Here is a 54670-nt window from a genome sequence, read left to right on the forward strand (position 1 = left end):
ATGATCCTGCCCTCTGAAAAATCCGCCACAGATGTGGCTGCGCAGTGCTTCCTGAATGCCTTGATTCGTGAAACCAAAGACTGGCAACTGGCGGAATACCCGCCAGACGAATTGATTATCCCGCTGGACGAACAGAAGTCGCTCCATTTCAGAGTGGCTTATTTCTCCCCAACCCAGCATCACCGCTTTGCATTTCCTGCTCATCTGGTCACGGCATCAGGCAGTTATCCTGTCGACTTTACCACTCTCTCCCGGCTTATTATTGATAAGCTCCGGCATCAACTTTTTCTGCCAGTTCCCCTCTGCGAAACTTTCCACCAACGCGTGCTGGAAAGCTACGCCCATACGCAACAGACAATTGATGCCCGCCATGACTGGGCCATCCTGCGTGAAAAAGCGTTGAATTTTGGCGAGGCTGAGCAGGCACTGCTGACAGGACACGCTTTCCACCCTGCACCTAAGTCTCATGAACCGTTTAACCGCCAGGAAGCTGAACGATACCTGCCTGACATGGCACCTCACTTCCCGCTGCGGTGGTTTTCGGTGGATAAAACGCAAATCGCTGGTGAAAGTCTGCATCTTAACCTTCAACAGCGGTTGACGCGATTTGCCGCAGAAAATGCGCCCCAGTTACTCAACGAATTAAGTGACAATCAATGGCTGTTCCCGCTGCACCCGTGGCAGGGAGAATATCTTTTGCAGCAAGTGTGGTGCCAGGCACTTTTTGCTAAAGGACTTATCAGAGACTTAGGCGAGGCCGGCACGTCGTGGCTGCCGACCACCTCTTCCCGCTCCCTCTACTGTGCTACCAGCCGCGATATGATCAAGTTCTCCCTGAGCGTTCGGCTGACCAACTCCGTCCGTACTCTGTCTGTGAAAGAGGTGGAGCGAGGAATGCGCCTGGCACGTCTGGCGCAAACCGACGGCTGGCAGATGCTACAGGCCCGCTTCCCTACTTTCCGGGTAATGCAGGAGGACGGCTGGGCCGGGCTGCGCGATCTTAACGGCAACATCATGCAGGAAAGTTTGTTTTCCCTGCGTGAAAACCTGCTGCTGGAGCAGCCGCAAAGCCAGACCAACGTTCTGGTTTCCCTGACTCAGGCCGCACCGGATGGCGGTGATTCGCTGCTGGTTTCGGCGGTAAAACGCCTGAGCGATCGCCTCGGTATCACTGTGCAACAGGCCGCCCACGCATGGGTCGATGCTTACTGTCAGCAGGTGCTGAAGCCTCTGTTTACGGCTGAAGCGGATTACGGCCTGGTGCTGCTGGCGCATCAGCAAAATATTCTTGTGCAGATGCTTGGGGATCTGCCGGTCGGATTTATTTACCGTGACTGCCAGGGCAGCGCGTTTATGCCTCACGCGACAGAGTGGCTCGATACCATTGACGAGGCGCAGGCGGAAAATATTTTCACCCGTGAGCAGTTGCTGCGCTATTTCCCTTATTACCTGCTGGTTAACTCCACTTTTGCCGTAACTGCTGCGCTGGGTGCTGCCGGGCTGGACAGCGAAGCGAATCTGATGGCTCGTGTACGAACATTGCTGGCTGAAGTGCGTGACCAGGTGACTCATAAAACCTGTCTCAACTATGTTCTGGAAAGTCCGTACTGGAACGTAAAAGGTAACTTTTTCTGTTATCTGAACGATCATAACGAGAACACCATCGTTGACCCTTCGGTGATCTATTTTGATTTCGCTAACCCGCTGCAGGCTCAGGAGGTCTGAATGTCTGGGGCAAACATTGTTCACAGCGGATATGGACTGCGCTGTGAAAAACTCGACAAGCCTCTGAATCTTGGCTGGGGGCTGGACAATAGCGCGGTGTTGCACTGGCCCGGGGAGCTGCCAACAGGGTGGCTGTGCGACGCGCTGGATCAGATATTTATCGCCGCACCACAACTTTCAGCAGTGGTTCTTCCCTGGTCCGAATGGTGTGAGGAGCCACAGGCGCTGACGCTTTTCGGACAGGTACAAAGCGACATTATCCATCGTTCCGCTTTCTGGCAGTTACCGTTATGGCTGAGTTCTCCGGCAAACCGGGCCTCCGGTAAAATGGTTTTTGATGCAGAGCGTGAGATTTATTTCCCGCAGCGCCCCCCCCGTCCGCAGGGTGAAGTTTATCGTCGTTACGATCCACGCATTCGCAGGATGCTGAGTTTCCGCATTGCCGATCCCGTTTCTGATGCAGAACGTTTCACTCGCTGGATGAACGATCCGCGCGTTGAGTATTTCTGGGAGCAAAGTGGCTCACTGGAGGTACAGATCGCCTATCTGGAACGCCAGCTCACCAGTAAACATGCATTCCCGCTGATTGGTTGTTTCGACGATCGGCCGTTCAGTTATTTCGAAATCTACTGGGCGGCGGAAGACCGCATTGGTCGCCACTATTCGTGGCAGCCCTTTGACCGTGGCCTGCATCTGCTGGTTGGTGAACAGCAATGGCGCGGAGCCCACTATGTGCAAAGCTGGCTGCGCGGGGTGACACATTACCTGCTGCTGAATGAGCCACGTACGCAGCGCACAGTACTGGAGCCACGCACCGATAACCAGCGCCTGTTCCGCCATCTTGAGCCTGCGGGATACCGGACAATTAAAGAGTTCGACTTCCCACATAAACGCTCGCGCATGGTGATGGCGGATCGTCATCACTTCTTCACGGAGGTCGGTCTGTAATGAATCACAAAGACTGGGATTTGGTCAACCGCCGCCTGGTGGCAAAAATGTTGTCTGAGCTGGAGTATGAGCAGGTTTTCCACGCGGAATCTCAGGGCGATGACCGCTACTGCATTAACCTGCCGGGAGCACAATGGCGCTTCATCGCTGAACGTGGTATCTGGGGCTGGCTCTGGATTGATGCTCAAACTCTGCGCTGCGCGGACGAGCCAGTACTGGCTCAGACGCTGCTGATGCAGCTAAAGCAGGTACTGTCAATGAGCGATGCAACCGTTGCTGAGCATATGCAGGATTTGTATGCCACGCTGCTGGGCGACCTGCAACTACTGAAAGCCCGTCGCGGGCTGAGCGCCAGTGACCTGATTAATCTTAATGCCGACCGCCTGCAATGCCTGCTGAGCGGTCATCCTAAATTCGTTTTTAATAAAGGTCGCCGTGGCTGGGGTAAAGAGGCGCTGGAACGATATGCGCCAGAGTATGCCAACACCTTCAGACTGCACTGGCTGGCGGTAAAACGTGAACATATGATCTGGCGCTGTGATAACGAGATGGATATTCATCAGTTGTTGACGGCCGCAATGGATCCGCAGGAGTTTGCCCGCTTCAGTCAGGTCTGGCAGGAAAACGGACTGGATCATAACTGGCTGCCGCTGCCGGTACATCCGTGGCAGTGGCAGCAAAAAATCGCTACCGACTTCATCGCTGATTTTGCCGAAGGCAGGATGGTGTCTCTCGGCGAGTTTGGCGACCAGTGGCTCGCCCAGCAGTCGCTGCGTACCCTGACCAACGCCAGTCGCCGGGGCGGGCTGGATATCAAGCTGCCGCTGACCATCTACAACACCTCATGCTACCGGGGGATCCCTGGCAGATACATCGCTGCCGGACCACTGGCTTCACGCTGGCTACAACAGGTTTTTGCGACCGACGCCACCCTAGTGCAAAGCGGCGCAGTGATACTTGGTGAACCGGCTGCAGGCTATGTCTCCCATGAAGGCTATGCCGCGCTTGCCCGGGCTCCCTATCGCTACCAGGAAATGCTTGGTGTTATCTGGCGGGAGAATCCGTGCCGCTGGCTGAAACCGGATGAAAGTCCGGTTCTGATGGCAACACTGATGGAGTGCGACGAAAACAATCAGCCGCTGGCAGGCGCATATATAGACCGCTCCGGGCTGGACGCTGAAACCTGGCTTACGCAACTGTTCCGGGTGGTCGTGGTTCCTCTGTATCACCTGCTTTGCCGCTACGGTGTCGCGCTTATTGCACATGGACAAAATATAACTCTCGCCATGAAAGAGGGGGTTCCACAGCGTGTTCTGCTGAAAGACTTCCAGGGCGATATGCGACTGGTGAAAGAAGAGTTCCCCGAAATGGACTCTTTGCCTCAGGAGGTTCGTGATGTTACATCCCGCCTGAGTGCGGACTACTTAATCCATGATTTGCAGACGGGTCACTTCGTGACAGTACTGCGTTTTATTTCGCCACTGATGGTTCGTCTTGGCGTACCTGAAAGGCGATTTTATCAACTGCTGGCAGCAGTGTTGAGTGATTACATGAAAAAACATCCACAAATGTCAGAGCGTTTTGCGCTTTTCTCACTTTTCAGGCCACAAATCATTCGCGTGGTGCTGAACCCGGTAAAACTGACCTGGCCTGATCTGGATGGCGGCAGCCGCATGCTGCCGAATTACCTTGAGGATCTGCAAAATCCGCTGTGGCTGGTAACTCAGGAATATGAATCATGAAAAAAAGTGTCGATTTTATTGGTGTAGGGACAGGGCCATTTAATCTCAGCATTGCTGCGTTGTCACATCAGATCGAAGAACTGGACTGTCTCTTCTTTGATGAACATCCTCATTTTTCCTGGCATCCGGGTATGCTGGTACCGGATTGTCATATGCAGACCGTCTTTCTGAAAGATCTGGTCAGTGCTGTTGCACCTACAAATCCCTACAGTTTTGTTAACTATCTGGTGAAGCACAAAAAGTTCTATCGCTTCCTTACAAGCAGACTACGTACAGTATCCCGTGAAGAGTTTTCTGACTACCTCCGCTGGGCTGCTGAAGATATGAATAACCTGTATTTCAGTCATACCGTTGAAAACATTGATTTCGATAAAAAACGTCGATTGTTTCTGGTGCAAACCAGCCAGGGAGAATATTTTGCCCGCAATATCTGCCTTGGTACAGGAAAACAACCTTATTTACCACCCTGTGTGAAGCATATGACACAATCCTGTTTCCATGCCAGTGAAATGAATCTTCGTCGGCCGGACCTTAGTGGAAAACGGATAACCGTGGTTGGTGGAGGACAGAGTGGTGCAGACCTGTTCCTTAATGCATTACGCGGGGAATGGGGAGAAGCGGCGGAAATAAACTGGGTCTCCCGGCGTAATAATTTTAACGCACTGGATGAGGCTGCTTTTGCTGATGAGTATTTTACACCTGAATATATTTCAGGCTTCTCCGGACTGGAGGAAGATATTCGCCATCAGTTACTGGATGAGCAGAAAATGACATCGGATGGCATCACTGCCGATTCTTTACTGACCATTTATCGTGAGTTGTACCACCGTTTTGAAGTTCTGAGAAAACCAAGAAATATCCGTCTGCTACCCAGCCGCTCGGTAACAACTCTGGAAAGTAGTGGTCCTGGCTGGAAGTTGCTGATGGAGCATCATCTGGATCAGGGCAGGGAGAGCCTGGAAAGTGATGTGGTGATTTTCGCCACAGGTTACCGTTCTGCGTTGCCACAAATACTTCCCTCACTGATGCCCCTGATCACCATGCACGATAAGAACACCTTTAAAGTGCGTGATGACTTCACTCTGGAATGGAGTGGCCCGAAAGAGAACAACATCTTCGTGGTCAACGCCAGTATGCAAACCCATGGCATCGCCGAACCCCAGCTCAGCCTGATGGCATGGAGATCTGCACGTATTCTTAATCGCGTAATGGGACGTGATTTATTCGATCTCAGTATGCCGCCCGCCCTGATTCAGTGGCGCAGCGGCACCTAGGGAAAACGCAGCCGGAGGCTGCTTCTTTAACTCGCTACACAGCATCTTTGGGCTGATTTTTTCCGCCCGTATGGAGGAATAATGATGATAAGCAAAAAGTATACGCTTTGGGCTCTCAACCCACTGCTTCTTACCATGATGGCGCCAGCAGTCGCTCAACAAACCGATGATGAAACGTTCGTGGTGTCTGCCAACCGCAGCAATCGCACCGTAGCGGAGATGGCGCAAACCACCTGGGTTATCGAAAACGCCGAACTGGAACAGCAGATTCAGGGCGGCAAAGAGCTTAAAGACGCACTGGCTCAGCTGATCCCTGGCCTTGACGTCAGCAGCCGGAGCCGCACCAACTACGGTATGAATGTGCGTGGCCGCCCGCTGGTCGTGCTGGTTGACGGCGTGCGTCTCAACTCTTCACGTACCGACAGCCGACAACTGGACTCTATAGATCCTTTTAATATCGACCATATTGAAGTGATCTCCGGTGCGACGTCCCTGTACGGCGGCGGCAGTACCGGTGGCCTGATCAACATCGTGACCAAAAAAGGCCAGCCGGAAACCATGATGGAGTTTGAGGCTGGCACCAAAAGTGGCTTTAGCAGTAGTAAAGATCACGATGAACGCATTGCCGGAGCTGTCTCCGGCGGAAATGAGCATATCTCCGGACGTCTTTCCGTGGCATATCAGAAATTTGGCGGCTGGTTTGACGGTAACGGCGATGCCACCTTGCTTGATAACACCCAGACCGGCCTGCAGTACTCCGATCGGCTGGACATCATGGGAACTGGTACGCTGAACATCGATGAATCCCGGCAGCTTCAGTTGATCACACAGTACTATAAAAGCCAGGGCGACGACGATTACGGGCTTAATCTCGGGAAAGGCTTCTCTGCCATCAGAGGGACCAGCACGCCATTCGTCAGTAACGGGCTGAATTCCGACCGTATTCCCGGCACTGAGCGGCATTTGATCAGCCTGCAGTACTCTGACAGCGCTTTTCTGGGACAGGAGCTGGTCGGTCAGGTTTACTACCGCGATGAGTCGTTGCGATTCTACCCGTTCCCGACGGTAAATGCGAACAAACAGGTGACGGCTTTCTCTTCGTCACAGCAGGACACCGACCAGTACGGCATGAAACTGACTCTGAACAGCAAACCGATGGACGGCTGGCAAATCACCTGGGGGCTGGATGCTGATCATGAGCGCTTTACCTCCAACCAGATGTTCTTCGACCTGGCTCAGGCAAGCGCTTCCGGAGGGCTGAACAACAAGAAGATTTACACCACCGGGCGCTATCCGTCGTATGACATCACCAACCTGGCGGTCTTCCTGCAATCAGGCTATGACATCAATAATCTCTTTACCCTCAACGGTGGCGTACGCTATCAGTACACTGAAAACAAGATTGATGATTTCATCGGCTACGCGCAGCAACGGCAGATTGCCGCCGGGAAGGCTACATCCGCCGACGCCATTCCTGGCGGCTCAGTCGATTACGACAACTTCCTGTTCAACGCCGGTCTGCTGATGCACATCACCGAACGCCAGCAGGCATGGCTCAACTTCTCCCAGGGCGTGGAGCTGCCGGACCCGGGTAAATACTATGGTCGCGGCATCTATGGTGCTGCAGTGAACGGCCATCTTCCTCTAACAAAGAGTGTGAACGTCAGCGACAGCAAGCTGGAAGGCGTGAAAGTCGATTCTTATGAGCTGGGCTGGCGCTTTACTGGCAATAATCTGCGTACCCAAATCGCGGCCTACTATTCGATTTCTGATAAGAGCGTGGTGGCGAATAAAGATCTGACCATCAGCGTGGTGGACGACAAACGCCGTATTTACGGCGTGGAAGGTGCGGTGGACTACCTGATTCCTGATACTGACTGGAGTACCGGAGTGAACTTCAACGTGCTGAAAACTGAGTCGAAAGTGAACGGTACCTGGCAGAAATACGATGTGAAGACAGCAAGCCCATCAAAAGCGACAGCCTACATTGGCTGGGCACCGGACCCGTGGAGTCTGCGCGTGCAGAGCACCACCTCCTTTGACGTGAGCGACGCGCAGGGCTACAAGGTCGATGGCTATACCACCGTGGATCTGCTCGGCAGTTATCAGCTTCCGGTGGGTACACTCAGCTTCAGCATTGAAAACCTCTTCGACCGTGACTACACCACTGTCTGGGGGCAGCGTGCACCACTGTACTACAGCCCGGGTTACGGCCCAGCGTCACTGTACGACTACAAAGGCAGGGGCCGAACCTTTGGTCTGAACTACTCTGTGCTGTTCTGACCGGTATTCCTTTACAACAAAGGTACGCTGATATCAACATGGCCGCTGACAGCCAAGTTGATATCATATAATACACGACATAATCTGTAGTCAGGGAGGATAGACTCTTTACTGACTACAGATTATGTCGTGTTCCGTGCTCATTTCCTCAAAAAAATACAAGAAAAGAATTAGTATTCTAACAAAAAGTGAAATAAATTGTATCAAACTCCCTCTTTTAATCCTGTTGAGTAAATCAGCTTTTGCAATAGGATTGAAAGAGTGTAAGTGGAATCTCTTCCGGATACTCGTTACCACCGTGGCTAGAATATCTACGGCTGCGGGCCAGTAATAGATTAAGTGATAACAGCTGTCTGGAAATGTAGGGGCGTATCCACTAATCATAATCATTGTGAGATAAATATTACGGGGCATTTTATAATGAATAAAGGTGATGCTGCCAACTTACTGATTTAGTGTATGATGGTGTTTTTGAGGTGCTCCAGTGGCTTCTGTTTCTATCAGCTGTCCCTCCTGTTCAGCTACTGACGGGGTGGTGCGTAACGGCAAAAGCACCGCCGGACATCAGCGCTATCTCTGCTCTCACTGCCGTAAAACATGGCAACTGCAGTTCACTTACACCGCTTCTCAACCCGGTACGCACCAGAAAATCATTGATATGGCCATGAATGGCGTTGGATGCCGGGCAACTGCCCGCATTATGGGCGTTGGCCTCAACACGATTTTACGTCACTTAAAAAACTCAGGCCGCAGTCGGTAACCTCGCGCATACAGCCGGGCAGTGACGTCATCGTCTGCGCGGAAATGGACGAACAGTGGGGCTATGTCGGGGCTAAATCGCGCCAGCGCTGGCTGTTTTACGCGTATGACAGTCTCCGGAAGACGGTTGTTGCGCACGTATTCGGTGAACGCACTATGGCGACGCTGGGGCGTCTTATGAGCCTGCTGTCACCCTTTGACGTGGTGATATGGATGACGGATGGCTGGCCGCTGTATGAATCCCGCCTGAAGGGAAAGCTGCACGTAATCAGCAAGCGATATACGCAGCGAATTGAGCGGCATAACCTGAATCTGAGGCAGCACCTGGCACGGCTGGGACGGAAGTCGCTGTCGTTCTCAAAATCGGTGGAGCTGCATGACAAAGTCATCGGGCATTATCTGAACATAAAACACTATCAATAAGTTGGAGTCATTACCGCCTTGACCATCAGATAGTTATTTTGGTGCTAGGGATACTGAGTGTGAACAGTTAGCGCGCGTCCTCGCCAGTTAGCTCGCTACGCTCGGTTACACGACGGCTACGAGTACTAGTGATAATTATTGACTGAGGTATGTGCTCTTCCTGTTTCCTTTTTTGATGTGTTGCTCTCATTTTAAACAACTTTGCGGTTTTTTGACTACTTTGCAATTTTGTTGTTGCTTTGCAATAAAATGCAAGATTAAATGAAAATATGCAAAGCAATGATTAAAGGATGTTCAGAATGAGACTCATGGAAACACTTAACCAGTGCATAAACGCTGGTCATGAAATGACGAAGGCTATCGCCATTGCACAGTTTAATGATGACAGCCCGGAAGCGAGGAAAATCACCCGACGCTGGAGAATAGGTGAAGCAGCGGATTTAGTTGGAGTATCTTCTCAGGCTATCAGGGATGCCGAGAAAGCAGGCCGGCTACCGCACCCGGATATGGAAATACGAGGACGGGTTGAGCAACGTGTTGGTTATACAATTGAACAAATTAATCATATGCGTGACGTGTTTGGTACGAGACTACGACGTGCTGAAGACGTATTTCCGCCGGTGATTGGAGTTGCTGCTCATAAAGGGGGCGTTTACAAAACCTCTGTTTCTGTTCATCTTGCTCAGGATCTGGCTCTGAAGGGATTACGTGTTCTGCTCGTGGAAGGTAACGACCCCCAGGGAACAGCATCGATGTATCACGGCTGGGTGCCAGATCTTCATATTCATGCAGAGGATACTCTCCTTCCCTTCTATCTTGGGGAAAAGGACGATGTCACTTATGCAATAAAGCCTACTTGCTGGCCTGGGCTTGACATTATTCCTTCCTGTTTGGCTCTGCACCGCATTGAAACTGAGCTAATGGGCAAATTTGATGAAGGTAAATTGCCCACCGATCCACACCTGATGCTCCGACTGGCCATTGAAACCGTCGCTCATGACTATGATGTCATTGTCATTGACAGCGCGCCTAACCTAGGTATCGGCACGATTAATGTTGTATGTGCTGCTGATGTGTTGATTGTCCCCACGCCTGCTGAGTTGTTCGACTACACTTCCGCTCTGCAGTTTTTCGATATGCTTCGTGATCTGCTCAAAAACGTAGATCTTAAAGGATTCGAGCCTGATGTACGTATTTTGCTTACCAAATACAGTAATAGTAATGGTTCTCAGTCCCCGTGGATGGAGGAGCAAATTCGGGACGCCTGGGGAAGCATGGTCCTAAAAAATGTTGTGCGTGAAACGGATGAAGTTGGTAAAGGTCAGATCCGGATGAGAACTGTTTTTGAACAGGCTATTGATCAACGCTCTTCAACAGGTGCCTGGAGAAATGCCCTTTCGATTTGGGAACCTGTCTGCAATGAAATTTTCGATCGTTTGATTAAACCACGCTGGGAGATTAGATAATGAAGCGTGCGCCTGTCATTCCAAAACATACGATTAAGACTCAACCGCTTGAAGATACTCCGTCATCGGCACCAGCTGCACCGATGGTGGATTCGTTAATTGCGCGCGTAGGAGCTATGGCTCGTGGCAATGCTATTACTTTGCCTGTATGTGGTAGGGACGTGAAATTTACCCTTGAGGTGCTCCGGGGAGATAGTGTTGAGAAGACCTCTCGGGTATGGTCAGGTAATGAACGTGACCAGGAACTGCTTACCGAAGACGCCCTGGATGATCTTATCCCTTCTTTTCTACTGACAGGTCAGCAGACACCAGCATTCGGTCGAAGAGTGTCTGGGGTCATAGAAATTGCCGATGGGAGCCGCCGTCGTAAAGCTGCTGCACTTACAGAAAGTGATTATCGAGTTCTGGTTGGTGAGCTGGATGATGAGCAGATGGCTGCATTGTCCAGATTGGGTAACGATTATAGGCCAACAAGTGCTTATGAACGTGGTCAGCGTTATGCAAGCCGATTGCAGAATGAATTTGCTGGAAATATTTCTGCGCTGGCTGATGCAGAAAATATTTCACGTAAGATTATTACCCGCTGTATCAACACAGCTAAACTGCCTAAATCAGTTGTTGCTCTTTTTTCTCATCCCGGTGAACTATCTGCCCGGTCAGGTGATGCACTTCAAAGAGCTTTTACAGATAAAGAAGAATTACTTAAGCAGCAGGCATCTAACCTTCACGAGCAGAAAAAAGCAGGAGTGATATTTGAAGCTGAAGAAGTCATCACTCTTTTAACGTCTGTGCTTAAAACGTCATCTGCCTCAAGAACTAGCTTAAGCTCACGACATCAGTTTGCTCCTGGAGCGACAGTGTTGTACAAGGGCGATAAAATGGTGTTAAACCTAGATAGATCTCGTATTCCAACTGAGTGTATAGAGAGAATTGAAGCCATTCTTAAGGAACTTGAAAAAGCGGCACTTTGATGCGGCACGTTTTAGTCTACATTTATCTGTCTTTACTTAATTTCCTTTAGCACAGGCTAGAAAACATAACTAACTGGCCTGAATATTATATCTGGGACCACGGTCCCAGTTGTATTGTCGGTCTGATAATCAGTCTGGGACCACGGTCCCACTCATATTGTCGGTCTGATAATCAGTCTGGGACCACGGTCCCACTCATATTGTCGGTCTGATTATCGGTCTGGGACCACGGGCCCACTCATATTGTTAGTCTGCTAATCAGTCTGGGACCGCGGTCCCACTCGTATTGTTGGTCTGCTAATCAGTCTGGGACCACGGTCCCACTCATATTGTCGGTCTGCTAATCAGTCTGGGACCACGGTCCCACTCATATTGTCGGTCTGCTAATCAGTCTGGGACCACGGTCCCACTCATATTGTCGGTCTGCTAATCAGTCTGGGACCACGGTCCCACTCATATTGTCGGTCTGCTAATCAGTCTGGGACCACGGTCCCACTCATATTGTCGGTCTGCTAATCAGTCTGGGACCACGGTCCCACTCATATTGTCGGTCTGCTAATCAGTCTGGGACCACGGTCCCACTCATATTGTCGGTCTGCTAATCAGTCTGGGACCACGGTCCCACTCATATTGTTGGTCTGATTATCGGTCTGCGACCACGGTCCCACTCATATTGTTAGTCTGATAATCAGTCTGGGACCGCGGTCCCACTCGTATTGTTGGTCTGCTAATCAGTCTGGGACCACGGTCTCACTTGTATTGTCGATCTGATTATCAGCGTGAGACTACGATTCCATTAATGCCTGCCAGTGAGTGTGTGGAACATATCTTGGCCAGTGGCTTGGTCTGTGATGTGCTGCGTATACCGGGTGAACCGCCCCGCCGCTTGTTTGACCGCTATATTCTGCGGGAGTTTTCTTGGAGGCACGGGATGAAATCCGCAGCATGGCGGATGCCCTGGCAAAAATCCGGAAATGATGACGATGGCGGGGAAAATCCCCGCCTTTTTCCTGCCGGTCCCCGGACAGAGCACAAAGGAAGTCGCCGCCGGCTCCGCTTTACCCGGCCATGCGGAGCATGGCCTTGTGGGGGTTCAGTTATGTGGACGTCGAGTCGTGTGCGGGCTGTGCCGTGCCTCCATCTTAGCCGGGCTGGCGTTGATGCAAGGGGCAACGCCGTTTCGCAAACCGCGCTTCACGTCGTTGCGGCGGGTCCCTGCCCGTTGTTCTGTCCGGTGCCATTCACCTGTTTAAGCCCCTGTCGCCGGGGGCTGATACAGCCACAACCGTCTCCGCCAGTCCAGGGGTGAAATGTACATCCCGCAAAACTTTTTGCCCAGAAGCAGGCAAAAACTTTTGCGGTCTGCCCCCGGACAGTCGTTTCCGGCCGTGGCAGTGATGCCCCTTGCGGCGAAGGTTCTCAAAAAGGTGATGGTGAATACCGGAGGGAACAAAAGGCAGGTCCCCGCAAAACGTCAAAACCGCGGCTCCCGAAACTCAAAAGATGATGGGGGCTGAAAACATCAACAGAAGGAGGCACATCATGGCAGTTCGTGGCATTAACAAGGTCATTCTCGTGGGACGCCTGGGAAAAGATCCGGAAGTCCGTTACATCCCCAACGGGGGCGCAGTGGCAAACCTGCAGGTCGCCACGTCGGAAACCTGGCGTGACAAACAGACAGGGGAGATGCGGGAGCAGACAGAATGGCATCGCGTGGTGCTGTTCGGCAAGCTCGCGGAAGTGGCTGGCGAATATCTGCGCAAGGGCGCGCAGGTCTACATCGAAGGTCAGCTTCGCACCCGTAGCTGGGAGGATAACGGTATCACCCGTTACGTCACCGAAATTCTTGTTAAGACCACGGGCACCATGCAGATGCTGGGACGTGCCGCAGGTGCTCAGACTCAGCCGGAAGAGGGGCAACAGTTCAGCGGTCAGCCTCAGCCGGAACCACAGGCGGAGGCCGGTACGAAAAAAGGTGGCGCAAAAACGAAAGGCCGTGGACGTAAGGCCGCGCAGCCGGAGCCTCAGCCGCAACCGCCGGAGGGTGACGATTACGGGTTTTCAGACGATATCCCGTTCTGATCGGGCTGACTGTGATAACCGCCCCGCCCCGCCCCGTTCTGTGCGGGGCATCACCGGAGAGATGAGGATGAGCGAATATTTCAGAATACTTCAGGGGCTGCCTGACGGTCCTTTTACCCGCAAACATGCCGAAGCTGTTGCCGCACAGTACCGGAACGTCTTTATCGAGGATGACCACGGCGAACAGTTTCGCCTGGTTGTCCGTAATAACGGTGCAATAGTCTGGCGTACCTGGAATTTTGAGGACGGTGCCGGGTACTGGATGAACCATGTCATCAGGGATTTCGGGATTCTTAAGTAAGAGAGGTGCCCGACGCGCGAACGTCCGCCGCAGATTATCGCAGCCCTGAATAAGGCAGGGCTGTCCGGTGCCGCACGGGACGCGGAGAAGATGAAGAAAGGTGATGCGGCTGAACATGCAGAGCACCATATGAAAGACAACCGCTGGGTTCCAGGCTGGATGTGTGCACCACGCCCACAGACGGATGCCACTGAACGCACCGATAACCTGGCTGATGCCGCCTGATGAACAACCACACCGCCCCGCCGGAGACGGGGCGGCAGCAAGGGAGATACCGTGATGAAAACTGAACTGACCCTGAATGTATTACAGACCATGAACACACAGGAATATGAAGATATCCGGGCTGCCGGAAGTGATGAACGCCGTGAGCTGACTCACGCCGTGATGCGGGAGCTGGATGCGCCGGATAACTGGACGATGAACGGCGAGTACGGCAGCGAGTTTGGCGGCTTTTTCCCCGTCCAGGTCCGTTTCACGCCTGCCCACGAACGTTTTCACCTGGCGTTATGTTCACCGGGCGATGTCTCTCAGGTCTGGGTGCTGGTTCTGGTGAATGCCGGTGGTGAGCCGTTTGCGGTGGTTCAGGTACAGCGGCGGTTTGCACCGGAAGCTGTCAGCCATTCACTGGCACTGGCGGCGTCACTGGACGCGCAGGGGTACAGCGTCAGTGACATCATCCATATCCTGATGGCGGAAGGAAGTCAGGCATGAGCGCACGTTCACAGGCACTGGTTCCTCTCAGCACAGAGCAACAGGCCGCATGGCGGGCGGTGGCGGAGACCGAAAAACGCCGCCATCAGGGTAACACGCTGGCTGAATATCCGTATGCGGGGGCGTTTTTCCGCTGTCTGAACGGAAGCCGCAGGATATCGCTGTCTGACCTGCGATTTTTCATGCCGTCCCTGACCGCAGAAGAACTGCACGGCAACCGTCTTCAGTGGCTGTATGCCATCGATGTGCTGATTGAAACACAGGGCGAGGTTTGCCTCCTTCCCCTTCCAGGCGATGCAGCAGAACGCTTGTTCCCGTCGGTGCGGTTTCGTGTCAGGGAACGCAGTCGCCATAAATCCGCGCTGGTCATGCAGAAGTACAGCCGCCAGCAGGCGAGGGAGGCAGAGCAGAAAGCCCGTGCGTACCAGGCGCTGGTCGCTCAGGCTGAAATCGAACTGGCATTCCATTCGCCGGAAACAGTCGGAAGCTGGTATGCACGCTGGAGTGACCGGGTGGCAGAGCATGACCTGGAAACCCTGTTCTGGCAGTGGGGCGAGCGTTTTCCGTCACTGGCCGGAATGGAACGCTGGCAGTGGCAGGATATGCCATTCTGGCAGGTCATCGCAGAGGCTGGTATGGCGGCAAGGGTGGTCGGTCATGCTGTTCGTGAGATGGAGCGGTGGATGGTGCCGAACAAACTCCGGGAGGCAGCGTGATGCGGCAACAATCACACGGATTTCCCGTGAACGGTCTGAATGAGCGGATTATTTTCAGGGAAAGTGAGTGTGGTCAGCGTGCAGGTATATGGGCTATGATGTGCCCGGCGCTTGAGGCTTTCTGCCTCATGACGTGAAGGTGGTTTGTTGCCGTGTTGTGTGGCAGAAAGAAGATAGCCCCGTAGTAAGTTAATTTTCATTAACCACCACGAGGCATCCCTATGTCTAGTCCACATCAGGATAGCCTCTTACCGCGCTTTGCGCAAGGAGAAGAAGGCCATGAAACTACCACGAAGTTCCCTTGTCTGGTGTGTGTTGATCGTGTGTCTCACACTGTTGATATTCACTTATCTGACACGAAAATCGCTGTGCGAGATTCGTTACAGAGACGGACACAGGGAGGTGGCGGCTTTCATGGCTTACGAATCCGGTAAGTAGCAACCTGGAGGCGGGCGCAGGCCCGCCTTTTCAGGACTGATGCTGGTCTGACTACTGAAGCGCCTTTATAAAGGGGCTGCTGGTTCGCCGGTAGCCCCTTTCTCCTTGCTGATGTTGTACGGGCATGAACAACCTGACTTCAGGAAGGTCGTTTCCCTTCAGGAACGGGGATGAACGCGCGCCTGCGGCGCCCGTTCTTTTCCCCCGCCTTCTCTGGTTATGGCCTGTCAGAAATCACATCACCTTCCCTGTGATTATTCTCTTTTTCTTCCTGCTCTGATTCTGACTACTGCAGTGTTGTCCTGTCTGCCGGGCGTACCTTCGGCTCCCGGCTGCCTGGCGGCATCCGGTCGTCAGGCCCGACTCCGACAGGCAGCTGCTGGCGCACCTGCCAGTCTCCGCCGAACCCGCTGGCGCGGTTTCGGGCTGTCGCTACGGTCCGATGCGTGAAAACCCCTGGCTTGCAGCGACCGTTCCGGTCGCGCCGCCTCTGTCGCGCCGTGACCTGCGCTCCCGGCATCCCGGCAAAAGGCGCCGGGATGTAAGGCGCAACGCCGTTTCGCAAACCGCGCTTCACGTCGTTGCGGCGGGTCCCTGCCCGTTGTTGTGTCCGGTGCCATTCACCAGTTTAAGCCCCTGTCGCCGGGGGCATAGACAGCCACAACCGTCTCCGCCAGTCCAGGGGTGAAATGCACATCCCGCAAAACTTTTTGCCCAGAAGCAGGCAAAAACTTTTGCGGTCTGCCCCCGGACAGTCGTTTCCGGCCGTGGCAGTGATGCCCCATGCGGCGAAGGTTCTCAAACAGGTGATGGTGAATACCGGAGGGAACAAAAGGCAGGTCCCCGCAAAACGTCAAAACCGCGGCTCCCGAAACTCAACAGATGATGGGGGCTGAAAACCAGAGAGAGGAGAAAGCAGGATGAGTACCCGAAATATCCACGTTAACACCGCGTCGTACACGCTTCTTGTTGCCGGGAAGAAAAAAACACCGGGGAAGAGTGGGACGTCCTGGAATTCAGCAGCCTGACTGAGCTGAAAAAATATCGCAAAAGCCACCCGGAAAAGATGGCCTTCAGTTATAGCTACGCGCTCAGTCAGGGTGTGGATAAGCAGTTCCGCCATATCAACATTGCGGAAGCCGATCACTTCAAACAGTTCCTGCGTCAGATTAAGCGTGCCGGCCTCGATATCCGGGCGATCTGCTGACCGGATGTGATGAATATCCCTCCTGATTGTTGCAATCTTGTTAATGGAGATCGGGGGGATGATATTAAGCGGAAAAATTTTTTATTAAATTTATTCTTTCATAAAGGAGTAGCTGTTATGCGATTAGCTTCCCGTTTTGGTCGGTATAATTCCATCCGCCGTGAACGTCCTTTAACGGATGATGAATTAATGCAGTTCGTGCCTTCGGTATTTTCCGGTGATAAACATGAGTCCCGGAGTGAACGTTATACGTATATTCCAACAATCAATATCATCAATAAGTTACGTGATGAAGGTTTCCAGCCATTCTTTGCCTGTCAGAGTCGGATTCGTGATTTGGGACGTCGCGAATACAGTAAACATATGTTACGTCTTCGCAGGGAAGGGCATATTAACGGACAGGAAGTTCCTGAAATTATCCTGCTTAATTCACATGATGGTTCATCCAGTTATCAGATGATCCCCGGAATTTTTCGTTTTGTCTGCACAAATGGCCTGGTGTGCGGAAATAATTTTGGCGAAATCCGCGTTCCACATAAAGGTGATATTGTCGGGCAGGTTATCGAGGGAGCGTATGAAGTGCTCGGTGTCTTTGATAAGGTCACTGATAATATGGAGGCGATGAAAGAAATTCATCTTAACAGTGACGAGCAACATTTATTTGGCAGAGCTGCACTGATGGTCAGGTATGAAGATGAAAATAAAACGCCAGTGACACCTGAACAGATAATTACTCCCCGTCGTCGGGAAGACAAACAGAACGATCTCTGGACAACCTGGCAGCGGGTTCAGGAGAATATGATAAAAGGTGGATTATCGGGGCGAAGTGCCTCCGGGAAAAATACCAGGACAAGAGCCATTACAGGTATTGATGGTGATATAAGAATCAACAAGGCGTTATGGGTGATTGCCGAACAGTTCAGAAAGTGGAAGTCATGATAATATAAGTAAAGCCCCGAAAAAATTTTCGGGGCTTTACTTATATTATCATTTTTCGGCATTGCTGTGTCGTCTGATATACCTCAATTTCATCAACCGGATTTCCGGTTGTCTGTAAATATTGTGCCCGCGAAAAATGGTCTGGCAGGAGGCTGCACAGTTACCGGGTATATATAAGATGGGTTCCCGCTTCGCGGGGCTTCGGCCAGTCAGTATTGTCACTCATATGATATTTTTGTGTGTGGCCTTCCATGCCGCTTTTGCGGCATAACCGGTATCTGACAATGTCTGTAAGATTAATTGTTCTGCACGCTGTTAATTTCCGGAAGTGATTTCTTCGTGGCCGGAAGCCGGATACCTTTACTGCTTTTTATCCCAGTATAAATCCGGTAAACATCTGATGCGTAGGCAAGACGTCTCTGGTTCTGGCGTTCGGTTTTCCTGAATCCGGCATTGTATGCACCAACGGCCTCCCAGGTGACGCCCCATTTTTTAAATGCTATTGCCAGATAATAAGCACCGGTATAAATGTTCATGCAGGGATCTGTTGTCAGATGTTCTGGCTTAATTCCGTAGCGGGCCAGTTCGTTAAAATGCTGGGAATCTACCTGCATCAGTCCGCTGCCATATCCCGTTACCGGATTAATACCGATGGCATTAACCCGGTAACGGGATTCTTGCCATGATATTGCTCTCAGTAAATCAGGATCTATTTTGTAATCCCGGCCTGCAAGATCAAAGCAATCAGTGGCCTGGCAGATCTCATTTATAAACATCAGGCAGATGGCTAACATCCATTTTTTCATTTTTCCACCTCTGGTGACTTTATCCGTAAATAATTTAACCCACTCCACAAAAAGGCTCAACAGGTTGGTGGTTCTCACCACCAAAAGCACCACACCCCACGCAAAAACAAGTTTTTGCTGATTTTTCTTTATAAATAGAGAGTTATGAAAAATTAGTTTCTCTTACTCTCTTTATGATATTTAAAAAAGCGGTGTCGGCGCGGCTACAACAACGCGCCGACACCGCTTTGTAGGGGTGGTACTGACTATTTTTATAAAAAACATTATTTTATATTAGGGGTGCTGCTAGCGGCGCGGTGTGTTTTTTTATAGGATACCGCTAGGGGCGCTGCTAGCGGTGCGTCCCTGTTTGCATTATGAATTTTAGTGTTTCGAAATTAACTTTATTTTATGTTCAAAAAAGGTAATCTCTAATGGCTAAGGTGAACCTGTATATCAGCAATGATGCCTATGAAAAAATAAATGCGATTATTGAGAAGCGTCGACAGGAAGGGGCAAGGGAAAAAGATGTCAGTTTTTCAGCAACAGCTTCAATGCTTCTTGAACTGGGGCTTCGTGTACATGAGGCTCAGATGGAGCGTAAAGAGTCTGCATTTAATCAGACTGAGTTTAATAAATTGCTTCTTGAATGCGTTGTAAAAACACAATCATCAGTAGCGAAAATTTTGGGTATTGAGTCTCTCAGTCCTCATGTCTCCGGAAATCCAAAGTTTGAATATGCCAATATGGTTGAAGATATCAGGGAGAAGGTATCATCTGAGATGGAACGATTTTTTCCAAAAAATGATGATGAATAAAAGAAATTTGACTTCGTTCAAATATCAGAGTTTTTATGATTTAAAAAGGTGACAGTACGAAAGATAATTAGTATATTAATTACGTGGTTAATGCCACGTTAAAATTTGAATTTGAAAATCGCCGATGCAGGGAGTTCTCTCCTCCCTGCATCGACTGTCCATAGAATCCTTTGTGAGGAGGTTCCTATGTATCCGATGGATCGTATTCAACAAAAACATGCTCGTCAAATAGATCTGCTGGAAAATCTGACGGCAGTTATTCAGGATTATCCAAATCCAGCCTGTATCAGGGACGAAACTGGAAAATTTATTTTTTGCAATACGCTGTTTCATGAGTCATTTCTTACACAAGATCAAAGTGCTGAAAAATGGCTTCTGTCGCAGAGAGATTTTTGTGAATTGATCTCTGTCACAGAGATGGAAGCATACAGGAATGAGCATACGCATCTTAATCTTGTAGAGGATGTTTTTATTCAGAACAGATTCTGGACAATATCTGTCCAGTCATTTCTTAATGGACACAGAAATATTATTCTGTGGCAATTTTATGATGCTGCTCATGTTCGTCATAAAGACAGTTATAATCAAAAAACGATTGTCAGTGATGATATCAGAAATATAATCAGAAGAATGAGTGATGATTCTTCTGTATCATCATATGTAAATGATGTCTTTTACTTATATAGCACCGGAATCAGTCATAATGCTATAGCAAGAATATTAAATATATCCATCTCCACATCAAAGAAACACGCATCTCTGATATGCGACTACTTCTCTGTTTCTAATAAAGATGAGTTAATTATCTTACTCTACAATAAAAAGTTTATTTATTATTTATACGAGAAGGCTATGTGTATCATAAATACGCGTTAATAAGGTGTTAATAAAATATAGACTTTCCGTCTATTTACCTTTTCTGATTATTCTGTAAACATAAGTGGTAACCAGAAGATAAACAGCGGGAGGTGTTATTGAAAAGATTTGGTACACGTTCTGCAACAGGTAAGATGGTAAAACTAAAATTACCTGTAGATGTGGAAAGTCTATTAATTGAGGCAAGTAACAGAAGCGGAAGAAGTCGATCGTTTGAGGCAGTAATAAGACTTAAAGATCATCTTCACCGCTATCCAAAGTTTAACAGGGCAGGGAATATCTATGGTAAGTCGCTGGTTAAGTATCTGACAATGCGTCTGGATGATGAAACTAACCAGCTACTTATTGCAGCCAAAAATCGTAGTGGATGGTGTAAAACAGATGAGGCTGCAGACAGAGTTATTGATCATTTGATCAAGTTTCCTGATTTTTATAACTCGGAGATATTCAGGGAGGCAGATAAAGAGGAAGATATAACATTTAATACACTCTAGTTTTATTCATTTATCCGAAATTGAGGTAACTTATGAATGCTGTTTTAAGTGTTCAGGGTGCTTCTGCGCCCGTCAAAAAGAAGTCGTTTTTTTCTAAATTCACTCGTCTGAATATGCTTCGCCTGGCTCGCGCAGTGATCCCGGCTGCTGTTCTGATGATGTTCTTCCCGCAGCTGGCGATGGCCGCCGGCAGCAGTGGTCAGGACCTGATGGCAAGCGGTAACACCACGGTTAAGGCGACCTTCGGTAAGGACTCCAGTGTTGTTAAATGGGTTGTTCTGGCTGAAGTTCTGGTCGGTGCTGTCATGTACATGATGACCAAAAACGTCAAGTTCCTGGCCGGTTTTGCCATCATCTCTGTATTTATTGCTGTGGGTATGGCCGTCGTTGGCCTCTGACAGGAAATAAAACGATGTCGGGAGACGAGAATAAACTTAAGAAATATCGTTTCCCGGAAACACTGACCAACCAGAGCCGCTGGTTTGGCCTGCCACTGGATGAACTGATCCCCGCAGCAATCTGTATTGGCTGGGGTATCACAACATCGAAATATCTGTTCGGTATTGGTGCAGCGGTTCTGGTTTATTTCGGGATTAAAAAACTGAAAAAAGGGCGGGGCAGTTCCTGGTTACGTGACCTGATTTACTGGTATATGCCAACAGCCCTGCTGCGCGGTATTTTTCATAATGTTCCCGATTCGTGTTTCCGGCAGTGGATTAAATAGAACTGATACCAGGATTGTTATATGGAACACGGTGCCCGTTTAAGTACCAGTCGTGTAATGGCCATCGCCTTTATATTTATGTCAGTGCTTATTGTTCTCAGCCTCTCTGTTAACGTCATTCAGGGGGTGAATAACTACCGTCTTCAGAATGAGCAACGCACTGCCGTGACGCCAATGGCATTTAATGCCCCCTTTGCCGTGTCACAGAACAGTGCCGACGCCTCTTATTTACAGCAGATGGCGCTGTCATTTATTGCCCTCCGTCTGAATGTTTCATCAGAAACCGTCGATGCCTCACATCAGGCGCTTCTGCAATATATCCGCCCGGGCGCACAGAACCAGATGAAAGTTATTCTGGCTGAAGAAGCGAAGCGTATTAAAAACGATAACGTGAACTCAGCCTTTTTCCAGACCAGTGTTCGTGTCTGGCCTCAGTATGGCCGTGTGGAAATTCGAGGTGTGCTTAAAACCTGGATTGGTGATTCAAAACCTTTCACTGATATCAAACATTACATCCTTATTCTGAAGCGGGAAAACGGGGTGACCTGGCTGGATAATTTCGGGGAAACAGACGATGAGAAAAAATAATACGGCAATAATATTCGGCAGCCTGTTTTTTTCCTGCAGCGTGATGGCCGCAAACGGTACGCTGGCCCCCACCGTGGTGCCAATGGTGAACGGTGGTCAGGCCAGTATTGCCATCAGCAATACCAGCCCGAATCTGTTTACCGTTCCCGGTGACCGGATTATCGCCGTGAACAGTCTGGATGGTGCCCTGACCAATAATGAGCAGACCGCCTCCGGCGGTGTGGTGGTTGCCACCGTCAACAAAAAGCCCTTTACGTTCATTCTGGAAACAGAACGTGGTCTGAATCTTTCCATTCAGGCCGTTCCCCGTGAAGGCGCGGGGCGTACCATTCAGCTGGTCAGTGACCTGCGCGGAACCGGAGAAGAAGCCGGTGCGTGGGAAACGTCCACGCCTTACGAATCCCTGCTTGTGACCATCAGCCAGGCCGTCCGTGGCGGAAAATTACCCGCAGGCTGGTATCAGGTCCCAGTGACAAAGGAAACCCTGCAGGCCCCGGCGGGGCTGTCTTCAGTGGCAGATGCCGTATGGACGGGGAATCACCTGAAGATGGTCCGCTTTGCCGTGGAAAATAAAACGCTGTCTGCCCTGAATATCCGGGAAAGTGACTTCTGGCAGCCGGGAACCCGTGCCGTGATGTTCAGCCAGCCTGCCAGCCAGTTACTGGCAGGTGCGCGCATGGATGTGTATGTCATCCGTGACGGGGAGGGCAACTGATGGCCAGTATCAATACCATTGTGAAACGCAAGCAGTACCTGTGGCTGGGGATTGTGGTTGTCGGTACAGCCTCCGCGATTGGTGGGGCACTGTATCTGTCTGATGTGGACATGTCCGGTAACGGTGAAACCGTGGCTGAACAGGAGCCTGTGCCGGATATGACCGGTGTGGTGGATACGACCTTTGATGACAAGGTGCGTCAGCATGCCACCACCGAGATGCAGGTGACGGCAGCGCAGATGCAGAAGCAGTATGAGGAAATCCGTCGTGAGCTGGATGTTCTGAACAAACAGCGCGGTGATGACCAGCGTCGTATTGAAAAGTTGGGACAGGACAATGCCGCCCTGGCAGAGCAGGTAAAAGCCCTGGGTGCTAATCCCGTCACGGCGACCGGTGAGCCTGTACCGCAGATGCCTGCCTCACCGCCCGGCCCGGAAGGCGAACCACAGCCAGGAAACACCCCCGTATCCTTCCCGCCGCAGGGCAGCGTTGCTGTTCCACCGCCGACGGCGTTTTATCCCGGGAATGGTGTCACGCCACCACCACAGGTGACGTACCAGTCTGTGCCGGTGCCTAACCGGATACAGCGTAAGGTGTTTACCCGTAATGAGGGAAAACAGGGACCATCACTGCCGTACATTCCGTCAGGAAGTTTTGCGAAAGCCATGCTGATTGAAGGGGCGGATGCCAATGCCTCTGTCACCGGTAATGAATCCACGGTGCCGATGCAGCTGCGTATCACCGGCCTGGTGGAAATGCCGAACAGCAAGACGTATGACGCAACGGGATGTTTTGTTGGTCTGGAAGCCTGGGGGGATGTGTCCAGTGAGCGTGCCATTGTACGTACCCGCAATATCAGCTGCCTGAAGGACGGCAAAACTATTGATATGCCGATTAAAACCGTGTCAGATGATTTTATGCATGCTGTTCTCAGTAACTGCGCCACAAGAATCGTACTTCCTGCACCGGAGAAATTCGGTTCTGAGTCATTGCCGGACAATTTTAATATGACTGCTGTCGGTGTGATGAAGAATTCAGAAATATAAGGAACCCTTCGATGAATAAGCTGGTTTCTGATGGCAGCGTCAAAAAAATAAATTATCCGGTGCTGTATGAGTCCGGAATAACACCTCCGTTATGTGAAGTCAGTGCACCAGAACCTGATGCGGGTGGGAAACGCATTGTGGCATATGTTTATAAATCATCACGGAGTACGGTTTTTGAAAATCCTGACATTGTAAAAACCTGTACGGTCAGGGATTTGAAGAAGGATTTTGTGAACTGCGATGAGAAAGGTGAGGGACAATGAAACAGATTTCTTTCTTTATTCCTCTGCTGGGGACCTTATTACTTTCCGGCTGTGCCGGAACCAGTACGGAATTTGAGTGTAACGCCACCACATCCGATACCTGTATGACGATGGAGCAGGCCAATGAGAAGGCCAAAAAACTGGAGCAGTCCTCAGAAGCAAAGCCGGTTGCGGCATCACTGCCGCGCCTGGCTGAAGGGAACTTCCGGACAATGCCGGTGCAGACCGTCACCGCGACCACTCCGTCCGGCAGCAGACCTGCGGTGACAGCACATCCGGAGCAGAAACTGCTGGCACCTCGCCCGCTGTTTACCGCTGCCCGGGAAGTGAAAACGGTTGTTCCGGTCAGTTCAGTTACGCCGGTAACACCTCCTCGTCCGCTAAGAACGGGTGAGCAGACGGCAGCATTATGGATAGCGCCTTATATTGATAACCAGGATGTTTATCATCAGCCATCCAGCGTGTTTTTTGTTATTAAACCGTCTGCGTGGGGAAAACCACGTATTAATTAACTGGCCCTGAAGTTGTATATCAGCCGGCAATGCCGGCGGGCTTTCTGTATTCAAAATCTGCCTGTAAAACGAGTGCCCTGTGCGTGAAAAGGGATGGGCGGTAGCGTGTCAGAACATGTCGGGAGGAATATTCCGTGAGTGATGAAGCCGATGAAGCATATTCAGTGACAGAACAACTGACCATGACAGGAATAAACCGGATATCGGACGCACGGAGAAATACGGCAGCCGGTTGTTTGACCCGTCCGTCAGACTGGCTGCGGATATCCGGGATAACGAAGGGCGGGTGTTTGCCCGTCAGGGTGAAGTGATGAATCCGCTGCAGTATGTTCCTTTTAACCAGACGCTGTATTTCATCAATGGCGATGATCCGGCGCAGGTGGCCTGGATGAAACGCCAGACGCCGCCCACACTGGAGAGCAAAATTATCCTCGTGCAGGGCAGTATCCCGGAGATGCAGAAGTCTCTGGACAGCCGTGTTTACTTTGACCAGAACGGTGTGCTCTGCCAGCGCCTCGGCATTGATCAGGTCCCGGCACGGGTGAGCGCCGTTCCCGGCGATCGCTTCCTGAAGGTGGAATTTATTCCGGCAGAGGAGGGCAGAAAATGAAGCGAAGGCTGTGGCTGCTGATGTTATTCCTTTTCGCCGGTCATGTCCCTGCGGCGTCTGCGGATTCTGCCTGTGAGGGGCGTTTTGTAAACCCGATCACAGATATCTGCTGGAGCTGTATTTTCCCGCTCTCGCTGGGCAGTATCAAAGTCAGTCAGGGTACACCTGTGAGCGGGATTTACAGGTGGAGCAGTACTGCACACGAACTGCCCGTATGGAGCTGCAGGGGAGTACCACATGGGAAACCCGGACGCTGGAGTATGAAATGAGTCAGCTACCTGCACGTGAAGTGAATGGTCAGTATGTTGTCTCCATTACCTCTCCCGTTACCGGTGAAATTGTCGATGCGCATTATCCGTCGTCTGGCCAACTACGCCCGTCAGCGTGGTGATATGGTGGTGATTTATGACCGTTCGGGGGAATTTGTTAAAAGTTACTATGATCCCTCCATCGATAAAATCCTGAATCCGCTGGATGCACGCTGTGCTGCCTGGGATTTGTGGAAGGAGTGCCTGACACAGCCAGATTTTGATAATACCGCAAATACTCTGATCCCGATGGGGACAAAACGGGAGCAGAATCCGGATATCCAGCAGAAGATGCAGCGTCGTGAAGAGGTGAACATCAATGTGCACCGGGAGCGCGGGGAGGATGTTGAGCCGGGAGATGATTTCTGATGAATAGGTCAGCTCCAGTCTTCAATTCTCAGACCGTCCACACGTTCAAATTCCCGGGTGTTATTAGTCACAATAATCAGTCCCCGACTGCGGGCATGACCTGCGATCATTTGATCAAATGGCCCGACAGGGCGTCCCTGACGGGCAAGTTCTGCTCTTATCTGGCCGCTGTGTGTGGCTGCGGCAGCGTCGTAATCCAGAACATCAATGCGGGAAACAAATCCCTCGATCACAGCGAGATTACGTTCAGGCATCTGGCTTTTTTCTGCACCATATATCAGCTCCATCAGGGTGACCGAACTGATACACATTCTCCCCTGGTTCAGGTTAAAACGCTCCCTGACGCTGGCGGGTTTGTTCTTTATCGTGAAAATGCAGATGTTGGTATCGAGCATAAACTTCAGCATCAGAATGACTCCCTTTCCTGCATGCCGGGCTGTTCCCTGTTATCCATAAAATCGGCGCTGACGTTGTGTCCGTCGAACCATTCGTCCCATGTCTCTCCGGCTGGCGTAATGATTCTGGTTCGTCCGACAGCAATCACTTCAACGCGTTTTACGTTTTCCGGCAATGCAACCGCTTTTGGCAGTCTGACCGCCTGGCTGCGGTTGCTGAAAAATACGGTGGTTTCCATTATTTGCCTCCTTATGTGGATATGTCTTGTGTATATCCATTGTGGGATTGATACCGGGATATGTCAAAGGGATATACGTTTATGATGAGTATCGCGCAGGTCAGATCGGCCGGAAGTGCCGGTAACTATTATACCGACAAGGATAATTACTATGTGCTGGGCAGCATGGGAGAACGCTGGGCCGGCAGGGGGGCTGAACAGCTGGGGCTGCAGGGCAGCGTCGATAAGGATGTTTTTACCCGTCTTCTGGAGGGGAAGCTGCCGGACGGAGCGGATTTAAGCCGCATGCAGGATGGCAGTAATAAGCATCGTCCCGGCTACGACCTGACCTTCTCCGCCCCCAAAAGTGTCTCCGTGATGGCCATGTTAGGCGGTGATAAACGTCTTATTGATGCACATAACCAGGCCGTGGATTTTGCTGTCCGTCAGGTGGAGGCGCTGGCTTCCACACGGGTTATGACGGACGGACAGTCAGAAACGGTGCTGACCGGTAATCTGGTGATGGCACTGTTTAACCACGACACCAGTCGCGATCAGGAACCACAGTTACACACACATGCGGTAGACGGTTGTTGTGCCGGGGCGGGCTGAACCGGCCTCCCTGCCTGTGAGCGATTCACCATTCATGGCACTGAAGCTGGAGAACGGCTGGGTGGAAACGCCCGGGCATTCCGTCAGCGACAGTGCGAAGGTTTTTGCCTCCGTCACACAGATGGCAATGGACAACGCCACCCTGAACGGTCTGGCCCGCAGCGGTCGTGATGTCCGGCTGTATTCCTCACTGGATGAAACCCGTACTGCGGAAAAACTTGCCCGCCATCCCTCCTTTACGGTGGTTTCTGAGCAGATAAAGGCGCGTGCCGGTGAGACATTGCTGGAAACCGCTATCAGTCTGCAGAAAACCGGGCTTCACACGCCGGCACAGCAGGCTATTCATCTGGCGCTTCCTGTGGTGGAAAGTAAAAACCTGGCCTTCAGCATGGTGGACCTGCTGACAGAGGCGAAGTCGTTTGCTGCAGAAGGAACCAGTTTTACTGAACTGGGAGGGGAAATCAATGCGCAGATAAAACGCGGTGATTTACTGTATGTGGATGTGGCAAAAGGCTATGGCACAGGCCTGCTGGTTTCCCGTGCGTCGTATGAGGCAGAAAAGAGCATTCTTCGCCATATTCTCGAAGGTAAGGAGGCGGTCACGCCACTGATGGAGAGAGTACCAGGCGAACTCATGGAGAAACTGACATCAGGACAGCGTGCCGCTACCCGCATGATACTGGAAACGTCCGACCGTTTCACGGTGGTGCAGGGCTATGCCGGTGTGGGTAAGACCACACAGTTCCGGGCGGTGATGTCAGCCGTGAACATGCTGCCGGAGAGTGAACGTCCCCGTGTCGTGGGGCTGGGGCCCACGCACCGTGCGGTCGGTGAGATGCGCAGCGCCGGCGTGGATGCACAGACGCTGGCGTCCTTTCTGCATGACACGCAGCTGCTGCAGCGCAGCGGAGAAACGCCGAATTTCAGCAACACGCTGTTCCTGCTCGATGAGAGCTCTATGGTGGGCAATACCGACATGGCACGGGCATACGCCCTGATTGCGGCCGGTGGCGGTCGTGCCGTGGCCAGTGGTGACACGGACCAGTTGCAGGCCATCGCGCCCGGTCAGCCTTTCCGTCTCCAGCAGACGCGCAGTGCTGCCGATGTGGTCATCATGAAGGAGATTGTGCGTCAGACGCCGGAACTGCGGGAGGCGGTATACAGCCTGATTAACCGGGATGTGGAAAGGGCACTGTCCGGGCTTGAGAGTGTGAAACCGTCTCAGGTTCCCCGTCAGGAGGGCGCATGGGCACCGGAGCACTCCGTGACGGAGTTCAGTCACAGCCAGGAAGCGAAACTGGCAGAAGCGCAGCAGAAGGCGATGCTGAAAGGCGAGGCTTTCCCGGATATCCCCATGACACTGTATGAAGCCATTGTCCGCGACTATACCGGCAGGACACCGGAAGCACGGGAGCAGACGCTGATTGTCACACACCTGAATGAGGACCGGCGCGTACTGAACAGCATGATTCATGATGCACGGGAAAAGGCCGGTGAGCTGGGCAAAGAGCAGGTCATGGTGCCTGTCCTGAACACAGCGAATATACGTGACGGAGAACTGCGTCGTCTCTCCACCTGGGAGAATAACCCGGATGCCCTTGCCCTGGTGGATAGTGTGTATCACCGGATTGCCGGTATCAGCAAGGATGACGGGCTGATAACCCTGGAGGATGCGGAAGGTAACACGCGGCTGATTTCGCCCCGGGAGGCGGTGGCTGAAGGCGTCACACTGTACACCCCGGACACCATCCGGGTGGGAACCGGTGACCGGATGCGCTTCACGAAGAGTGACCGGGAGCGAGGTTATGTGGCCAACAGCGTCTGGACGGTGACAGCGGTTTCCGGTGACAGTGTCACGCTGTCGGACGGACAGCAGATCCGGGTGATTCGCCCAGGTCAGGAGCGGGCAGAGCAACATATTGACCTGGCTTATGCCATCACCGCCCACGGTGCGCAGGGGGCAAGTGAAACCTTTGCCATCGCGCTTGAAGGCACGGAAGGTAACCGGAAACTGATGGCCGGCTTTGAGTCAGCCTACGTGGCCCTGTCGCGTATGAAGCAGCATGTGCAGGTGTACACCGATAACCGTCAGGGCTGGACGGATGCCATCAACAATGCCGTACAGAAAGGAACTGCCCACGATGTGCTAGAGCCGAAATCGGACCGGGAGGTCATGAATGCAGAGCGGCTGTTCAGTACGGCGCGGGAGCTGCGGGACGTGGTGGCCGGCCGTGCCGTTCTCCGTCAGGCAGGGCTGGCCGGGGGAGACAGTCCTGCACGGTTTATTGCACCCGGGCGCAAATATCCGCAGCCGTATGTGGCACTGCCGGCTTTTGACCGTAACGGCAAGTCAGCTGGTATCTGGCTGAACCCGCTGACCACGGATGACGGAAACGGGCTGCGGGGCTTCAGTGGTGAAGGCCGGGTGAAAGGCAGCGGGGATGCGCAGTTCGTGGCCCTGCAGGGCAGCCGTAACGGAGAGAGCCTGCTGGCTGATAATATGCAGGATGGTGTCCGGATTGCCCGTGATAATCCTGACAGCGGTGTGGTGGTAAGAATCGCCGGTGAAGGTCGTCCGTGGAATCCCAGAACCATCACCGGTGGTCGCGTGTGGGGGGATATCCCGGACAACAGCGTTCAGCCGGGAGCCGGAAATGGCGAACCGGTCACGGCAGAGGTACTGGCACAGCGGCAGGCTGAAGAGGCCATCCGCCGTGAAACGGAACGCCGTGCGGATGAAATTGTCCGTAAAATGGCAGAGAACAAACCTGACCTGCCGGACGGCAAAACAGAGCAGGCTGTCAGGGATATTGCCGGGCTGGAGCGTGACCGGTCTGCCATATCTGAACGGGAAGCCGCGCTGCCGGAGAGTGTACTGCGTGAACCACAACGGGTGCGGGAAGCGGTCCGGGAGGTTGCCCGGGAAAATCTGCTGCAGGAGCGACTGCAGCAGATGGAGCGGGATATGGTTCGTGACCTGCAGAAAGAGAAAACCCTGGGCGGAGACTGACACAGGAAGATAAACGCTGATGACAACGGATAACACGAACACAACACGTAATGATTCACTGGCTGCCCGGACCGATACCTGGTTGCAGTCGTTGCTGGTCTGGTCACCCGGACAGCGGGATATCATCAAAACGGTGGCACTGGTGCTGATGGTTCTGGACCATGCAAACCGCATTCTGCATCTGGACCAGTCGTGGATGTTTCTGGTCGGGCGTGGGGCCTTTCCGCTGTTTGCCCTGGTGTGGGGGCTGAATCTGTCCCGTCATACGCATATCCGGCAGGAGGCCATTAACCGGCTGTGGGGATGGGCGGTGATTGCCCAGTTCGCATATTATCTGGCCGGCTTTCCCTGGTATGAGGGGAATATCCTGTTTGCCTTTGCAGTTGCGGCACAGGTGCTGACATGGTGTGAAACGCGCACCTGGTGGCGTTCCGCAGAGACCATGTTGCTTCTGGCAATGTGGTTGCCTTTCTCCGGCACCAGTTACGGCATTGCCGGGCTGCTGATGCTGGCAGTCAGCCACAGGCTGTACCGGGCGGAAGACAGAATGGAACGTCTGGCGCTGGTCGCCTGCCTGCTGGCTGTTATTCCGGCGCTTAACCTTGCCACCAGTGATGCAGCGGCGGTGGCCGGCCTTGTGATGACGGTGCTGACTGTTGGTCTGGTGTCCTGTACAGGGAAATCACTACCCCGTTTCTGGTACGGGGATTTTTTCCCGACGTTCTATGCCTGTCATCTTACTGTGCTGGGCGTTCTGGCTGTGTGACTGGTATGATGCTGGCGCTGATTCTGCTTATTAATAAACAACATAACACAGGATATTTATGAAAATTACGGATCACAAACTCCCTGAAGGTATTGCCCTGACATTTCGTGTCCCGGAAGGAAATATAAAACATCCTTTGATTCTCTTATGCCATGGATTTTGCGGTATCCGGAATGTTCTGCTGCCTTCCTTTGCGAATGCGTTTACAGAAGCCGGGTTTGCAACGATTACTTTTGATTATCGTGGATTCGGTGAGAGTGAAGGGGAACGAGGTCGTCTGGTTCCGGCAATGCAGACCGAAGATATTATTTCAGTTATCAATTGGGCAGAAAAGCAGGTATGTATTGATAATCAGCGTATTGGGTTATGGGGAACATCGCTGGGAGGGGGGCATGTCTTCAGTGCAGCTGCGCAGGACCAACGCGTAAAATGTATTGTCAGCCAGCTGGCTTTTGCTGACGGTGAGGTTCTGGTTACCGGAGAAATGAATGAACTGGAGAAAGCTTCTTTTCTGTCCACGCTGAATAAAATGGCAGAAAAGAAGAAAAATACCGGGAAAGAGATGTTTGTGGGGGTTACCCGGGTACTGAGTGATAATGAATCAAAGGTATTCTTCGAGAAGGTAAAAGGTCAGTATCCTGAAATGGATATAAAAATACCTTTCCTTACGGTTATGGAGACGTTGCAATATAAACCGGCAGAGAGCGCAGCCAAAGTACAGTGCCCAGTTTTGGTTGTTATTGCCGGCCAGGATAGTGTTAATCCACCAGAACAGGGAAGAGCCTTATATGATGCTGTTGCTTCTGGTACTAAGGAATTATACGAGGAAGCTGACGCATGCCATTATGATATTTATAAAGGCGCGTTTTTTGAACGTGTGGCGGCAGTACAGACGCAATGGTTTAAAAAACATCTTTAATTGTCGGTATTAATATGTCAGAGGTCGTTGAGGTCAGCTTAATATCATAGTGAGTAGTTTCAACGACCTGGAGGACATATTTTCACAAAGGTCAGGGCAATCATGACAGAGCAGAAACGACCGGTACTGACACTGAAACGGAAAACGGAAGGGGAAACACCGACCCGGAGCCGGAAAACCATCATCAATGTCACCACGCCACCAAAATGGAAGGTGAAAAAGCAGAAACTGGCGGAGAAGGCTGCCCGGGAAGCAGAGCTGGCGGCGAAGAAAGCACAGGCCAGACAGGCGCTGTCCATTTATCTGACGCTGCCCTCGCTGGATGAGGCGGTGAACACTCTGAAACCCTGGTGGCCGGGATTGTTTGACGGTAACACGCCCCGGCTTCTGGCCTGCGGTATCCGGGACGTGTTACTGGAAGACGTGGCGCAGCGGAATATCCCGCTCTCGCATAAAAAACTGCGCCGGGCGCTGAAGGCCATCACCCGTTCAGAAAGCTATCTGTGTGCCATGAAAGCCGGTGCCTGCCGGTATGACACGGAAGGGTATGTGACGGAGCATATTTCTCAGGAGGAGGAAGCGTATGCGGCAGGGCGTTTGGAGAAAATTCGCCGCCAGAACCGGACAAAGGCAGAACTTCAGGCCGTGCTTGATGGGAAATAAAAAAAGCCTCCCCGGAAACCGGGGAGGCTGAAACAATAAGGCTTAAAAGGAAATAACTTCCGTACCCGAAAGGAAGCCAGTCCACTGAATTATTTACCACAATAATACTGACGACTAAAAGGGAGGAGCAGAAAAATGAATGGATTCAGAAACAGTTCACGGAACGGTCAGGTCTGGCGTTACCAGCGTGCCGGCGGGCGGGCCGTTATTCTGGAGGTCAGTGGACGCTGGATGGAAGCGGCAGAAGCATGGCGACGGGCTGCCTGCATAGCTCCCCGGACAGACTGGCAACAGTTTGCCCGGAAAAGGGCTGAACACTGCCACCGGCGCTGCCGGGGAAGGGTGTAACGAAAAAAGCAGCCTTCATTACTCCAGGAGTCAGAAGGCTGAAAGGAGTTTATGAGATTTGCTTTTTTTAATATCCGGTCGGGCAGTATGACCGGCCAGTTCTGAGTAGCACAGAGTTTTTTCCGTATTAAGTCGCGATTTTATATTTTGTGATTAATTTCACAAAATAAGGTCTTATTCAATGTGTGCTGCGATATTCAGGGGGGCTGAAATACAGGTGCCATTTATCTGATATGGAGAATAACATGAGGAAATATATTCCACTGGTATTATTTATCTTTTCATGGCCGGTATTGTCTGCAGATGTTCACGGGCAGATTTATGCACCAGACAGAATGAATGTTAATTAGTTTATGAATACAACAGGGGCTGATCAGCAATCACCGGAACATCGTAGCTGACGCGTTCGCAATGCTCAGTTGTCCCCCCGGAAACGGGAAAAAGTAAGTTTTCCCCGCTCCCGGCGTTTTTGTAACAAAAACAGGCAAATGGGGGTAATAGTCAGCAACAGGGAATGTGGTATTATCGCGGCGGGTGTTTGAGCCTTTCTGGTTCAGGCAAGACGCAGGTACCAGAAATGCGAAGACCCCACTCGTTAATCCATTAACTCGTGAGGTCTGCATGAAGTACCTTAACACTACTGATTGTAGCCTCTTCTTTGCTGAGAGGTCAAAGTTTATGACGAAATATGCCCTTATCGGGTTGCTCGCCGTGTGCGCCACGGTGTTGTGTTTTTCACTGATATTCAGGGAACGGTTATGTGAGCTGAATATTCACAGAGGAAATACAGTGGTGCAGGTAACTCTGGCCTACGAAGCACGGAAGTAAGCTGCCGGGCGGGGACGGAAGTCCCCGCTTTCCGGAAGTGTGAGGTATTTCAGGGGCAGACACCCTATATACCAGAAACAGCCGGTCCCGCCCGGGGCCGGCACCCTGGCTAAGGCATTTCCAGCTTTTCAGTCATTTCATTATCAAAATCACATTAAACGGTCGTAATCAGACATGATTTGTGCGCCAACACAGATCATCGTCACAACTTTCAAGTCGCTGATTTCAAAAAACTGTAGTATTCTCTGCGAAACGATCCCTGTTTGAGAATTGAGGAGGCGAGATGTCGCAGACAGAAAATGCAGTGACTTCCTCATCAGGCACCAAGCGTACATACCGGAAAGGTAACCCTGTTCCGGCCAGAGAGAGGCAAAGAGCTTCTCTGGCTCGCAGAAGCAACACTCATAAGGCTTTTCATGCGGTTATTCAGGCCCGGTTAAAAGACAGGCTGAGTGAACTGGCGGATGAGGAAGGTATTACTCAGGCGCAGATGCTTGAAAAACTGATTGAATCAGAGCTGAAACGCAGAGCGACTTCGTAAATATTCACATTCTTGCTTATCTCAGGAGTGAGTGGTAGATTGCTGATCGTTTAAGGAATTTTGTGGCTGGCCACGCCGTAAGGTGGCAGGGAACTGGTTCTGATGTGGATTTACAGGAGCCAGAAAAGCGAAAACCCCGATAATCTTCTTCAAGTTTGGCGACTAGAAAGATTACCGGGGCCCCATAAAACCGCATAGCCAACAATTCAGCTATGCGGGGAGTATAGTTATATGCCCGGAAAAGTTCAAGACTTCTTTCTGTGCTCACTCCTTCTGTGCATTGTAAGTGCAGGATGGTGTGGCTAATCATGAAACACATTCAGTAATAGCGGGTGGGATTGAATCAGATCTTCACATTGATTCCAGCAAGTATCCTCACCCGTTTTGCAGCCTTCTCCAGAAAAGGGCTCATTTTGACTCCTTCAAGCATCTGATCTTCATCAGAGGTTTGCTTGCAATAGCGCATGGCAAACGTAAAAATAAAATCAGCGCGTCGATGGTTAGTTTTTATGTTTCCCTCGTACAAGTAATGTGCGCACACTACATCCCTGATACGAACAAAGTTAACTTATCTGTTAAAGAGCTTTCAGTTTGTAGTGGAGGTTCATACACTCGTGTTTGGAGAGCCCTCAAAACTCTTGATAATGATCTTCATCTCATCGCTTTTGATGGAGGAACCATCTGGTTCAGACCAGATATGTTCGAAACTTTACGTGTCGGCCCAGACGAGCTAGTTACCGCCCGTAGGAGGGGGAATAGTGTTGGAGGGGGACATGGCTGATCTCCTTCAAAAATACTATTCACAGGTTAAAAATCCGAATCCGGTGTTCACACCCCGTGAAGGTGCCGGAACGCTGAAGTTCTGCGAAAAACTGATGGAAAAGGCGGTGGGCTTCACCTCCCGTTTTGATTTCGCCATTCATGTGGCACATGCCCGTTCGAAGGGACTGCGTCGGCGCATGCCACCGGTACTGCGTCGCCGGGCTATTGATGCGCTGCTGCAGGGGCTGTGTTTTCACTATGACCCGCTGGCCAACCGCGTCCAGTGCTCCATCACTACGCTGGCCATTGAGTGCGGACTGGCGACGGAGTCTGCTGCCGGAAAACTCTCCATCACCCGGGCCTCCCGAGCCTTGACGTTCCTTGCAGAGCTGGGACTGATTACCTACCAGACGGAATATGATCCGCTTATCGGGTGCTACATTCCGACCGATATCACGTTCACACCGGCGTTATTTGCCGCCCTTGATGTGTCTGAGGATGCAGTGGTTGCTGCGCGCCGCAGTCGTGTTGAATGGGAAAACAGACAGCGCAAAAAGCAGGGGCTGGATACCCTGGGTATGGATGAACTGATAGCGAAAGCCTGGCGTTTTGTGCGTGAGCGTTTCCGCAGTTACCAGACAGAGCTTAAGTCCCGTGGAATAAAGCGTGCCCGTGCGCGTCGTGATGCGAACAGGGAACGTCAGGATATCGTCACCCTGGTGAAACGGCAGCTGACGCGTGAAATCTCGGAAGGGCGCTTCACTGCCAATCGTGAGGCGGTAAAACGCGAAGTGGAGCGTCGTGTGAAAGAGCGCATGATTCTGTCACGTAACCGTAATTACAGCCGGCTGGCCACAGCTTCCCCCTGAAAGTGACCTCTTCTGAATAATCCGGCCCGCACCGGAGGCATTCGCACGCCTGAAGCCTGCCAGCGAACAAAAAAGCAGCACCTCATACAAAAAACAACCTCATCATCCACCTTCTGGTGCATCTGGCCCCCCCTGTTTTTGATACAAAACACGCCTCACAGACAGGTAATTTTGCTTATCCACATATAACTGCAAGGGACTTCCCCATAAGGTTACAACCGTTCATGTCATAAAGCGCCATCCGCCAGCCTTACAGGGTGCAATATATCTTTTAAACACCTGTTTATATCTCCTTTAAACTACTTAATTACATTCATTTAAAAAGAAAACCTGTTCACTGCCTGTCCTGTGGACAGACAGATATGCACCTCCCACCGCAAGCGGCGGGCCCCTACCGGAGTCACTTTAGTTACAACACTCAAATACAACCACCAGGAAAACCCCGGTCCCGCGCAGAACTGAAACCACAAAGCCCCTCCCTCATAACTGAAAAGCGGCCCCGCCCCGGCCCAAAGGGCCGGAACAGAGTCGCTTTTAATTATGAATGTTGTAACTATACTCCATCATAGCTGTCAGTCTTCTCGCTGGAAGTTCTCAGTACACGCTCGTAAGCGGCCCTCACGGCCCGCTAACGCGGAGATACGCCCCGACTTCGGGTAAACCCTCGTCGGGACCACTCCGACCGCGCACAGAAGCTCTCTCATGGCTGAAAGCGGGTATGGTCTGGCAGGGCTGGGGATGGGTAAGGTGAAATCTATCAATCAGTACCGGCTTACGCCGGGCTTCGGCGGTTTTACTCCTGTATCATATGAAACAACAGAGTGCCGCCTTCCATGCCGCTGATGCGGCATATCCTGGTAACGATATCTGAATTGTTATACATGTGTATATACGTGGTAATGACAAAAATAGGACAAGTTAAAAATTTACAGGCGATGCAATGATTCAAACACGTAATCAATATCTGCAGTTTATGCTGGTTATGCTGGCTGCATGGGGCATTAGTTGGGGAGCCAGATTTGTCATGGAGCAGGCCGTTCTGCTTTATGGATCAGGAAAAAACTATTTGTTCTTCAGTCATGGTACTGTTCTGATGTACCTGCTGTGTGTTTTCCTGGTATACCGCCGTTGGATAGCTCCGCTACCGGTCGTTGGTCAGCTGCGCAACGTTGGCGTACCGTGGCTGGTCGGTGCGATGGCCGTGGTGTATGTCGGTGTATTTCTGCTCGGTAAGGCGCTGGCTCTGCCTGCTGAGCCATTTATGACGAAACTTTTTGCCGATAAGTCCATACCTGACGTGATCCTGACGTTGCTGACCATCTTTATCCTTGCCCCGTTGAATGAGGAAACGCTGTTCCGGGGGATTATGCTGAACGTCTTCCGTTCACGGTACTGCTGGACGATGTGGCTGGGGGCGCTGATAACGTCGTTGTTGTTCGTCGCCGCGCACAGCCAGTATCAGAACCTGCTGACACTGGCAGAACTGTTCCTGGTGGGGTTGATTACATCAGTGGCCAGGATCAGAAGTGGTGGCCTGCTGCTGCCGGTATTGCTGCATATGGAAGCAACCACGCTGGGTTTACTGTTTGGTTGAAAGTTATATTTTTATTAAACATTGTGCGTTAAAGCCTGGTGTGTTTTTTTAGTGGATGTTATATTTAAATATAACTTTTATGGAGGTGAAGAATGCATACCACCCGACTGAAGAGGGTTGGCGGCTCAGTTATGCTGACCGTCCCACCGGCACTGCTGAATGCGCTGTCTCTGGGCACAGATAATGAAGTTGGCATGGTCATTGATAATGGCCGGCTGATTGTTGAGCCGTACAGACGCCCGCAATATTCACTGGCTGAGCTACTGGCACAGTGTGATCCGAATGCTGAAATATCAGCTGAAGAACGAGAATGGCTGGATGCACCGGCGACTGGTCAGGAGGAAATCTGACATGGAAAGAGGGGAAATCTGGCTTGTCTCGCTTGATCCTACCGCAGGTCATGAGCAGCAGGGAACGCGGCCGGTGCTGATTGTCACACCGGCGGCCTTTAATCGCGTGACCCGCCTGCCTGTTGTTGTGCCCGTAACCAGCGGAGGCAATTTTGCCCGCACTGCCGGCTTTGCGGTGTCGTTGGATGGTGTTGGCATACGTACCACAGGTGTTGTACGTTGCGATCAACCCCGGACAATTGATATGAAAGCACGGGGCGGAAAACGACTCGAACGGGTTCCGGAGACTATCATGAACGAAGTTCTTGGCCGCCTGTCCACTATTCTGACTTGAACATGGGGTTTGAGGGGCAACTGGATGAAAACGTACGATTTAGGGCACTAAAACCGCTGTTGTCCCACCATTCTGGTGATTCCCAAACGTTATTTGGCTAAAAGGGGTCGGTTCCGGCTGAGGGCGAAATGACACCCTAAGCTTTCGGTTCCTTGGGCCAAAGATATTCGCCAGTCAGTAGAATGTGCGCCCAGCCCAATGGGGATATGTGGGGAAGAAATTCAGGGGGAACATCCAACCCTTCGTTCCGCCGCTCCGTGACGGCATGACCAAGATGGACGGTATTCCAGTAAATGATCACCGCAGTCAATAAATTGAGCCCAGCGATTCGGTAGTGCTGCCCCTCTGTCGTGCGATCGCGAATTTCCCCCTGCCTCCCGATACGGAGCGCATTTTTGAGCGCATGGTGGGCCTCTCCCTTGTTAAGACCGATCTGAGCACGCCGCTGCATGTCCGTATCCAGGATCCACTCAATAATGAAAAGGGTCCGTTCAATACGACCAACTTCACGAAGCGCAACTGCAAGGTTGTTTTGTCGTGGGTAAGAAGCGAGCTTGCGCAGGAGTTGGCTGGGCCTGATTTTGCCAGCGGTCATCGTCGCGGCACAACGGAAAATATCAGGCCAGTTCGCAACGATAAGATCCTCCCGGGCTTTTCCACCTACCAACTTGCGTAACTCCCTGGGGGTCGTATCGGGATTAAATACGTACAACCGCTTCGATGGCAGATCCCTGATTCGCAGAACGAGATTGTAGCCGAGCAGGCTACTGGCTCCGAACAAATGGTCGGTGAATCCTGCTGTATCGGCATACTGTTCGCGAACATGGCGACCGACCTCGTTCATCAGTAGTCCATCGAGAATATACGGTGCCTCGCTCACGGTCGCCGGGATCGACTGACAAGCGAATGGCGCGAACTGGTCGCTTACGTGAGTATACGCTTTGAGGCCGGGAACAGAACCATATTTGGCATTGACCATGTTCATGGCTTCGCCATGCCGCGCTGTCGGGAAAAACTGACCATCGCTCGATGCTGACGTGCCCATCCCCCAGACGCGTGACATCGGCAGTTTACCCTGCGCGGCCACCACAATTGCCAATGCCTGGTTCATGGCTTCGCTTTCAACATGCCAGCGGGCAAGGCGTGAGAGCTGCCAGTAATCATGCGTGTTTGTAGCTTCCGCCATCTTACGCAGGCCCAGATTGAGCCCTTCAGCGAGCAGGACGTTGAGCAGACCGATCCGGTCGCGACATGGAGCCCCGGTTCTCAGATGGGTAAACGCATCTGTGAAACCAAGGGCTGCATCAACTTCAAGCAGCATGTCGGTAATCCGAACGGACGGCATTCGGCGATACAGATCCAGTATGAGTGCCTCGGCACCATCCGGCACGTCTGCTGTCAACCTGTCGATCCGCAACGTTCCATCTTCTATGCTACCGTGCGGAATAGTGCCGTTACGGGCAGCCCGGGCCAGCCGCTTAAGAGCGATCGTGAGTCGCGCCTTTCTGTCTGCCAGCCAATCCTGTGGGTTGGAAGGCACGGCCAGTTTTGCATTTTCCTGCGCCGCGATCATCGGCACCAGTACCTGCTTGAGGTCACCATAGCGGCGCGAATGAGCGAGCCAGACATCTCCGGAACGAAAAGCATCCCGGAGGTGAAAGAGTACCGCCACTTCCCAAAGACGGGGGCACTGTTGCAAAGTTAGCGATGAGGCAGCCTTTTGTCTTATTCAAAGGCCTTACATTTCAAAAACTCTGCTTACCAGGCGCATTTCGCCCAGGGGATCACCATAATAAAATGCTGAGGCCTGGCCTTTGCGTAGTGCACGCATCACCTCAATACCTTTGATGGTGGCGTAAGCCGTCTTCATGGATTTAAATCCCAGCGTGGCGTTGATTATCCGTTTCAGTTTGCCATGATCGCATTCAATCACGTTGTTCCGGTACTTAATCTGTCGGTGTTCAACGTCAGACGGGCACCGGCCTTCGCGTTTGAGCAGAGCAAGCGCGCGACCATAGGCGGGCGCTTTATCCGTGTTGATGAATCGTGGGATCTGCCACTTCTTCACGTTGTTGAGGATTTTACCCAGAAACCGGTATGCAGCTTTGCTGTTACGACGGGAGGAGAGATAAAAATCGACAGTGCGGCCCCGGCTGTCGACGGCCCGGTACAGATACGCCCAGCGGCCATTGACCTTCACGTAGGTTTCATCCATGTGCCACGGGCAAAGATCGGAAGGGTTACGCCAGTACCAGCGCAGCCGTTTTTCCATTTCAGGCGCATAACGCTGAACCCAGCGGTAAATCGTGGAGTGATCGACATTCACTCCGCGTTCAGCCAGCATCTCCTGCAGCTCACGGTAACTGATGCCGTATTTGCAGTACCAGCGTACGGCCCACAGAATGATGTCACGCTGAAAATGCCGGCCTTTGAATGGGTTCATGTGCAGCTCCATCAGCAAAAGGGGATGATAAGTTTATCACCACCGACTATTTGCAACAGTGCCTTCGCACCCAACAGTCGGCACCGGGCGTTGGTCACGCCGGCAAAACGGGGCAGGGGCAACAAGGTCAGGGTGGCTGATGAACCGGCAACACCAGCACAACGGCGAGCGTCGATGACATGGGCGCAACGGCTCAAGCGTGTTTTCAATATCGACATCGAGACCTGCAGCGGCTGCGGCGGCGCCATGAAAGTCATCGCCTGCATTGAAGACCCTATAGTGATCAAGCAGATCCTTGATCACCTGAAGCACAAAGCCGAAACCAGCGGGACCAGGGCGTTACCCGAAAGCCGGGCGCCACCGGCTGAGCTGCTCCTGGGTCTGTTTGACTGACGAGCCTGAAGGCCAACGATACCAATCAAAATGCTGCGTTCACAGCGCCGCGGCAGGGATCCGCCGTGCTGGTTGTCGGAAAAGGAGCCGCTAGTGGGAAAGAGGAGGGTAAATTTTCAGCGTTGCTGGCTCCCCGTCAGCCGGATTGGGTTGCATCGCAGGGGTGTCGAAAGAGTCAACTGCGGTCCAAAGCTGTTGGACTTGGGTGAAAAGGGCGTTTATTCTTCCTATACGTGCCGCGTTCCAGGCGGCGACTATGAGGGCTATGTCGATGCCCATGTGCGCCGGCTGGAGGCGCTACGCCGGGCCGGTATCGTCGAGCGGATCGACGCCGACCAATGGCGCATCCCCGATGATCTGGTCAGCCGTGCCGCCGCCCATGACGCCGGCCGAGACAGTCAGGCCAGCGTTCGCGTCCTTTCCCCGGTCGATCTGAACAAACAGATCGGATCGGACGGCGCGACCTGGCTGGACCGGCGGCTGATCCACGGCGAGACGGCCGACCTTGCGCCAACCGGCTTCGGGCAACAAGTCCGCGAAGCCATGGACCAGCGCCGCGAGCACCATATCGAACAGGGCGACGCCACCCGCAGCCGGGACAGCCGCGTCTTCTACCGGCGCAACCTTCTCGCCATCCTGCGGGAGCGCGAGGTAGCCGGCGTCGGATCGGATATGGCTTTGAGTAAGGGCCTGCCGTTCCGCGCCGCCACGGACGGCGAGAGCGTCAGCGGCAAGTTTACCGGAACCGTGCATCTATCGAGCGGCAAGTTCGCCGTGGTCGAGAAATCCCATGAGTTCACCCTTGTCCCGTGGCGGCCGATCATCGACCGCCAACTCGGCCGCGAGGTTATGGGCATCGTGCAGGGCGGGTCGGTGTCGTGGCAGTTAGGGCGGCAGAGGGGGCTGGAACGCTGAGTGCGCCCATGCCGCATTGCGAAGCAAAAGATAATCGGATAAAATGTAGCAATTCATATTCGTAAGCGTGGAGTAATCAGATGGGAAATTCCAAGTCAGCAGACAAGTAAGCCGCAACAACCAGTATTGTTGTTGCGGCGCTCTGTAAGGCTAGTCTCATCTGATTGCTGACGAGCAGACGTCGCCCGGTATTCCTTAATCGAGGGTTGATTCGTCATGACCACCACACGCCCCGCGTGGGCCTATACGCTGCCGGCAGCACTGCTGCTGATGGCTCCTTTCGACATCCTCGCTTCACTGGCGATGGATATTTATCTCCCTGTCGTTCCAGCGATGCCCGGCATCCTGAACACGACGCCCGCTATGATCCAACTCACGTTGAGCCTCTATATGGTGATGCTCGGCGTGGGCCAGGTGATTTTTGGTCCGCTCTCAGACAGAATCGGGCGACGGCCAATTCTACTTGCGGGCGCAACGGCTTTCGTCATTGCGTCTCTGGGAGCAGCTTGGTCTTCAACTGCACCGGCCTTTGTCGCTTTCCGTCTACTTCAAGCAGTGGGCGCGTCGGCCATGCTGGTGGCGACGTTCGCGACGGTTCGCGACGTTTATGCCAACCGTCCTGAGGGTGTCGTCATCTACGGCCTTTTCAGTTCGATACTGGCGTTCGTGCCTGCGCTCGGCCCTATCGCCGGAGCATTGATCGGCGAGTTCTTGGGATGGCAGGCGATATTCATTACTTTGGCTATACTGGCGATGCTCGCACTCCTAAATGCGGGTTTCAGGTGGCACGAAACCCGCCCTCTGGATCAAGTCAAGACGCGCCGATCTGTCTTGCCGATCTTCGCGAGTCCGGCTTTTTGGGTTTACACTGTCGGCTTTAGCGCCGGTATGGGCACCTACTTCGTCTTCTTCTCGACGGCTCCCCGTGTGCTCATAGGCCAAGCGGAATATTCCGATATCGGATTCAGCTTTGCCTTCGCCACTGTCGCGCTTGTAATGATCGTGACAACCCGTTTCGCGAAGTCCTTTGTCGCCAGATGGGGCATCGCAGGATGCGTGGCGCGTGGGATGGCGTTGCTTGTTTGCGGAGCGGTCCTGTTGGGGATCGGCGAACTTTACGGCTCGCCGTCATTCCTCACCTTCATCCTACCGATGTGGGTTGTCGCGGTCGGTATTGTCTTCACGGTGTCCGTTACCGCGAACGGCGCTTTGGCAGAGTTCGACGACATCGCGGGATCAGCGGTCGCGTTCTACTTCTGCGTTCAAAGCCTGATAGTCAGCATTGTCGGGACATTGGCGGTGGCACTTTTAAACGGTGACACAGCGTGGCCCGTGATCTGTTACGCCACGGCGATGGCGGTACTGGTTTCGTTGGGGCTGGTGCTCCTTCGGCTCCGTGGGGCTGCCACCGAGAAGTCGCCAGTCGTCTAACCGACGACTGGTAGCAGGCCCGCTCCGATGCGGCGCACTAACCATCGAAACCTCGTGAATGTCGGTATCCTGTCTGGCAGGATACCGCTCATTTCCCTTGTTCAGTTCATCGCCGTCGCCGAGCATCTGAATTTTCGGCATGCGGCCAAGGCACTTGGTATCAGCCAGTCGAGCGTCAGCGCGCGTGTGAAAGCGCTGGAGGATAACCTTGGTGTCCTGCTATTTGAGCGCCATGCGCGGGGCGTTCGGCTAACAGACGCAGGCAGGCACTTCATGGAGCGTGTCACGGCGGGTGTCGATCAACTCGATCACGCAGTGAAGACCGCGGAGTGACGGGCACTGGCTGGCAATGTCTAGCAACGGCAGGCATTTCGGCTGAGGGTAAAAGAACTTTCCGCTAAGCGATAGACTGTATGTAAACACAGTATTGCAAGGACGCGGAACATGCCTCATGTGGCGGCCAGGACGGCCAGCCGGGATCGGGATACTGGTCGTTACCAGAGCCACCGACCCGAGCAAACCCTTCTCTATCAGATCGTTGACGAGTATTACCCGGCATTCGCTGCGCTTATGGCAGAGCAGGGAAAGGAATTGCCGGGCTATGTGCAACGGGAATTTGAAGAATTTCTCCAATGCGGGCGGCTGGAGCATGGCTTTCTACGGGTTCGCTGCGAGTCTTGCCACGCCGAGCACCTGGTCGCTTTCAGCTGTAAGCGTCGCGGTTTCTGCCCGAGCTGTGGGGCGCGGCGGATGGCCGAAAGTGCCGCCTTGCTGGTTGATGAAGTACTGCCTGAACAACCCATGCGTCAGTGGGTGTTGAGCTTCCCGTTTCAGCTGCGTTTCCTGTTTGCCAGCCGGCCCGAGATCATGGGGTGGGTGCTGGGCATCGTTTACCGCGTCATTGCCACGCACCTGGTCAAGAAAGCGGGCCATACCCACCAAGTGGCCAAGACGGGCGCGGTCACCCTGATCCAGCGTTTTGGATCGGCGCTCAATCTGAATGTTCACTTCCACATGCTGTTTCTCGACGGTGTGTATGTCGAGCAATCCCACGGCTCAGCGCGTTTCCGCTGGGTCAAGGCGCCGACCAGCCCAGAGCTCACCCAGCTGACGCACACCATCGCCCACCGGGTGGGTCGCTATCTGGAACGGCAAGGCCTGCTGGAACGGGATGTCGAAAACAGCTATCTGGCCTCGGATGCGGTGGATGACGACCCGATGACACCCCTGCTGGGGCACTCGATCACTTACCGTATCGCTGTCGGTTCACAGGCGGGGCGAAAGGTGTTCACTTTGCAAACTCTGCCGACCAGTGGTGATCCGTTCGGTGACGGGATTGGCAAGGTAGCCGGGTTCAGCCTGCACGCCGGCGTGGCGGCCAGGGCCGATGAACGCAAGAAGCTCGAACGGCTGTGCCGGTACATCAGCCGCCCGGCGGTATCCGAGAAGCGGCTGTCGTTAACACGAGGCGGCAACGTGCGCTACCAGCTCAAGACGCCGTACCGGGACGGCACCACGCACGTCATTTTCGAACCATTGGATTTCATTGCAAGGCTGGCCGCCCTGGTACCGAAGCCCAGAGTCAACCTAACCCGCTTCCACGGGGTGTTCGCACCCAACAGTCGGCACCGGGCGTTGGTCACGCCGGCAAAACGGGGCAGGGGCAACAAGGTCAGGGTGGCTGATGAACCGGCAACACCAGCACAACGGCGAGCGTCGATGACATGGGCGCAACGGCTCAAGCGTGTTTTCAATATCGACATCGAGACCTGCAGCGGCTGCGGCGGCGCCATGAAAGTCATCGCCTGCATTGAAGACCCTATAGTGATCAAGCAGATCCTTGATCACCTGAAGCACAAAGCCGAAACCAGCGGGACCAGGGCGTTACCCGAAAGCCGGGCGCCACCGGCTGAGCTGCTCCTGGGTCTGTTTGACTGACGAGCCTGAAGGCCAACGATACCAATCAAAATGCTGCGTTCACAGCGCCGCGGCAGGGATCCGCCGTGCTGGTTGTCGGAAAAGGAGCCGCTAGTGGGAAAGAGGAGGGTAAATTTTCAGCGTTGCTGGCTCCCCGTCAGCCGGATTGGGTTGCATCGCAGGGGTGTCGAAAGAGTCAACTGCGGTCCAAAGCTGTTGGACTTGGGTGAAAAGGGCGTTTATTCTTCCTATACGTTAAAAATACTGTTGCTGCCAACAGTTTAAGATCGGACCTTTAAGGATAACGTGCAATGATAGAAGTATATCGCGCATGCACGTTTGCGTCCTTGTGACTTTCTTCGGATTCAGGAATTTCACTAAGGATATTAATTAATTACGAATACATCTTGATGGGAAATATGAGGCGGAAAACGCGCATGCGCGATATTCAAATGTTGTACGTAAAACTCGAAGGCAATTTTAGTATGAAAGAAAAGGTAGTTGTTGATAAAGCGATTTCACTCTATACCGAATCATTCGGCGACCCGGCCCATGAACCCATTATCCTGATCATGGGGGCAATGTCGTCTGCGGTGTGGTGGCCTGATGAGTTTTGCTCCCAACTAGCCAAAATGGGTCGCTATGTGATCCGGTACGACCACCGTGATACCGGGAAATCAACAAGCTATGAGCCAGGTCAAGCTCCATATTCCGTTGAAGAATTAGCAGATGATGTGGTTCGCGTCATTGATGGTTATGGTCTGGAAGCTGCTCATTTAGTCGGCATGTCTTTGGGGGGATTTCTTTCCCAGCTTGTAGCTCTCAAGTATCCGAAACGTGTGAAGAGCTTGACGCTGATTGCTTCAGAACGGCTTGCAGATGCAGATCCTGATATGCCCGCTTTTGATCCTGCCATCATTGAGTATCACCAACGGGCGGAATCGCTGGATTGGTCTGATAGAGATGCTGTCGTCGCGTATCAGGTCGGAGCGTGGCGAATCAACTCAGGTACTGCGCATGCTTTTGACGCTGAGAAGATACAAAATATCGCTGAGTTAAATTTTGATCGCACTCCGAATATCCTGACAACATTCAACCACACTACTTTAGGTGGTGGCGAGAGATGGCTCGGGAGATTAAATGAGATAGCTGTACCAACTTTGATCATTCACGGCACGGAGGATCCTGTACTTCCTTATGTGCATGGGTTGGCACTGAAAGATGCGATTCGTGGTTCAAAAATGCTGACACTCGAAGGCACGGGACATGAGTTGCATCATGAAGACTGGCCGAGGATTATCCAGGCGATTAAGGGGCAAACGTCATAGCTATCGGTTGCACCGTACAACAAGTTGCTGCACCGTAAAAATTACTCGCTGCGCTCGCAATTTTCCGGTGAGCAAGGCGTTAAACATCATGAGGGAAGCGGTGATCGCCGAAGTATCGACTCAACTATCAGAGGTAGTTGGCGTCATCGAGCGCCATCTCGAACCGACGTTGCTGGCCGTACATTTGTACGGCTCCGCAGTGGATGGCGGCCTGAAGCCACACAGTGATATTGATTTGCTGGTTACGGTGACCGTAAGGCTTGATGAAACAACGCGGCGAGCTTTGATCAACGACCTTTTGGAAACTTCGGCTTCCCCTGGAGAGAGCGAGATTCTCCGCGCTGTAGAAGTCACCATTGTTGTGCACGACGACATCATTCCGTGGCGTTATCCAGCTAAGCGCGAACTGCAATTTGGAGAATGGCAGCGCAATGACATTCTTGCAGGTATCTTCGAGCCAGCCACGATCGACATTGATCTGGCTATCTTGCTGACAAAAGCAAGAGAACATAGCGTTGCCTTGGTAGGTCCAGCGGCGGAGGAACTCTTTGATCCGGTTCCTGAACAGGATCTATTTGAGGCGCTAAATGAAACCTTAACGCTATGGAACTCGCCGCCCGACTGGGCTGGCGATGAGCGAAATGTAGTGCTTACGTTGTCCCGCATTTGGTACAGCGCAGTAACCGGCAAAATCGCGCCGAAGGATGTCGCTGCCGACTGGGCAATGGAGCGCCTGCCGGCCCAGTATCAGCCCGTCATACTTGAAGCTAGACAGGCTTATCTTGGACAAGAAGAAGATCGCTTGGCCTCGCGCGCAGATCAGTTGGAAGAATTTGTTCACTACGTGAAAGGCGAGATCACCAAGGTAGTCGGCAAATAATGTCTAACAATTCGTTCAAGCCGACGCCGCTTCGCGGCGCGGCTTAACTCAAGCGTTAGATGCCAGATTTGGCGTTGCGTATGCTCACAGAAAATCGACAGCCGCAAGACTGTTTTTGGCAACTCATAGCCACCACTATTTATCCTTCATACCGTAGAGGAGATTGCACGTGAAGAACTGGCTCTTTCTGGCTATTGCAATATTTGGTGAGGTCGTCGCAACTTCCGCACTGAAGTCCAGCCATGGATTCACCAAGTTAGTTCCTTCTGTTGTAGTTGTGGCTGGCTACGGGCTTGCGTTCTATTTCCTCTCTCTCGCACTCAAGTCCATCCCGGTCGGCATTGCTTATGCTGTTTGGGCTGGCCTCGGCATCGTACTTGTGGCAGCTATCGCTTGGATCTTCCATGGCCAGAAACTAGACTTGTGGGCGTTCGTTGGCATGGGACTTATCGTTAGTGGCGTCGCCGTTCTAAATCTGCTATCCAAGGTCAGCGCACATTGATCGGGCTGGCATCTAACAGTTCATTCAAGCCGACGCCGCTTCGCGGCGCGGCTTAATTCAGGTGTTAGTCGGACGCCTACGGCGCCGAGGAAAAAAGAAACCAAACCATTCTTGCTGCCAAAGAGAAAAACCCCTTACGGTGGCGTACTGGGAAAGTGCGTATCTACGACGCCTTGCCGGTCTCAATGTCATGCCGTCCTCTTTCGAAGGCTGCTTGATGCAAACCTCTCAAAAATCTGGCATAAACTATCTTGACATATTCCGATTGAACACCTTCCGAATATCAGCGGCTATCAGCGGGATCTCATCTTTTTTCGTGACGTAGGAGTGGGCATTCTGCTGCAGATGAAACTGGCAGCGTTGCCACAGAATTCCAGGGAAGACAGCATCGATTGCCGCGCGCAGTCCTGAGTGGTCATCACTGGTGATCATTCGCAGGCCGTGCATCCCTCGTCGTACGAGACCCTCGAGAAAGGAACGCCAGTTTACCTCTGCCTCACTGTTCGCGACTTCGGCGTCAAGAATATGCCGATTCCCGCTGTAATCAACGCCAATAGCCACTAGAAGCGCCTGCTTGACCACATGGGAACCGACGCGAACCGATTCATAGGTCGCATCAAGTACCAAGTATTGAATCTGTCCGACAGGCTGCGCCTTCCAAGACGTAATCTCTTCATCGAGCTCCTTTGCCAGCCTGCTGACCTGGGACGAGCTGACTTCGGTGCCACAAAGAATTTCGACGATATCCGAGACCCTGCGGGTACTTACTCCTTTGACATACATTTCGGCGATGGCGAGCTTGAGAGCACGCTCACTGCGCATGCCTTTCTCGATGCAGCTGGGATAAAACTCCATCCCGCGAACTTGTGGTACTTTCAAGAGGGCTTTCCCGGTCGCAAGATTGAATATTGGATTATTTGGATTTACCAACAAACACTACTATTTAGCTACGAAAACTCAAGAGAAGTACACAAAACCTTTTGGAAGTGATGGAAGTTTAAGTCCTCTTGATTATAGTGTAGGTATTGGAACAGGTTTAGAATTAGGACATTTCCAGTTTATGTTTGGCTATGATTACCCTCTTAGTAACAGTTCGAAAGATCCAGACCTAAGTCAAGTACGCCAACACAACTTCAGAGCAAGTATAGCATATTCATTTAGAAAGCTAAAAAAATAAAACTAACCTAGGGCTTTGGATATTTTCAAGGCATCTGATAAAGACTTAACATCATGGGTGCGGAGATAATCTGCACCTTTTTTGTATGCATACATTTCTGCTGCAAGAGTTGGTGCTAAACGAGATTTCACATCGGTTCCAGTTATTTTACCTAAGAATGATTTCCGTGACACTGCAATCATTACTTGCAAATTAAAAGCTTCTTGAATTTCAGGGAAACGCTTCAAAACAAGAATAGATGTTTCTGGATTAGAGCCTAAAAAGAAGCCCATACCCGGATCAAGAATAATTCGTTCACGCTTTACACCAGCCTCAACTAAAGCAGCAATTCTTTCTTTAAAAAATTCCATCATGGAAGTAAAAACCTCTTCCGGATTCGTTTCAACTTTAGTAGCTGCACCAATTCGCTGAACGGAGTGCATCAACACAAGTTTGCAATCTGACTTTGCCAAGCCTGAATAAATCTCAGGATAAGGAAAACCTTGAATATCATTAATAAAATCAACCTTTTGTTCTATGCAAAAACTCTGAACCTCAGGTTTAAATGTATCAACAGAAATAGAAATGCCTTTTTCTTTTAAAGCCTTAATGACAGGTTTGAGTCTTTTGATTTCTTCCACAACGCCCACTTCAGTTGTATCAGGATTACTGGAAGCGGCTCCCAAATCAATCACATCTGCTCCATCTTCAACCAAATGCAGAGCATGCTCAATTGCCTTATCTGTATCTAAATAAAGTCCTCCATCGGAAAAACTATCGGTGGTTATATTTACGATTCCAAAAATCTTGCTCATATCATTTTGCTTTGATTACAAAAGTAGCATTTATCTTAATTGACTAATTATCACTTACGCAAATTGACACATTTTCCCTATCTTTGCAGCCTAATTTTTTTGTTTTAATTCATTATGAAAACTGATAGGAACTGTCATTTCGAGTTTTTCGCGGTTTTGGGTCAAAATTCGGTTTTTTCCCCGAACTACGACTGTTTTCGCACCCCGAACAACTAATCCAATCAGAATTTTCCGGCAACGCCGACTCCAAGAAGTGTAATTCCAGTCTATTTCTGCCGTCAACCCCTGATTCGCGTTAATGCGACAAAGCTCAAACACATAACTCCCCCACGAAGCCATATAAACTCCGATTTCGAGGTGTTATCCTGTTCCGCATAAACTTCGTTTTTGGGTATTATACCTACACCAAAGCAAGAAGATTATGGGTCCAAACTTCATTTGTATATTTTGCAAACAAATATCTGCCTGTCATATCTGTCGGAGTGTGGTGATACTCCTTTGCATTAAAAATGCGCTGATAAAAGGTAGTTCAGCAAAAGGCGAAACGCCAATAAATATATCTATAACCGGTTTCGCCCGTTGATTGGGTATCGCCGTGCTTCCGATATGTTCAATGGCTACGGCATGAGAACCGAAAAAATGGAGCAATTTTATTTTCTCTTCTTCAAAATTCTTTGTCCAATCCGGGTTATATTCCATAATTTCAATTTTCATGATAGTTTCGTCCTTGCCTCAAAAACCATGTTTGGTATTATACTCCATATCTCTCCGGTGCAGGAATAGCCTTTTCTGATGCACGGCTAACAGCTTCCCATTCTTCCCAGGTAGCCATCCGTGCTTTTAAGGTATCCATCGCCAAATCGTATACCATGCTGCCAAGGATAAGCCTCAAAGGCGGATTATTGCTGGCTACTAATTTCATAAGGGCTTCCGCTGCCAAGGAAGGATCACTATCGACCGAATCTTCGGAATACTGTTTCGCCAGCTCATCGCGCAGTGTACCGTATGAATCTAATGGATTGCTGTAACTCATCGAAGTGTATAAATCTGTCCAATATCCTCCTGGTTCCACCATAGTGAGTTTCACTCCGAAATGTTCCGCTTCTTTTGCTAAGGCTTCACTCATTCCTTCCAGCGCAAATTTACTTGCACTGTAAATACCAGACATCGGACCCGAGATAATAGCGCCAATGCTTGTAATCTGTATGATATGTCCAGAACGCTGCGACCTCAAATAGGGCATCACTGCCTGACAAACCCAAAGAGCTCCAAAAAAGTTTGTGTCCATTAGTTTCCGAGCATCGGATTCGTTTAGTTCTTCAATCATACCCATAGTCATGATACCCGCATTATTAACAACAATATCAAGCCTACCGAAATGTTTAACTGCTGTTTCAACCGTAGAAAAAACAGCCTCCCTATCTGTAACATCGAGGTTTAATGGCAGTAAGCTCTCTTGATATGTTTCTTCTAGCTTCGCCAAATTATCGATAGTCCTTGCAACTGCAACAACTTTATCCCCGGCTTTCAAGGCGGCGCATGTAAAAGCATAGCCAAGCCCCTTGCTTGCTCCGGTAATAAACCATACTCTTTTATTTTCGCTATTAGGTATCATAGATATTCTCCTTTAGGCTATTATAGAAAGATTATTATAAGCGAAATTAATACCGTTAAACGCCATGAGCCCGACAATTTTGAGCACTTTGTTTTGTACTCCCAGAAGCTCACCACTACAAATTATCATCAACCCGGTCCTTTTTTCAGTCCACTTGCGGTTTCATTGTTACTTTGTCATAGCGTCGTGTCAGAATGCGGCAGAGAACAGCGTTTACTATCAACGCAACACCAGACCAGAAAAACCATGTATTAACACCTATAACCTCAACAACCGGACCTGCAACAAGTAAGCCTATCGGCATAGAAAGAGTCATGGCGGTCATCAAAAGGGAAAACACCTTGCCCATCATTTCAGGGGCAATGCTTTCTTGAACATAAGCCATAACAGGAACATTCATAAATGGGCACTGTTGCAAAGTTAGCGATGAGGCAGCCTTTTGTCTTATTCAAAGGCCTTACATTTCAAAAACTCTGCTTACCAGGCGCATTTCGCCCAGGGGATCACCATAATAAAATGCTGAGGCCTGGCCTTTGCGTAGTGCACGCATCACCTCAATACCTTTGATGGTGGCGTAAGCCGTCTTCATGGATTTAAATCCCAGCGTGGCGCCGATTATCCGTTTCAGTTTGCCATGATCGCATTCAATCACGTTGTTCCGGTACTTAATCTGTCGGTGTTCAACGTCAGACGGGCACCGGCCTTCGCGTTTGAGCAGAGCAAGCGCGCGACCATAGGCGGGCGCTTTATCCGTGTTGATGAATCGCGGGATCTGCCACTTCTTCACGTTGTTGAGGATTTTACCCAGAAACCGGTATGCAGCTTTGCTGTTACGACGGGAGGAGAGATAAAAATCGACAGTGCGGCCCCGGCTGTCGACGGCCCGGTACAGATACGCCCAGCGGCCATTGACCTTCACGTAGGTTTCATCCATGTGCCACGGGCAAAGATCGGAAGGGTTACGCCAGTACCAGCGCAGCCGTTTTTCCATTTCAGGCGCATAACGCTGAACCCAGCGGTAAATCGTGGAGTGATCGACATTCACTCCGCGTTCAGCCAGCATCTCCTGCAGCTCACGGTAACTGATGCCGTATTTGCAGTACCAGCGTACGGCCCACAGAATGATGTCACGCTGAAAATGCCGGCCTTTGAATGGGTTCATGTGCAGCTCCATCAGCAAAAGGGGATGATAAGTTTATCACCACCGACTATTTGCAACAGTGCCGGTGCGCGAGTTTGTACGCCAGGAGATAGGCGACCGGCACGCCTACCAGTGGGCCCTCCATGTACCGACCGCCGCCGATGGTGGCGAGCAGCCGCACTTCCACCTGATGTTTTCGGAGCGACAGGTGGATGGCATCGACCGCGACCCGGAGCAGTACTTCAAGCGGTACAACGCCAAGGCCCCGGAGAAGGGCGGCGCACGCAAGGGCTACGGCCCGAGCGCGGGCCAGACCTTGACCAAGGCCGAGCGGGCCGCCGAGCTGAAAGAGCTGCGCGGGCGCTGGGAGGCCATGTGCAATGCGCACCTGGAGCGGGCCGGGGTGGAGCAGCGCATCGACATGCGCAGCCACGCCGAGCGCGGCACCGGCCTGGAGCCGGAGCGCAAGCAGTTGCCGAGCGCCTGGCGCGGCGAAGGTCGCGCCCAGGTGATCGAGTTTCGCGCCGCCCGCGCCGAGGTGGCCCAGGCCGCCGCCGAGCTGCGGCGCGCGGTGCCGGATACCGGCGCCGAAATCATCCACCTGGAAGCCGAGCGGCAGCGCCGCGAACAGGCCTAGCGGGAGGCCCGAGAGCGGGCCGAGCGGGAGAAGGCGCAGCAGGAGCGCCAGCGCCTGGAGCGCATGAGCAGCCGCGAGCTGGCCCAGGAGATTGCCCGCCTGCGCCCGCCGCGAGTGATCGACCTGGTAGAGCGCGACCGCGCTGTACTACAGGCCGAGGCCGAGCGGCAGGCGCTACAGAACCAGCACACCGAGGCGGGCAGCGCCGCAGCCCGCGCCCGCGACCAGGCGCAGGCATGGCGGGAGGCGCACAAAGTGCAGGCGTGGTTCCACGACAAGGGCATTGGTCATGCGCCCAAGCTGCGCGAGCTGGAACAGCAGCGCGAGGAACACCGCGCCGAGTGGCAGCGACTTGGGCAGCGCATCGAGGAGGCCAGCTTGCGCGTGCAGCACGTGCGCCAGCAGGCGCACCAGCGCATCACCGCCGAGCAGGAGCCGACGCTGGCGAAGCTGGCCGAGCTGGAAGCCTTGCAGAAGGAGAAGGCCCGCCAGGAGCGCGAGGCCGAGGCGAAGCGGCTACAGCAGCAGCGCATCGAGCGCGAGCGCGAGGAAGAGTCGATGGCCGCGCTGGAGCACCGTCTAGCGGAACTGCGGGCCGCGCAAGAGGCTGACGCCACTCAGCCGGAGCCCAGCGATGATGATCCTCGCTGGGCGGCGTTTGAACGCACCTTCATGCACGCAGCCCAGTTCGAGCACTACCTCAGCTTGACCGTTCTGGCCGCACCGCTTGCCGGACTCAAAGCACGTTTCGCGGCGTACATGGATACCGCTGCGGAGCAAGGCATGACGCCGGAAATGTTCGCTCAGGCCTGCGCAAAAGGCATGGCCGAACAGGAGCGGCGGGCTATGCAGGAACAGGCGGCGAGGGATGCCGATCCCAAACAGCCACAAGAGGACTCCCCTGTTTCTACTCCCACCCCATGATGCCACCGGCAATGGTGGGAACAGTGTGGAAAGACGGTGGCGGCATGGTGTCAATGATGACGGTAACAAGGTGGTGACATGGTGGAACGATGGTGGCGGGATATTGGTAAGACAGTGGCGACACTGTGGCGGCTGTGTGTGCATACGGTGGCAATAGCGTGGCACTTCACCACAATGCAGCCACATTCCTGCCACCATCTGATGTCGATTCGGGAGGGTTGCGCATGAAAGTCTGGGCATTCGATGAGAACCGGGCCGATTTCGTAGA

General features: G+C 52.2%; 56 protein-coding genes and 22 pseudogenes (1 of these 78 cut by a window edge). 64 read left to right on the top strand and 14 right to left on the bottom strand.

Annotated elements, in window-relative coordinates:
- The 9 genes and pseudogenes from iucA to AB4H76_RS00045 all read left to right on the top strand — a co-directional run.
- Nucleotides 1-1725: aerobactin synthase IucA (gene iucA / locus AB4H76_RS00005; RefSeq protein ID WP_000602863.1), on the top strand; the 1725-nt coding region annotated here is incomplete at its 5' end.
- The gene (iucB, locus tag AB4H76_RS00010) at nt 1726-2673 is read left to right on the top strand and encodes a N(6)-hydroxylysine O-acetyltransferase IucB (RefSeq protein WP_000011910.1); all 948 of its coding nucleotides are present in this window, start codon (nt 1726-1728) and stop codon (nt 2671-2673) included.
- Entirely contained in the window at nt 2673-4415 is a 1743-nt protein-coding gene (iucC, locus tag AB4H76_RS00015; RefSeq protein WP_001015721.1) for an NIS family aerobactin synthetase IucC, read from the top strand. The genes iucB and iucC overlap by 1 nt, the downstream gene beginning before the upstream one ends.
- Nucleotides 4412-5745: pseudogene (gene iucD / locus AB4H76_RS00020) on the top strand (NADPH-dependent L-lysine N(6)-monooxygenase IucD). Before iucC ends, iucD begins: the two are co-directional and overlap by 4 nt.
- A gap of 25 nt (nt 5746-5770) precedes the next feature.
- Entirely contained in the window at nt 5771-7972 is a 2202-nt protein-coding gene (iutA, locus tag AB4H76_RS00025) for a ferric aerobactin receptor IutA (RefSeq protein WP_000973520.1), read from the top strand.
- 484 nt (nt 7973-8456) lie between these two features.
- A protein-coding gene (locus tag AB4H76_RS00030) for an IS1-like element IS1A family transposase (RefSeq protein ID WP_094096600.1) occupies nt 8457-9154 on the top strand; the annotation gives its coding sequence in 2 pieces (ribosomal slippage) (nt 8457-8706 and nt 8706-9154; 699 coding nt in all).
- Nucleotides 9155-9453: 299 nt separating this feature from the next.
- Nucleotides 9454-10620 (top strand): plasmid-partitioning protein SopA, encoded by a 1167-nt coding sequence (sopA, locus tag AB4H76_RS00035; protein WP_001238646.1) that lies wholly within the window; start codon nt 9454-9456, stop codon nt 10618-10620.
- Nucleotides 10620-11591, top strand: coding sequence for a ParB/RepB/Spo0J family plasmid partition protein (locus AB4H76_RS00040; RefSeq protein WP_000817028.1), 972 nt, complete (start codon nt 10620-10622; stop codon nt 11589-11591). Before sopA ends, AB4H76_RS00040 begins: the two co-directional genes overlap by 1 nt.
- An 808-nt stretch (nt 11592-12399) precedes the next feature.
- Nucleotides 12400-12569 (top strand): annotated as a pseudogene (locus tag AB4H76_RS00045) (hypothetical protein); the annotation flags it as partial.
- A 182-nt stretch (nt 12570-12751) separates the two neighbouring features.
- On the opposite strand, the pseudogene AB4H76_RS00050 reads toward AB4H76_RS00045, so the two are convergent.
- Nucleotides 12752-12832 (bottom strand): annotated as a pseudogene (locus AB4H76_RS00050) (hypothetical protein); the annotation flags it as partial.
- 69 nt (nt 12833-12901) lie between these two features.
- Here AB4H76_RS00050 and AB4H76_RS00055 point away from each other — a divergent pair.
- The 6 genes and pseudogenes from AB4H76_RS00055 (at nt 12902) to AB4H76_RS00080 (ending at nt 15447) form a co-directional block, all read left to right on the top strand.
- Nucleotides 12902-13108, top strand: a complete 207-nt coding sequence (locus AB4H76_RS00055; protein WP_000275856.1) for a hypothetical protein — start codon at nt 12902-12904, stop codon at nt 13106-13108.
- A gap of 25 nt (nt 13109-13133) precedes the next feature.
- A complete protein-coding gene (locus tag AB4H76_RS00060; RefSeq protein ID WP_000290840.1) occupies nt 13134-13673 on the top strand; it encodes a single-stranded DNA-binding protein in 540 nt (179 codons plus the stop codon).
- A 67-nt stretch (nt 13674-13740) separates the two neighbouring features.
- Entirely contained in the window at nt 13741-13974 is a 234-nt protein-coding gene (locus AB4H76_RS00065; RefSeq protein WP_000005987.1) for a DUF905 family protein, read from the top strand.
- A 21-nt stretch (nt 13975-13995) separates the two neighbouring features.
- Nucleotides 13996-14199, top strand: a pseudogene (locus AB4H76_RS00070) (hypothetical protein); the annotation flags it as partial.
- Between the two features lie 54 nt (nt 14200-14253).
- Nucleotides 14254-14688 carry a conjugation system SOS inhibitor PsiB gene (psiB, locus tag AB4H76_RS00075; RefSeq protein WP_000845936.1) on the top strand — a complete coding sequence of 145 codons (435 nt, stop codon included), beginning with the start codon at nt 14254-14256 and terminating at the stop codon, nt 14686-14688.
- Nucleotides 14685-15447: pseudogene (locus AB4H76_RS00080) on the top strand (plasmid SOS inhibition protein A). Before psiB ends, AB4H76_RS00080 begins: the two are co-directional and overlap by 4 nt.
- Here the strand turns inward: AB4H76_RS00080 and AB4H76_RS00085 are convergent.
- Nucleotides 15416-15604, bottom strand: coding sequence for a hypothetical protein (locus tag AB4H76_RS00085; RefSeq protein WP_001299721.1), 189 nt, complete (start codon nt 15602-15604; stop codon nt 15416-15418). The pseudogene AB4H76_RS00080 and the gene AB4H76_RS00085 sit on opposite strands and share 32 nt — an antisense overlap.
- 21 nt (nt 15605-15625) lie before the next feature.
- On the opposite strand from AB4H76_RS00085, the pseudogene mok reads away from it, so the two are divergent.
- From mok to AB4H76_RS00100, 3 genes and pseudogenes are all read left to right on the top strand, one after another.
- Nucleotides 15626-15775: pseudogene (gene mok, locus AB4H76_RS00090) on the top strand (plasmid maintenance protein Mok); the annotation flags it as partial.
- Complete coding sequence (locus tag AB4H76_RS00095; protein ID WP_001372321.1) at nt 15717-15842, top strand: type I toxin-antitoxin system Hok family toxin; 126 nt, start codon at nt 15717-15719, stop codon at nt 15840-15842. The pseudogene mok and the gene AB4H76_RS00095, both read left to right, overlap by 59 nt.
- A gap of 219 nt (nt 15843-16061) precedes the next feature.
- Nucleotides 16062-16292 carry a hypothetical protein gene (locus tag AB4H76_RS00100; RefSeq protein WP_071586998.1) on the top strand — a complete coding sequence of 77 codons (231 nt, stop codon included), beginning with the start codon at nt 16062-16064 and terminating at the stop codon, nt 16290-16292.
- Here the strand turns inward: AB4H76_RS00100 and AB4H76_RS00105 are convergent.
- Nucleotides 16290-16462 (bottom strand): annotated as a pseudogene (locus tag AB4H76_RS00105) (hypothetical protein); the annotation flags it as partial. The gene AB4H76_RS00100 and the pseudogene AB4H76_RS00105 sit on opposite strands and share 3 nt — an antisense overlap.
- Before the next feature lie 69 nt (nt 16463-16531).
- Between AB4H76_RS00105 and AB4H76_RS00110 the strand changes: the two are divergent.
- The 3 genes and pseudogenes from AB4H76_RS00110 (at nt 16532) to AB4H76_RS00120 (ending at nt 17988) form a co-directional block, all read left to right on the top strand.
- On the top strand, nt 16532-16738 hold the full coding sequence (locus AB4H76_RS00110) for a hypothetical protein (protein ID WP_000547968.1): 207 nt from the start codon (nt 16532-16534) through the stop codon (nt 16736-16738).
- Between the two features lie 24 nt (nt 16739-16762).
- Nucleotides 16763-17049, top strand: a pseudogene (locus tag AB4H76_RS00115) (hypothetical protein).
- A gap of 117 nt (nt 17050-17166) precedes the next feature.
- On the top strand, nt 17167-17988 hold the full coding sequence (locus AB4H76_RS00120; RefSeq protein ID WP_001234426.1) for a DUF932 domain-containing protein: 822 nt from the start codon (nt 17167-17169) through the stop codon (nt 17986-17988).
- Between the two features lie 296 nt (nt 17989-18284).
- Here AB4H76_RS00120 and AB4H76_RS00125 read toward each other — a convergent pair whose 3' ends face one another.
- Complete coding sequence (locus AB4H76_RS00125) at nt 18285-18875, bottom strand: transglycosylase SLT domain-containing protein (RefSeq protein ID WP_001376243.1); 591 nt, start codon at nt 18873-18875, stop codon at nt 18285-18287.
- Nucleotides 18876-19207: 332 nt separating this feature from the next.
- On the opposite strand from AB4H76_RS00125, the gene traM reads away from it, so the two are divergent.
- The 15 genes and pseudogenes from traM to AB4H76_RS00200 all read left to right on the top strand — a co-directional run.
- Nucleotides 19208-19591, top strand: coding sequence for a conjugal transfer relaxosome DNA-binding protein TraM (gene traM / locus AB4H76_RS00130; RefSeq protein ID WP_001151524.1), 384 nt, complete (start codon nt 19208-19210; stop codon nt 19589-19591).
- A 186-nt stretch (nt 19592-19777) separates the two neighbouring features.
- Nucleotides 19778-20467 (top strand): conjugal transfer transcriptional regulator TraJ, encoded by a 690-nt coding sequence (traJ, locus tag AB4H76_RS00135; protein ID WP_000283385.1) that lies wholly within the window; start codon nt 19778-19780, stop codon nt 20465-20467.
- Nucleotides 20468-20565: 98 nt separating this feature from the next.
- Nucleotides 20566-20961, top strand: a complete 396-nt coding sequence (traY, locus tag AB4H76_RS00140; protein ID WP_001309237.1) for a conjugal transfer relaxosome DNA-bindin protein TraY — start codon at nt 20566-20568, stop codon at nt 20959-20961.
- A 32-nt stretch (nt 20962-20993) separates the two neighbouring features.
- Nucleotides 20994-21359, top strand: a complete 366-nt coding sequence (traA, locus tag AB4H76_RS00145; protein ID WP_000994779.1) for a type IV conjugative transfer system pilin TraA — start codon at nt 20994-20996, stop codon at nt 21357-21359.
- Between the two features lie 14 nt (nt 21360-21373).
- Nucleotides 21374-21685: a type IV conjugative transfer system protein TraL gene (traL, locus tag AB4H76_RS00150; RefSeq protein ID WP_000012106.1), complete on the top strand. Its 312-nt coding sequence runs from the start codon at nt 21374-21376 to the stop codon at nt 21683-21685.
- A gap of 21 nt (nt 21686-21706) precedes the next feature.
- Nucleotides 21707-22273, top strand: coding sequence for a type IV conjugative transfer system protein TraE (gene traE / locus AB4H76_RS00155; protein WP_000399792.1), 567 nt, complete (start codon nt 21707-21709; stop codon nt 22271-22273).
- Nucleotides 22260-22988: a type-F conjugative transfer system secretin TraK gene (gene traK / locus AB4H76_RS00160; protein WP_001230787.1), complete on the top strand. Its 729-nt coding sequence runs from the start codon at nt 22260-22262 to the stop codon at nt 22986-22988. The genes traE and traK overlap by 14 nt, the downstream gene beginning before the upstream one ends.
- A pseudogene (traB, locus tag AB4H76_RS00165) lies at nt 22988-23887 on the top strand (F-type conjugal transfer pilus assembly protein TraB); the annotation flags it as partial. The gene traK and the pseudogene traB, both read left to right, overlap by 1 nt.
- 158 nt (nt 23888-24045) lie before the next feature.
- The gene (trbG, locus tag AB4H76_RS00170; protein WP_001038342.1) at nt 24046-24297 is read left to right on the top strand and encodes a conjugal transfer protein TrbG; all 252 of its coding nucleotides are present in this window, start codon (nt 24046-24048) and stop codon (nt 24295-24297) included.
- Nucleotides 24294-24809, top strand: coding sequence for a type IV conjugative transfer system lipoprotein TraV (gene traV / locus AB4H76_RS00175; RefSeq protein WP_000809838.1), 516 nt, complete (start codon nt 24294-24296; stop codon nt 24807-24809). Before trbG ends, traV begins: the two co-directional genes overlap by 4 nt.
- Before the next feature lie 134 nt (nt 24810-24943).
- A pseudogene (locus AB4H76_RS00180) lies at nt 24944-25012 on the top strand (conjugal transfer protein TraR); the annotation flags it as partial.
- Nucleotides 25006-25419, top strand: a pseudogene (traW, locus tag AB4H76_RS00185) (conjugal transfer pilus assembly protein TraW); the annotation flags it as partial. The pseudogenes AB4H76_RS00180 and traW, both read left to right, overlap by 7 nt.
- Nucleotides 25416-25580 (top strand): annotated as a pseudogene (locus AB4H76_RS00190) (TraU family protein); the annotation flags it as partial. The pseudogenes traW and AB4H76_RS00190, both read left to right, overlap by 4 nt.
- A pseudogene (locus tag AB4H76_RS00195) lies at nt 25574-25774 on the top strand (conjugal transfer protein TraN); the annotation flags it as partial. The pseudogenes AB4H76_RS00190 and AB4H76_RS00195, both read left to right, overlap by 7 nt.
- Nucleotides 25770-25994, top strand: a pseudogene (locus AB4H76_RS00200) (type IV secretion system DNA-binding domain-containing protein); the annotation flags it as partial. The pseudogenes AB4H76_RS00195 and AB4H76_RS00200, both read left to right, overlap by 5 nt.
- 110 nt (nt 25995-26104) lie before the next feature.
- Here AB4H76_RS00200 and vapC read toward each other — a convergent pair.
- Entirely contained in the window at nt 26105-26503 is a 399-nt protein-coding gene (gene vapC / locus AB4H76_RS00205; RefSeq protein WP_000911313.1) for a type II toxin-antitoxin system tRNA(fMet)-specific endonuclease VapC, read from the bottom strand.
- Nucleotides 26503-26730, bottom strand: coding sequence for a toxin-antitoxin system antitoxin VapB (gene vapB, locus AB4H76_RS00210; RefSeq protein WP_000450520.1), 228 nt, complete (start codon nt 26728-26730; stop codon nt 26503-26505). The genes vapC and vapB overlap by 1 nt, the downstream gene beginning before the upstream one ends.
- A gap of 84 nt (nt 26731-26814) precedes the next feature.
- Between vapB and mobF the strand changes: the two genes are divergently transcribed.
- The 15 genes and pseudogenes from mobF (at nt 26815) to pemK-mt (ending at nt 38305) form a co-directional block, all read left to right on the top strand.
- On the top strand, nt 26815-27321 hold the full coding sequence (mobF, locus tag AB4H76_RS00215) for a MobF family relaxase (RefSeq protein ID WP_420062572.1): 507 nt from the start codon (nt 26815-26817) through the stop codon (nt 27319-27321).
- Nucleotides 27296-30331 (top strand): annotated as a pseudogene (locus tag AB4H76_RS00220) (conjugative transfer relaxase/helicase TraI domain-containing protein); the annotation flags it as partial. The gene mobF and the pseudogene AB4H76_RS00220, both read left to right, overlap by 26 nt.
- A gap of 19 nt (nt 30332-30350) precedes the next feature.
- On the top strand, nt 30351-31097 hold the full coding sequence (traX, locus tag AB4H76_RS00225; protein ID WP_000205749.1) for a conjugal transfer pilus acetylase TraX: 747 nt from the start codon (nt 30351-30353) through the stop codon (nt 31095-31097).
- Nucleotides 31098-31155: 58 nt separating this feature from the next.
- Complete coding sequence (gene uilS / locus AB4H76_RS00230) at nt 31156-32016, top strand: UilS family quorum-quenching N-acyl-homoserine lactonase (protein ID WP_000704514.1); 861 nt, start codon at nt 31156-31158, stop codon at nt 32014-32016.
- A gap of 102 nt (nt 32017-32118) precedes the next feature.
- On the top strand, nt 32119-32679 hold the full coding sequence (locus AB4H76_RS00235; protein ID WP_000139315.1) for a fertility inhibition protein FinO: 561 nt from the start codon (nt 32119-32121) through the stop codon (nt 32677-32679).
- Between the two features lie 135 nt (nt 32680-32814).
- Nucleotides 32815-33027 (top strand): ANR family transcriptional regulator, encoded by a 213-nt coding sequence (locus tag AB4H76_RS00240; protein ID WP_001299730.1) that lies wholly within the window; start codon nt 32815-32817, stop codon nt 33025-33027.
- Between the two features lie 245 nt (nt 33028-33272).
- Nucleotides 33273-33347: pseudogene (locus AB4H76_RS00245) on the top strand (endonuclease); the annotation flags it as partial.
- A gap of 358 nt (nt 33348-33705) precedes the next feature.
- On the top strand, nt 33706-33855 hold the full coding sequence (locus tag AB4H76_RS00250) for a Hok/Gef family protein (RefSeq protein WP_001312851.1): 150 nt from the start codon (nt 33706-33708) through the stop codon (nt 33853-33855).
- A 283-nt stretch (nt 33856-34138) separates the two neighbouring features.
- Nucleotides 34139-34396 (top strand): replication regulatory protein RepA, encoded by a 258-nt coding sequence (locus AB4H76_RS00255; RefSeq protein WP_000083845.1) that lies wholly within the window; start codon nt 34139-34141, stop codon nt 34394-34396.
- Between the two features lie 231 nt (nt 34397-34627).
- Entirely contained in the window at nt 34628-34702 is a 75-nt protein-coding gene (tap, locus tag AB4H76_RS00260; RefSeq protein ID WP_001442103.1) for a RepA leader peptide Tap, read from the top strand.
- Nucleotides 34695-35177, top strand: a complete 483-nt coding sequence (locus AB4H76_RS00265) for a hypothetical protein (RefSeq protein ID WP_001273588.1) — start codon at nt 34695-34697, stop codon at nt 35175-35177. Before tap ends, AB4H76_RS00265 begins: the two co-directional genes overlap by 8 nt.
- Nucleotides 35170-36027: an incFII family plasmid replication initiator RepA gene (gene repA, locus AB4H76_RS00270; protein ID WP_000774297.1), complete on the top strand. Its 858-nt coding sequence runs from the start codon at nt 35170-35172 to the stop codon at nt 36025-36027. Before AB4H76_RS00265 ends, repA begins: the two co-directional genes overlap by 8 nt.
- A 940-nt stretch (nt 36028-36967) precedes the next feature.
- Nucleotides 36968-37621 (top strand): CPBP family intramembrane glutamic endopeptidase, encoded by a 654-nt coding sequence (locus AB4H76_RS00275; protein WP_000616807.1) that lies wholly within the window; start codon nt 36968-36970, stop codon nt 37619-37621.
- A gap of 92 nt (nt 37622-37713) precedes the next feature.
- A complete protein-coding gene (gene pemI, locus AB4H76_RS00280; protein ID WP_000557619.1) occupies nt 37714-37971 on the top strand; it encodes a type II toxin-antitoxin system antitoxin PemI in 258 nt (85 codons plus the stop codon).
- 1 nt (nt 37972) lies between these two features.
- Nucleotides 37973-38305 carry a type II toxin-antitoxin system toxin endoribonuclease PemK-mt gene (gene pemK-mt / locus AB4H76_RS00285; protein ID WP_000439434.1) on the top strand — a complete coding sequence of 111 codons (333 nt, stop codon included), beginning with the start codon at nt 37973-37975 and terminating at the stop codon, nt 38303-38305.
- A gap of 136 nt (nt 38306-38441) precedes the next feature.
- Here the strand turns inward: pemK-mt and AB4H76_RS00290 are convergent.
- Both AB4H76_RS00290 and AB4H76_RS00295 read right to left on the bottom strand, forming a co-directional pair.
- Nucleotides 38442-39989, bottom strand: a pseudogene (locus tag AB4H76_RS00290) (Tn3-like element Tn5403 family transposase); the annotation flags it as partial.
- A 54-nt stretch (nt 39990-40043) separates the two neighbouring features.
- A complete protein-coding gene (locus AB4H76_RS00295; protein WP_001067858.1) occupies nt 40044-40748 on the bottom strand; it encodes an IS6-like element IS26 family transposase in 705 nt (234 codons plus the stop codon).
- Between the two features lie 54 nt (nt 40749-40802).
- Here AB4H76_RS00295 and AB4H76_RS00300 point away from each other — a divergent pair.
- The 8 genes and pseudogenes from AB4H76_RS00300 to qac form a co-directional block, all read left to right on the top strand.
- Nucleotides 40803-41141: pseudogene (locus tag AB4H76_RS00300) on the top strand (IS91 family transposase); the annotation flags it as partial.
- A 30-nt stretch (nt 41142-41171) separates the two neighbouring features.
- Nucleotides 41172-42056 (top strand): DUF3363 domain-containing protein, encoded by an 885-nt coding sequence (locus tag AB4H76_RS00305; RefSeq protein ID WP_001447541.1) that lies wholly within the window; start codon nt 41172-41174, stop codon nt 42054-42056.
- A gap of 216 nt (nt 42057-42272) precedes the next feature.
- On the top strand, nt 42273-43487 hold the full coding sequence (gene floR / locus AB4H76_RS00310) for a chloramphenicol/florfenicol efflux MFS transporter FloR (RefSeq protein WP_038977101.1): 1215 nt from the start codon (nt 42273-42275) through the stop codon (nt 43485-43487).
- 27 nt (nt 43488-43514) lie between these two features.
- Nucleotides 43515-43820: a LysR family transcriptional regulator gene (locus AB4H76_RS00315; RefSeq protein WP_001255015.1), complete on the top strand. Its 306-nt coding sequence runs from the start codon at nt 43515-43517 to the stop codon at nt 43818-43820.
- 111 nt (nt 43821-43931) lie between these two features.
- The gene (locus AB4H76_RS00320; RefSeq protein WP_015344975.1) at nt 43932-45425 is read left to right on the top strand and encodes an IS91-like element ISVsa3 family transposase; all 1494 of its coding nucleotides are present in this window, start codon (nt 43932-43934) and stop codon (nt 45423-45425) included.
- A gap of 416 nt (nt 45426-45841) precedes the next feature.
- A complete protein-coding gene (gene estX / locus AB4H76_RS00325) occupies nt 45842-46732 on the top strand; it encodes an alpha/beta fold putative hydrolase EstX (RefSeq protein ID WP_223151485.1) in 891 nt (296 codons plus the stop codon).
- Between the two features lie 88 nt (nt 46733-46820).
- Nucleotides 46821-47659 (top strand): annotated as a pseudogene (gene aadA1 / locus AB4H76_RS00330) (ANT(3'')-Ia family aminoglycoside nucleotidyltransferase AadA1).
- Between the two features lie 122 nt (nt 47660-47781).
- The gene (qac, locus tag AB4H76_RS00335) at nt 47782-48114 is read left to right on the top strand and encodes a quaternary ammonium compound efflux SMR transporter QacL (RefSeq protein ID WP_000800531.1); all 333 of its coding nucleotides are present in this window, start codon (nt 47782-47784) and stop codon (nt 48112-48114) included.
- 264 nt (nt 48115-48378) lie between these two features.
- Here the strand turns inward: qac and AB4H76_RS00340 are convergent.
- Nucleotides 48379-49017: pseudogene (locus AB4H76_RS00340) on the bottom strand (IS256 family transposase); the annotation flags it as partial.
- Between AB4H76_RS00340 and AB4H76_RS00345 the strand changes: the two are divergent.
- A complete protein-coding gene (locus tag AB4H76_RS00345; protein ID WP_109023896.1) occupies nt 49016-49291 on the top strand; it encodes a hypothetical protein in 276 nt (91 codons plus the stop codon). The pseudogene AB4H76_RS00340 and the gene AB4H76_RS00345 sit on opposite strands and share 2 nt — an antisense overlap.
- 2 nt (nt 49292-49293) lie before the next feature.
- On the opposite strand, the gene sul3 is transcribed toward AB4H76_RS00345, so the two are convergent.
- The 5 genes and pseudogenes from sul3 to AB4H76_RS00370 all read right to left on the bottom strand — a co-directional run bounded on the left by sul3 (nt 49294) and on the right by AB4H76_RS00370 (nt 52862).
- Nucleotides 49294-50085: a sulfonamide-resistant dihydropteroate synthase Sul3 gene (sul3, locus tag AB4H76_RS00350; RefSeq protein WP_000034420.1), complete on the bottom strand. Its 792-nt coding sequence runs from the start codon at nt 50083-50085 to the stop codon at nt 49294-49296.
- Nucleotides 50086-50553: 468 nt separating this feature from the next.
- Nucleotides 50554-50799, bottom strand: coding sequence for a GrpB family protein (locus tag AB4H76_RS00355; protein WP_001354008.1), 246 nt, complete (start codon nt 50797-50799; stop codon nt 50554-50556).
- 37 nt (nt 50800-50836) lie between these two features.
- The gene (locus AB4H76_RS00360) at nt 50837-51700 is read right to left on the bottom strand and encodes an SDR family oxidoreductase (RefSeq protein WP_000612791.1); all 864 of its coding nucleotides are present in this window, start codon (nt 51698-51700) and stop codon (nt 50837-50839) included.
- 145 nt (nt 51701-51845) lie between these two features.
- Nucleotides 51846-52103: pseudogene (locus AB4H76_RS00365) on the bottom strand (hypothetical protein); the annotation flags it as partial.
- A 54-nt stretch (nt 52104-52157) separates the two neighbouring features.
- Nucleotides 52158-52862 carry an IS6-like element IS26 family transposase gene (locus AB4H76_RS00370; protein ID WP_001067855.1) on the bottom strand — a complete coding sequence of 235 codons (705 nt, stop codon included), beginning with the start codon at nt 52860-52862 and terminating at the stop codon, nt 52158-52160.
- Between the two features lie 64 nt (nt 52863-52926).
- On the opposite strand from AB4H76_RS00370, the pseudogene AB4H76_RS00375 reads away from it, so the two are divergent.
- The 4 genes and pseudogenes from AB4H76_RS00375 to AB4H76_RS00390 all read left to right on the top strand — a co-directional run.
- Nucleotides 52927-53307 (top strand): annotated as a pseudogene (locus AB4H76_RS00375) (MobA/MobL family protein); the annotation flags it as partial.
- Nucleotides 53308-53541: 234 nt separating this feature from the next.
- Nucleotides 53542-54402 (top strand): hypothetical protein, encoded by an 861-nt coding sequence (locus AB4H76_RS00380; RefSeq protein WP_038988887.1) that lies wholly within the window; start codon nt 53542-53544, stop codon nt 54400-54402.
- Nucleotides 54403-54480: 78 nt separating this feature from the next.
- A complete protein-coding gene (locus AB4H76_RS00385) occupies nt 54481-54630 on the top strand; it encodes a hypothetical protein (protein WP_160177685.1) in 150 nt (49 codons plus the stop codon).
- Nucleotides 54627-54670, top strand: partial view of a hypothetical protein gene (locus tag AB4H76_RS00390; protein WP_038988888.1) — the beginning only. Its footprint extends 304 nt past the window's final position; only the first 44 of its 348 coding nucleotides appear in the window; its start codon is at nt 54627-54629; its stop codon lies off the right edge, out of view. The genes AB4H76_RS00385 and AB4H76_RS00390 overlap by 4 nt, the downstream gene beginning before the upstream one ends.

The sequence above is a fragment of the Escherichia sp. UTM R2 genome (genome assembly GCF_048593455.1).
In the GTDB taxonomy this organism is placed as follows: Bacteria; Pseudomonadota; Gammaproteobacteria; order Enterobacterales; family Enterobacteriaceae; genus Escherichia; species Escherichia coli.

What these genes read in the sequence shown, in the direction of transcription:
- AB4H76_RS00370 (WP_001067855.1), bottom strand. Translation starts at nt 52,862, where the DNA reads ATGAACCCATTCAAAGGCCGGCATTTTCAGCGTGACATCATTCTGTGG.
- traM (WP_001151524.1), top strand. Translation starts at nt 19,208, where the DNA reads ATGGCTAAGGTGAACCTGTATATCAGCAATGATGCCTATGAAAAAATA.
- traV (WP_000809838.1), top strand. Translation starts at nt 24,294, where the DNA reads ATGAAACAGATTTCTTTCTTTATTCCTCTGCTGGGGACCTTATTACTT.
- traK (WP_001230787.1), top strand. Translation starts at nt 22,260, where the DNA reads ATGAGAAAAAATAATACGGCAATAATATTCGGCAGCCTGTTTTTTTCC.
- AB4H76_RS00295 (WP_001067858.1), bottom strand. Translation starts at nt 40,748, where the DNA reads ATGAACCCATTCAAAGGCCGGCATTTTCAGCGTGACATCATTCTGTGG.
- iucB (WP_000011910.1), top strand. Translation starts at nt 1,726, where the DNA reads ATGTCTGGGGCAAACATTGTTCACAGCGGATATGGACTGCGCTGTGAA.
- traX (WP_000205749.1), top strand. Translation starts at nt 30,351, where the DNA reads ATGACAACGGATAACACGAACACAACACGTAATGATTCACTGGCTGCC.
- sul3 (WP_000034420.1), bottom strand. Translation starts at nt 50,085, where the DNA reads ATGAGCAAGATTTTTGGAATCGTAAATATAACCACCGATAGTTTTTCC.
- uilS (WP_000704514.1), top strand. Translation starts at nt 31,156, where the DNA reads ATGAAAATTACGGATCACAAACTCCCTGAAGGTATTGCCCTGACATTT.
- vapB (WP_000450520.1), bottom strand. Translation starts at nt 26,730, where the DNA reads ATGGAAACCACCGTATTTTTCAGCAACCGCAGCCAGGCGGTCAGACTG.
- traJ (WP_000283385.1), top strand. Translation starts at nt 19,778, where the DNA reads ATGTATCCGATGGATCGTATTCAACAAAAACATGCTCGTCAAATAGAT.
- iucC (WP_001015721.1), top strand. Translation starts at nt 2,673, where the DNA reads ATGAATCACAAAGACTGGGATTTGGTCAACCGCCGCCTGGTGGCAAAA.
- floR (WP_038977101.1), top strand. Translation starts at nt 42,273, where the DNA reads ATGACCACCACACGCCCCGCGTGGGCCTATACGCTGCCGGCAGCACTG.
- trbG (WP_001038342.1), top strand. Translation starts at nt 24,046, where the DNA reads ATGAATAAGCTGGTTTCTGATGGCAGCGTCAAAAAAATAAATTATCCG.
- AB4H76_RS00060 (WP_000290840.1), top strand. Translation starts at nt 13,134, where the DNA reads ATGGCAGTTCGTGGCATTAACAAGGTCATTCTCGTGGGACGCCTGGGA.
- AB4H76_RS00110 (WP_000547968.1), top strand. Translation starts at nt 16,532, where the DNA reads ATGCACATCCCGCAAAACTTTTTGCCCAGAAGCAGGCAAAAACTTTTG.
- AB4H76_RS00085 (WP_001299721.1), bottom strand. Translation starts at nt 15,604, where the DNA reads ATGAAAATTAACTTACTACGGGGCTATCTTCTTTCTGCCACACAACAC.
- AB4H76_RS00320 (WP_015344975.1), top strand. Translation starts at nt 43,932, where the DNA reads ATGCCTCATGTGGCGGCCAGGACGGCCAGCCGGGATCGGGATACTGGT.
- traL (WP_000012106.1), top strand. Translation starts at nt 21,374, where the DNA reads ATGTCGGGAGACGAGAATAAACTTAAGAAATATCGTTTCCCGGAAACA.
- AB4H76_RS00040 (WP_000817028.1), top strand. Translation starts at nt 10,620, where the DNA reads ATGAAGCGTGCGCCTGTCATTCCAAAACATACGATTAAGACTCAACCG.
- estX (WP_223151485.1), top strand. Translation starts at nt 45,842, where the DNA reads ATGCGCGATATTCAAATGTTGTACGTAAAACTCGAAGGCAATTTTAGT.
- vapC (WP_000911313.1), bottom strand. Translation starts at nt 26,503, where the DNA reads ATGCTGAAGTTTATGCTCGATACCAACATCTGCATTTTCACGATAAAG.
- mobF (WP_420062572.1), top strand. Translation starts at nt 26,815, where the DNA reads ATGAGTATCGCGCAGGTCAGATCGGCCGGAAGTGCCGGTAACTATTAT.
- AB4H76_RS00315 (WP_001255015.1), top strand. Translation starts at nt 43,515, where the DNA reads ATGCGGCGCACTAACCATCGAAACCTCGTGAATGTCGGTATCCTGTCT.
- AB4H76_RS00065 (WP_000005987.1), top strand. Translation starts at nt 13,741, where the DNA reads ATGAGCGAATATTTCAGAATACTTCAGGGGCTGCCTGACGGTCCTTTT.
- AB4H76_RS00055 (WP_000275856.1), top strand. Translation starts at nt 12,902, where the DNA reads ATGTACATCCCGCAAAACTTTTTGCCCAGAAGCAGGCAAAAACTTTTG.
- AB4H76_RS00355 (WP_001354008.1), bottom strand. Translation starts at nt 50,799, where the DNA reads ATGAAAATTGAAATTATGGAATATAACCCGGATTGGACAAAGAATTTT.
- AB4H76_RS00235 (WP_000139315.1), top strand. Translation starts at nt 32,119, where the DNA reads ATGACAGAGCAGAAACGACCGGTACTGACACTGAAACGGAAAACGGAA.
- pemK-mt (WP_000439434.1), top strand. Translation starts at nt 37,973, where the DNA reads ATGGAAAGAGGGGAAATCTGGCTTGTCTCGCTTGATCCTACCGCAGGT.
- traA (WP_000994779.1), top strand. Translation starts at nt 20,994, where the DNA reads ATGAATGCTGTTTTAAGTGTTCAGGGTGCTTCTGCGCCCGTCAAAAAG.
- sopA (WP_001238646.1), top strand. Translation starts at nt 9,454, where the DNA reads ATGAGACTCATGGAAACACTTAACCAGTGCATAAACGCTGGTCATGAA.
- AB4H76_RS00250 (WP_001312851.1), top strand. Translation starts at nt 33,706, where the DNA reads ATGACGAAATATGCCCTTATCGGGTTGCTCGCCGTGTGCGCCACGGTG.
- AB4H76_RS00305 (WP_001447541.1), top strand. Translation starts at nt 41,172, where the DNA reads ATGCTGCGTTCACAGCGCCGCGGCAGGGATCCGCCGTGCTGGTTGTCG.
- AB4H76_RS00275 (WP_000616807.1), top strand. Translation starts at nt 36,968, where the DNA reads ATGATTCAAACACGTAATCAATATCTGCAGTTTATGCTGGTTATGCTG.
- repA (WP_000774297.1), top strand. Translation starts at nt 35,170, where the DNA reads ATGGCTGATCTCCTTCAAAAATACTATTCACAGGTTAAAAATCCGAAT.
- AB4H76_RS00360 (WP_000612791.1), bottom strand. Translation starts at nt 51,700, where the DNA reads ATGATACCTAATAGCGAAAATAAAAGAGTATGGTTTATTACCGGAGCA.
- traE (WP_000399792.1), top strand. Translation starts at nt 21,707, where the DNA reads ATGGAACACGGTGCCCGTTTAAGTACCAGTCGTGTAATGGCCATCGCC.
- AB4H76_RS00385 (WP_160177685.1), top strand. Translation starts at nt 54,481, where the DNA reads ATGGTGGAACGATGGTGGCGGGATATTGGTAAGACAGTGGCGACACTG.
- AB4H76_RS00100 (WP_071586998.1), top strand. Translation starts at nt 16,062, where the DNA reads ATGGCCTGTCAGAAATCACATCACCTTCCCTGTGATTATTCTCTTTTT.
- AB4H76_RS00120 (WP_001234426.1), top strand. Translation starts at nt 17,167, where the DNA reads ATGCGATTAGCTTCCCGTTTTGGTCGGTATAATTCCATCCGCCGTGAA.
- AB4H76_RS00255 (WP_000083845.1), top strand. Translation starts at nt 34,139, where the DNA reads ATGTCGCAGACAGAAAATGCAGTGACTTCCTCATCAGGCACCAAGCGT.
- AB4H76_RS00240 (WP_001299730.1), top strand. Translation starts at nt 32,815, where the DNA reads ATGAATGGATTCAGAAACAGTTCACGGAACGGTCAGGTCTGGCGTTAC.
- iutA (WP_000973520.1), top strand. Translation starts at nt 5,771, where the DNA reads ATGATGATAAGCAAAAAGTATACGCTTTGGGCTCTCAACCCACTGCTT.
- AB4H76_RS00380 (WP_038988887.1), top strand. Translation starts at nt 53,542, where the DNA reads ATGAGCAGCCGCGAGCTGGCCCAGGAGATTGCCCGCCTGCGCCCGCCG.
- psiB (WP_000845936.1), top strand. Translation starts at nt 14,254, where the DNA reads ATGAAAACTGAACTGACCCTGAATGTATTACAGACCATGAACACACAG.
- pemI (WP_000557619.1), top strand. Translation starts at nt 37,714, where the DNA reads ATGCATACCACCCGACTGAAGAGGGTTGGCGGCTCAGTTATGCTGACC.